The sequence below is a fragment of the Brevibacillus centrosporus genome (genome assembly GCF_003710815.1).
Taxonomy (GTDB): Bacteria; Bacillota; Bacilli; order Brevibacillales; family Brevibacillaceae; genus Brevibacillus; species Brevibacillus centrosporus.
On sequence record NZ_RHHP01000023.1, the window covers coordinates 57672 to 115342 of the forward strand.

At 50.1% G+C, this 57671-nt stretch carries 52 protein-coding genes and 1 riboswitch (2 of these 53 cut by a window edge); of the genes, 35 read left to right on the forward strand and 17 right to left on the reverse strand.

Features of this window, described 5'->3' with window-relative positions; genetic code table 11:
- From EDM55_RS18220 to EDM55_RS18240, 5 genes are all read left to right on the forward strand, one after another.
- Positions 1–275: the end of an ABC transporter permease gene (locus tag EDM55_RS18220; RefSeq protein WP_092271974.1), read on the forward strand. The gene continues 679 nt to the left of window position 1, outside the view; the window shows 275 of its 954 coding nt (coding positions 680–954); its start codon lies off the left edge, out of view; the stop codon is at positions 273–275.
- Complete coding sequence (locus EDM55_RS18225) at positions 272–1216, forward strand: iron chelate uptake ABC transporter family permease subunit (protein WP_122960993.1); 945 nt, start codon at positions 272–274, stop codon at positions 1214–1216. The genes EDM55_RS18220 and EDM55_RS18225 overlap by 4 nt, the downstream gene beginning before the upstream one ends.
- Complete coding sequence (locus tag EDM55_RS18230) at positions 1210–1968, forward strand: iron ABC transporter ATP-binding protein (protein WP_092271887.1); 759 nt, start codon at positions 1210–1212, stop codon at positions 1966–1968. The genes EDM55_RS18225 and EDM55_RS18230 overlap by 7 nt, the downstream gene beginning before the upstream one ends.
- A gap of 131 nt (positions 1969–2099) precedes the next feature.
- The gene (locus tag EDM55_RS18235; RefSeq protein WP_373863275.1) at positions 2100–3056 is read left to right on the forward strand and encodes a siderophore ABC transporter substrate-binding protein; all 957 of its coding nucleotides are present in this window, start codon (positions 2100–2102) and stop codon (positions 3054–3056) included.
- A 251-nt stretch (positions 3057–3307) separates the two neighbouring features.
- Complete coding sequence (locus tag EDM55_RS18240; RefSeq protein ID WP_445979236.1) at positions 3308–4621, forward strand: GMC family oxidoreductase N-terminal domain-containing protein; 1314 nt, start codon at positions 3308–3310, stop codon at positions 4619–4621.
- 94 nt (positions 4622–4715) lie between these two features.
- Here the strand turns inward: EDM55_RS18240 and EDM55_RS18245 are convergent, their stop codons facing one another.
- From EDM55_RS18245 to EDM55_RS18270, 6 genes are all read right to left on the reverse strand, one after another.
- Positions 4716–5015: a YxcD family protein gene (locus EDM55_RS18245; RefSeq protein ID WP_092271893.1), complete on the reverse strand. Its 300-nt coding sequence runs from the start codon at positions 5013–5015 to the stop codon at positions 4716–4718.
- Positions 5003–5449: a hypothetical protein gene (locus tag EDM55_RS18250; RefSeq protein WP_092271896.1), complete on the reverse strand. Its 447-nt coding sequence runs from the start codon at positions 5447–5449 to the stop codon at positions 5003–5005. The genes EDM55_RS18245 and EDM55_RS18250 overlap by 13 nt, the downstream gene beginning before the upstream one ends.
- Positions 5450–5568: 119 nt before the next feature.
- Positions 5569–6945 (reverse strand): FAD-binding oxidoreductase, encoded by a 1377-nt coding sequence (locus EDM55_RS18255; RefSeq protein WP_122960995.1) that lies wholly within the window; start codon positions 6943–6945, stop codon positions 5569–5571.
- An 84-nt stretch (positions 6946–7029) separates the two neighbouring features.
- Positions 7030–7692 carry a methionine ABC transporter permease gene (locus tag EDM55_RS18260; protein WP_092271902.1) on the reverse strand — a complete coding sequence of 221 codons (663 nt, stop codon included), beginning with the start codon at positions 7690–7692 and terminating at the stop codon, positions 7030–7032.
- Positions 7692–8729 carry a methionine ABC transporter ATP-binding protein gene (locus EDM55_RS18265; RefSeq protein WP_092271905.1) on the reverse strand — a complete coding sequence of 346 codons (1038 nt, stop codon included), beginning with the start codon at positions 8727–8729 and terminating at the stop codon, positions 7692–7694. Before EDM55_RS18265 ends, EDM55_RS18260 begins: the two co-directional genes overlap by 1 nt.
- Positions 8730–8763: 34 nt before the next feature.
- Positions 8764–9594 carry a MetQ/NlpA family ABC transporter substrate-binding protein gene (locus EDM55_RS18270; protein ID WP_092271908.1) on the reverse strand — a complete coding sequence of 277 codons (831 nt, stop codon included), beginning with the start codon at positions 9592–9594 and terminating at the stop codon, positions 8764–8766.
- Between the two features lie 131 nt (positions 9595–9725).
- Positions 9726–9830, reverse strand: a riboswitch (SAM riboswitch).
- A gap of 215 nt (positions 9831–10045) precedes the next feature.
- Here EDM55_RS18270 and EDM55_RS18275 point away from each other — a divergent pair.
- The 10 genes from EDM55_RS18275 to fumC all read left to right on the forward strand — a co-directional run bounded on the left by EDM55_RS18275 (position 10046) and on the right by fumC (position 21106).
- Positions 10046–10402, forward strand: a complete 357-nt coding sequence (locus EDM55_RS18275; protein ID WP_122960996.1) for a DUF2294 domain-containing protein — start codon at positions 10046–10048, stop codon at positions 10400–10402.
- Between the two features lie 248 nt (positions 10403–10650).
- The gene (locus EDM55_RS18280; protein ID WP_122960997.1) at positions 10651–11724 is read left to right on the forward strand and encodes an ABC transporter substrate-binding protein; all 1074 of its coding nucleotides are present in this window, start codon (positions 10651–10653) and stop codon (positions 11722–11724) included.
- A gap of 87 nt (positions 11725–11811) precedes the next feature.
- Positions 11812–12744 (forward strand): nucleoside hydrolase, encoded by a 933-nt coding sequence (locus EDM55_RS18285; RefSeq protein WP_122960998.1) that lies wholly within the window; start codon positions 11812–11814, stop codon positions 12742–12744.
- Positions 12745–12769: 25 nt separating this feature from the next.
- A complete protein-coding gene (locus EDM55_RS18290; protein ID WP_092271920.1) occupies positions 12770–13591 on the forward strand; it encodes an ABC transporter permease in 822 nt (273 codons plus the stop codon).
- A 5-nt stretch (positions 13592–13596) separates the two neighbouring features.
- The gene (locus tag EDM55_RS18295) at positions 13597–14385 is read left to right on the forward strand and encodes an ABC transporter permease (RefSeq protein WP_122960999.1); all 789 of its coding nucleotides are present in this window, start codon (positions 13597–13599) and stop codon (positions 14383–14385) included.
- Between the two features lie 15 nt (positions 14386–14400).
- Positions 14401–15462 (forward strand): ABC transporter ATP-binding protein, encoded by a 1062-nt coding sequence (locus EDM55_RS18300; protein WP_092271926.1) that lies wholly within the window; start codon positions 14401–14403, stop codon positions 15460–15462.
- 18 nt (positions 15463–15480) lie between these two features.
- A complete protein-coding gene (locus EDM55_RS18305) occupies positions 15481–17190 on the forward strand; it encodes an adenine deaminase C-terminal domain-containing protein (protein ID WP_092271929.1) in 1710 nt (569 codons plus the stop codon).
- Between the two features lie 135 nt (positions 17191–17325).
- A complete protein-coding gene (locus EDM55_RS18310) occupies positions 17326–18702 on the forward strand; it encodes an MATE family efflux transporter (RefSeq protein WP_092271932.1) in 1377 nt (458 codons plus the stop codon).
- 186 nt (positions 18703–18888) lie between these two features.
- The gene (locus tag EDM55_RS18315; protein ID WP_092271935.1) at positions 18889–19566 is read left to right on the forward strand and encodes an MgtC/SapB family protein; all 678 of its coding nucleotides are present in this window, start codon (positions 18889–18891) and stop codon (positions 19564–19566) included.
- A 151-nt stretch (positions 19567–19717) separates the two neighbouring features.
- On the forward strand, positions 19718–21106 hold the full coding sequence (fumC, locus tag EDM55_RS18320) for a class II fumarate hydratase (protein ID WP_122961000.1): 1389 nt from the start codon (positions 19718–19720) through the stop codon (positions 21104–21106).
- An 85-nt stretch (positions 21107–21191) separates the two neighbouring features.
- Here fumC and EDM55_RS18325 read toward each other — a convergent pair whose 3' ends face one another.
- From EDM55_RS18325 to EDM55_RS18335, 3 genes are read right to left on the reverse strand one after another with little or no spacing between them, the layout of a single operon-like run.
- Positions 21192–22895 (reverse strand): cyclic nucleotide-binding domain-containing protein, encoded by a 1704-nt coding sequence (locus EDM55_RS18325; RefSeq protein WP_122961001.1) that lies wholly within the window; start codon positions 22893–22895, stop codon positions 21192–21194.
- 27 nt (positions 22896–22922) lie between these two features.
- Positions 22923–23294 (reverse strand): hypothetical protein, encoded by a 372-nt coding sequence (locus EDM55_RS18330; RefSeq protein WP_122961002.1) that lies wholly within the window; start codon positions 23292–23294, stop codon positions 22923–22925.
- Positions 23295–23537: a hypothetical protein gene (locus tag EDM55_RS18335; protein ID WP_122961003.1), complete on the reverse strand. Its 243-nt coding sequence runs from the start codon at positions 23535–23537 to the stop codon at positions 23295–23297.
- 456 nt (positions 23538–23993) lie between these two features.
- Between EDM55_RS18335 and EDM55_RS18340 the strand changes: the two genes are divergently transcribed.
- The 6 genes from EDM55_RS18340 to EDM55_RS18365 all read left to right on the forward strand — a co-directional run bounded on the left by EDM55_RS18340 (position 23994) and on the right by EDM55_RS18365 (position 31357).
- Positions 23994–24680: a response regulator transcription factor gene (locus EDM55_RS18340; RefSeq protein ID WP_092268450.1), complete on the forward strand. Its 687-nt coding sequence runs from the start codon at positions 23994–23996 to the stop codon at positions 24678–24680.
- The gene (locus EDM55_RS18345; RefSeq protein ID WP_092268449.1) at positions 24670–25782 is read left to right on the forward strand and encodes a sensor histidine kinase; all 1113 of its coding nucleotides are present in this window, start codon (positions 24670–24672) and stop codon (positions 25780–25782) included. The genes EDM55_RS18340 and EDM55_RS18345 overlap by 11 nt, the downstream gene beginning before the upstream one ends.
- 109 nt (positions 25783–25891) lie before the next feature.
- Positions 25892–26782: a D-alanyl-D-alanine carboxypeptidase family protein gene (locus EDM55_RS18350; RefSeq protein ID WP_092268448.1), complete on the forward strand. Its 891-nt coding sequence runs from the start codon at positions 25892–25894 to the stop codon at positions 26780–26782.
- Positions 26779–27321: a VanZ family protein gene (locus EDM55_RS18355; RefSeq protein ID WP_122961004.1), complete on the forward strand. Its 543-nt coding sequence runs from the start codon at positions 26779–26781 to the stop codon at positions 27319–27321. The genes EDM55_RS18350 and EDM55_RS18355 overlap by 4 nt, the downstream gene beginning before the upstream one ends.
- A gap of 119 nt (positions 27322–27440) precedes the next feature.
- Positions 27441–29216 (forward strand): DNA helicase RecQ, encoded by a 1776-nt coding sequence (gene recQ / locus EDM55_RS18360; protein WP_122961005.1) that lies wholly within the window; start codon positions 27441–27443, stop codon positions 29214–29216.
- A 191-nt stretch (positions 29217–29407) separates the two neighbouring features.
- A complete protein-coding gene (locus EDM55_RS18365; protein WP_373863274.1) occupies positions 29408–31357 on the forward strand; it encodes a bifunctional metallophosphatase/5'-nucleotidase in 1950 nt (649 codons plus the stop codon).
- Positions 31358–31528: 171 nt separating this feature from the next.
- On the opposite strand, the gene lplT is transcribed toward EDM55_RS18365, so the two are convergent.
- The 4 genes from lplT to EDM55_RS18385 all read right to left on the reverse strand — a co-directional run bounded on the left by lplT (position 31529) and on the right by EDM55_RS18385 (position 37002).
- Positions 31529–32719, reverse strand: coding sequence for a lysophospholipid transporter LplT (gene lplT / locus EDM55_RS18370; protein ID WP_092268462.1), 1191 nt, complete (start codon positions 32717–32719; stop codon positions 31529–31531).
- A complete protein-coding gene (locus EDM55_RS18375) occupies positions 32716–34830 on the reverse strand; it encodes an AMP-binding protein (protein WP_122961007.1) in 2115 nt (704 codons plus the stop codon). Before EDM55_RS18375 ends, lplT begins: the two co-directional genes overlap by 4 nt.
- A 153-nt stretch (positions 34831–34983) precedes the next feature.
- Complete coding sequence (locus EDM55_RS18380; protein ID WP_122961008.1) at positions 34984–35622, reverse strand: response regulator; 639 nt, start codon at positions 35620–35622, stop codon at positions 34984–34986.
- A gap of 3 nt (positions 35623–35625) precedes the next feature.
- The gene (locus EDM55_RS18385) at positions 35626–37002 is read right to left on the reverse strand and encodes a sensor histidine kinase (RefSeq protein WP_122961009.1); all 1377 of its coding nucleotides are present in this window, start codon (positions 37000–37002) and stop codon (positions 35626–35628) included.
- A gap of 71 nt (positions 37003–37073) precedes the next feature.
- Between EDM55_RS18385 and EDM55_RS30350 the strand changes: the two genes are divergently transcribed.
- From EDM55_RS30350 to EDM55_RS18420, 8 genes are all read left to right on the forward strand, one after another.
- Positions 37074–37250 (forward strand): hypothetical protein, encoded by a 177-nt coding sequence (locus tag EDM55_RS30350; protein ID WP_170184333.1) that lies wholly within the window; start codon positions 37074–37076, stop codon positions 37248–37250.
- A gap of 167 nt (positions 37251–37417) precedes the next feature.
- Complete coding sequence (locus EDM55_RS18390; RefSeq protein WP_122961074.1) at positions 37418–40108, forward strand: sigma-54-dependent transcriptional regulator; 2691 nt, start codon at positions 37418–37420, stop codon at positions 40106–40108.
- Between the two features lie 204 nt (positions 40109–40312).
- Entirely contained in the window at positions 40313–40615 is a 303-nt protein-coding gene (locus EDM55_RS18395; RefSeq protein ID WP_092268441.1) for a PTS sugar transporter subunit IIB, read from the forward strand.
- Positions 40616–40628: 13 nt separating this feature from the next.
- The gene (celB, locus tag EDM55_RS18400) at positions 40629–41972 is read left to right on the forward strand and encodes a PTS cellobiose transporter subunit IIC (RefSeq protein ID WP_122961010.1); all 1344 of its coding nucleotides are present in this window, start codon (positions 40629–40631) and stop codon (positions 41970–41972) included.
- A gap of 24 nt (positions 41973–41996) precedes the next feature.
- A complete protein-coding gene (gene chbG / locus EDM55_RS18405) occupies positions 41997–42743 on the forward strand; it encodes a chitin disaccharide deacetylase (protein WP_122961011.1) in 747 nt (248 codons plus the stop codon).
- A gap of 28 nt (positions 42744–42771) precedes the next feature.
- Positions 42772–43083, forward strand: coding sequence for a PTS sugar transporter subunit IIA (locus EDM55_RS18410; RefSeq protein ID WP_218033687.1), 312 nt, complete (start codon positions 42772–42774; stop codon positions 43081–43083).
- Positions 43080–44402: a 6-phospho-beta-glucosidase gene (locus tag EDM55_RS18415; RefSeq protein WP_122961012.1), complete on the forward strand. Its 1323-nt coding sequence runs from the start codon at positions 43080–43082 to the stop codon at positions 44400–44402. The genes EDM55_RS18410 and EDM55_RS18415 overlap by 4 nt, the downstream gene beginning before the upstream one ends.
- Before the next feature lie 99 nt (positions 44403–44501).
- A complete protein-coding gene (locus EDM55_RS18420; RefSeq protein ID WP_092268436.1) occupies positions 44502–44765 on the forward strand; it encodes an HPr family phosphocarrier protein in 264 nt (87 codons plus the stop codon).
- 72 nt (positions 44766–44837) lie between these two features.
- Here EDM55_RS18420 and EDM55_RS18425 read toward each other — a convergent pair whose 3' ends face one another.
- Both EDM55_RS18425 and EDM55_RS18430 read right to left on the reverse strand, forming a co-directional pair.
- The gene (locus EDM55_RS18425; RefSeq protein WP_122961013.1) at positions 44838–47015 is read right to left on the reverse strand and encodes a sensor histidine kinase; all 2178 of its coding nucleotides are present in this window, start codon (positions 47013–47015) and stop codon (positions 44838–44840) included.
- Complete coding sequence (locus tag EDM55_RS18430; RefSeq protein ID WP_092268434.1) at positions 46993–47685, reverse strand: response regulator transcription factor; 693 nt, start codon at positions 47683–47685, stop codon at positions 46993–46995. Before EDM55_RS18430 ends, EDM55_RS18425 begins: the two co-directional genes overlap by 23 nt.
- Positions 47686–47915: 230 nt before the next feature.
- Between EDM55_RS18430 and EDM55_RS18435 the strand changes: the two genes are divergently transcribed.
- On the forward strand, positions 47916–48488 hold the full coding sequence (locus EDM55_RS18435; protein ID WP_122961075.1) for a class I SAM-dependent methyltransferase: 573 nt from the start codon (positions 47916–47918) through the stop codon (positions 48486–48488).
- A gap of 25 nt (positions 48489–48513) precedes the next feature.
- Positions 48514–50241, forward strand: a complete 1728-nt coding sequence (locus EDM55_RS18440; RefSeq protein WP_122961014.1) for a DEAD/DEAH box helicase — start codon at positions 48514–48516, stop codon at positions 50239–50241.
- 136 nt (positions 50242–50377) lie between these two features.
- Here EDM55_RS18440 and EDM55_RS18445 read toward each other — a convergent pair whose 3' ends face one another.
- On the reverse strand, positions 50378–50722 hold the full coding sequence (locus EDM55_RS18445; RefSeq protein WP_092268432.1) for a DUF779 domain-containing protein: 345 nt from the start codon (positions 50720–50722) through the stop codon (positions 50378–50380).
- A 3-nt stretch (positions 50723–50725) separates the two neighbouring features.
- Positions 50726–52246: an aldehyde dehydrogenase gene (gene adh, locus EDM55_RS18450; protein ID WP_122961015.1), complete on the reverse strand. Its 1521-nt coding sequence runs from the start codon at positions 52244–52246 to the stop codon at positions 50726–50728.
- A gap of 217 nt (positions 52247–52463) precedes the next feature.
- Here adh and EDM55_RS18455 point away from each other — a divergent pair, with 217 nt between their 5' ends.
- From EDM55_RS18455 to EDM55_RS18470, 4 genes are all read left to right on the forward strand, one after another.
- Positions 52464–54197, forward strand: coding sequence for a sigma-54-dependent Fis family transcriptional regulator (locus EDM55_RS18455; protein WP_122961016.1), 1734 nt, complete (start codon positions 52464–52466; stop codon positions 54195–54197).
- Complete coding sequence (locus EDM55_RS18460; RefSeq protein ID WP_122961017.1) at positions 54194–56050, forward strand: sigma-54 interaction domain-containing protein; 1857 nt, start codon at positions 54194–54196, stop codon at positions 56048–56050. The genes EDM55_RS18455 and EDM55_RS18460 overlap by 4 nt, the downstream gene beginning before the upstream one ends.
- A gap of 193 nt (positions 56051–56243) precedes the next feature.
- Entirely contained in the window at positions 56244–57320 is a 1077-nt protein-coding gene (locus EDM55_RS18465) for a tartrate dehydrogenase (RefSeq protein ID WP_092268428.1), read from the forward strand.
- Positions 57321–57343: 23 nt separating this feature from the next.
- Positions 57344–57671 carry the 5' end (the start) of an aldehyde dehydrogenase family protein gene (locus EDM55_RS18470; RefSeq protein ID WP_122961018.1) on the forward strand. The gene runs 1097 nt beyond the window's last position, so only the first 328 of its 1425 coding nucleotides appear in the window; the start codon lies at positions 57344–57346; its stop codon lies off the right edge, out of view.

Consider the following 57671-nt stretch of genomic DNA (forward strand, 5'->3'; position numbering starts at 1 on the left):
TGGCAATGGTTTCGTCTCTCGTTATTCTCACGGTAGGCACGATTCCTTTTCTAGGGTTAATCATTCCAAATATCGTCACGCTTTACCTAGGCGATAACTTGAAGAAGAGCTTATCCCATACGGCATTGCTAGGCGCTGTGTTCGTTCTGTGCTGCGACATCTTGGGTCGCCTTATTATCTTCCCGTATGAAATTTCCATCGGCTTGATGGTCGGTGTTGTCGGCAGCGCGATATTTATTTTCTTACTTATGAGAAGAAAGGCGTATGACCGATGAAAGCGAAGATTATAGGCCTGACGATTGTTGCCATTGTCTTGATAGCCATATTCATGATGATCGATGCGGGTGGAAACTGGGATTATGTTCTCCCCCGGAGGTTGAAAAAGATTCTGGCGATCGTATTGACTGGTAGTGTGATAGCATTTTCCACGTTGGTGTTCCAGACCATTACGAATAACCGAATTCTTACCCCAAGCATCATCGGATTGGATTCATTGTATATGTTCATTCAGACGCTTGTGATCTTTGCTCTTGGATCGACGAGTCTGACCCTAATCAACAAAAACGTGAATTTCCTGATATCCGTGGTTTTAATGATCCTGTTTGCAGGACTGCTTTATAAATGGCTGTTTAAAAGGGAAGGGCAAAACATTTACTTTTTACTGCTCATAGGGTTGATCTTCGGAACGCTGTTTAACAGCCTCTCTACCTTCTTGCAGCTGTTGATTGATCCGAATGAATTTTTGCGTGTGCAAGATAAAATGTTTGCGAGCTTCAATAATGTTAACACCGATTTGTTAATCATAAGCTTTGTCCTGATCATTGCTGTAGGGATTTATTTCTGGAAGTACATTAAATACCTGGATGTCATGTCACTGGGCAGAGATCAGGCAATCAATCTGGGCGTAAATTACGATTTCGTCGTAAAGCGTTTCCTGATTATCATTGCGATTCTCGTTTCGATCTCTACTGCATTGGTAGGTCCCATCACGTTTCTCGGACTATTGGTCGTCAACGTTGCCCATCAATTTATGAAGACGTATCAGCACAAGCATTTGATTGTAGGTTCCGCTTTGATCAGCATCATTGCCCTCGTGGGCGGACTGCTTATAGTAGAACGTGTCTTTACGTTCTCGACCACACTTAGTGTCATCGTCAACTTCATTGGTGGTGCTTACTTTATCTATCTTCTGTTAAAGGAGAATAAGTCATGGTAGAAATCCGGAATGTCTCAAAGCAGTATGGCAGTAAAAATGTCGTGGAAAATGTGTCGCTTCGCATTGCCAAGGGAAAAATCACGTCATTTATCGGGCCAAATGGGGCTGGCAAAAGCACCCTGCTGTCCATGATCAGCCGTCTCTTGACGAAGGATCAGGGAGAGATACTTTTGGAAGGAACCGAAATTGGCCAATGCAAAAGCAGTGATTTGGCAAAAAAGATTTCGATTCTCAAACAGACCAACCATATTACTGTGCGTCTGACGATTCGTGAGCTGGTCAGCTTTGGCCGTTTTCCCTACTCTCAGGGAAACCTGACAAAAGAAGATTGGAAGCATGTGGATGAAGCAATTCGTTATATGGAGCTGGGGGACATTCAGCACAAATATCTGGACCAGCTAAGTGGTGGACAAAGACAGCGTGCCTATATCGCTATGGTTGTCGCCCAAAATACGGAGTACATACTTCTCGATGAGCCTCTGAACAACCTGGATATGAAGCATTCCGTTCAGATCATGAAAGTTCTGAGACGCTTGGTTGATGAAATGGGGAAAACCGTAGTTATCGTGATTCACGATATCAACTTTGCTTCTGTGTACTCTGATTACATCGTTGCACTCAAGGATGGCAAAGTCGTCAGGGAAGGTACTACGAACGAAATCATCAGTGCGCAGACTCTAAAAGACGTCTACGACATGGATATTCAGATTGAGGATATCGATGAAAACAAAATCTGTGTGTACTATGCCTGATTTTATTTCTCTTTTTACTTGAGAATGAGAATTCTTTTCTGTCGTTAAAATTATTATGATGGTCTATGCCATCAATAATTTTAGATAAAACCCAAATTTACGTAGAGGTGATAGAAGTGAAAAAGAAATGGATGATGCCTTTGATGGCGGGGCTGATAGCATTGGTTACAGCTGCGTGCGGATCAAATAGTGCTCCAGCAGCTCCTACAGGCACTGAGCAAGCAGCACCAGCAGCTTCTTCCGAAGAAGTAACAATCAAGCACAAGCTGGGTGAAGCAAAGCTGAAGAAAAACCCGCAAACCGTTGTAGCATTTGACTACGGAGTTCTGGATTCTTTGGATAAACTGGGAATTGAAGTAACAGGCGTGGCACAATCCAATCTGCCTCCATACCTGGAGAAATTCAAAGATGCCAAATACAAAAACATCGGTAGCTTGAAAGAGCCTGATTTTGAAAAAATCAATGCCATGAAGCCAGATGTGATTTTCATCTCCGGTCGCCAACAAGATGCGTATGAAGAACTGAATAAAATCGCTCCAACCATCTTCTTGGGTGTAGATACAAAGAACTATATGGATTCCTTTACTACGAACATGAAGACGCTTGGTACCGTTTTTGGAAAAGAAGCACAGGTAGATGAAGAGCTGGGCAAAATCAATGATTCTATCAAAGCTCTGACAGACAAGACAAAAGATAGCGGCAAGAACGCACTGATCGTAATGACAAGCGAAGGCAAACTGAGCGCATTTGGACCAGGATCTCGTTTTGGTATTCTGCATGATGTATTTGGATTCACTCCTGTAGACGCCAACCTGGAAGTCTCTACGCATGGTCAAAGCATTTCCCCTGAATTCGTTGTAGAGAAAGATCCGGACTACTTGTTCGTCGTAGATGGCGGCATTGTATCCAAAAACAAAGATGCAACCGTATCTGCAAAACAGACGATCGAAAACGATCTGATCAAAAATACAAAAGCATTTAAAAATGGAAATATCATTTACTTGGATGCAAACTACTGGTACCTCTCCGGGGGTGGATTGGTGTCCACATCCAGCATGGCAAGCGAAGTACTGGCTGATCTGAAATAATCATCATAAGCTAAGAAAAGAGTCCACTCGAATGGCAGATGCCAGGAGTGGACTTTTTGCTGAGGGAAGCTAATTTTGTGCGCGTGACTGAGGCGCTTTGTCCAAGCCATTTCCAAACTTGTACATAGACTGTACGAAGATGGCAAGTACAGCTTTAGGGAGATGAGCTATTGGGGATGAAAAAGAACAGTTTATCCTAAAAACGAATCTTTGATTACATCGTCATCGGCGCGGGAACGGCCGGTGGCGTTATTGCCAAAAAATTAACGGATGATAAAAAAACATCTGTATTGGTATTGGAAGCGGGGACCGATATGACTGCTGAGTTAACGAGCGGTTCCATTGAAGAGGCGATTTTCTTAGCAAGCGATAACCGCTATGCGTACAACCTCACTTCCACTATTGAGGCAATGATCGGGCGTCCTCTGTTGTCTCAAAAATGCCGGACTCTCGGAGGAAGCTCAGAAATCAATGACATGTATTCGGTACGCGGGAGCAGGGAGCTGTATAACAGGTGGGCAGAACTCGTTGGCGATCAATGGAGCTACGACCAGATTCGTTCCTTGTTTAAAGAAAATGAAACGTATACGGGCGATACCCAAAACCCAGCGGAGAGAGGTACCAACGGCCCGATTTTTATCAGGCAGCAAATCATCCCAACCAGTGGGCTGATCCAGACGCTGACCAACGAAACCGCACAAGTGTTAGGGATCCCCGTTGTGCAGGATTACAATACAGGTATCCGGGATTGCACGTTTTACCAGGGGCAGTATAACCAGCGGGAGGTAAACGGTGAATTTGTGCGCTCCTCGACAGCGACTGGTTATTTAAACGCGCAAATTGTTACGCCAGGAAACCAGTTTCAATCTGACCAGTTTGGAGTGAACCGCAGAAGGCTGGCCATCTTCGGGAAGACTACAGTCGATAAAATCGTCTTTCAAAAAAAGAAAAAACGCGGAAAATACGTCGCGGTTGGTGTTGATTTTGTCAAAAACGGTGTTTCCATGAGAAGTTATGCGCGAAAAGGCATTATCGTCTCGGCGGGCTTTTTTTCTTCGGTGATCCTGCAACGATCCGGGATCGGTAAAACAGAGGACTTGACCCGGGCAGGAATTCAAACGTTGATAGAAAGCCCGAACATGGGATACAACATGCAGGCACATGCGTATGTCGGTATGGGCGTTCGGGTAGAGACATCGCAGCTGGTGCCGATCCTGCTCGCGGACCCTGATCAACCCCTTGCTTTGGGAGCATTCAAAGCAGAGCATCCAGCAAGTCTGGAGGCCTATGTCAAAGGATCGTATTCCAACTTCTTTCATTTTGGCGGTCAGTGCAGGATGGCAGAAACGATCGAGGAAGGGGTAGTCGATGGTTTCCTGAATGTATTTGGTACGAAAAATCTCAAGGTGGCAGACCTCTCCGTTTCTCCGATTTTGCCAGACGGCAATACAGGGATTGCGGCTGAAATGATTGGTCTAAATGCGGCTCGTTTCATGAAAAAGGACCCAAATTCGTGCATTCTTAGTGACGACGAGCTGGAAGAGGATGACGACGAAGAAGACTAAAACTGGAATAGGCAAAGCAATCGCATAAACAAAGGAAAAAGCCAATTCGTCCACAAGTGTCTGTGTTCGAATTGGCTTTGTAGTTTAAAAGAATTTAGCTCTGGTACGTGACATAGGCGAGAATGCCTTCTTCGTCATCCAGCACCAGCTCGATACCTGCCGAATACGGATTGCGCTGAAGCTGTGTCTCCAGATAGTAGCGGATAGCTTCGATCAGGTTGATCTCGACGAAAACCTGCTTCCTACCCATCGTATAAACCTCAGCGGAAAAGCCGTACTCTTCATCCCACATCAGTTCAACCTCGACCTCATGTGGCTGAATCTGCTTCTTGCTCGCCACATGCAGGCAGATGGCGTTGATCAGGACTTGCTCATCAAACTTTATCTTTTCCATGCGTTCATTTCCTGTTTCTTCTGGCGTTGCGTTTTAAAGTAAACGAATACTTTGCGGATCAGGACGATCAAGGCAACGATCGCAAGCATGTTGATCAGGAAGCCGAAGATGGCACCCAGTGCACCCATATTGCCAAACAGTCCTCCGAACAGCATACCGGCCAGTCCACCAACCAGAAGACCTTTCATGAAGCCGCCGCTTTTGCTTGGAGCTGCAGTGGAAGGTGTGCTTGCAGGAGTTGTCGTGCCTTTATTCGTCGTCGTGCTGTTTAAGTTGGAATCACCTTTTGTAGGTGTTTGCGTGTTCGTTGGAGCCGTATTGGAATTAAAGGATTTTTTCCCGGATTTGTAGCCTTTTGCGTCCGCATGATCAATGAATCCGCCAGATGCGAAAACGAGTGTTACGGCAACCAAAAGCATGAGCAGTTTTTTCATGTGTTTGTAGTAGCCCCTCTCTTAGATATGACCCTATAGACATAAGTGTACACGAATATGTCCCGGATTACCACCAAACATTCCGTGAACAATCTGGTAAACAGACGCGCCAGACGCAGTTAATCCAGGATTTTGCCCGGATTCAGGATGTTGTGGGGATCGAACTGCTGCTTGATCAGCTTCATCCAGGGAAGCGTGTCCGCATGCTCTTTTTGCAGGTACTTTTTCTTCCCGATGCCAATGCCGTGCTCGCCTGTGCAGGTACCGCCTTTTTGCAGGGCGTATTCGACGATTTTAGCATTGACCTCCTCGGCCAGCTGTACTTCGGCTGGATCCTGCTTGTTGAACATCAGCGTGGTGTGGAAGTTTCCATCGCCCACGTGACCTAAAACACCGCCAGCCAGTCCGCTTTGATCGATGACCTCGCGAGCATAGACGACCGCTCCTGTCAGTTCGGATAGGGGGGTGCATACATCCGTGAGCATCATTTCTTTACCGGGGAAGCCGTGCTTGAAGGCGTAGGCGAGATTATGGCGCGCTTCCCATAGTTTTGCCCTTTTTTTGGAATCTGTTTCAACCAAAAAGTCGATAGAGCCATTTTCTTCGAGCAGCTCTTGGGCAAAGGAGACATCGTGCGTCAGTCCAGCCTCATTGCCGTGAAATTCGAGGAACAGGGTAGGCTGCTCCAAATATTCCGTTTCGCTATGCAGATTCACTTGGCGGATCGAGGTGCTGTCCACCAGCTCGACACGGGCAATGGCAATTCCGGCTGCCAGCAAGGACATTGCCCCATCGACAGCCTGTTTCATCGTAGGGAACGTCGCACGACCAGCGATGACCGTTTCAGGAATGCCGTACACCTTGAGGGTGATTTCCGTGAATGCGCCCAGCGTACCCTCCGAACCGACAAACAAACCGGTGAGATGGTAGCCGGAGGAGGATTTGGCGGAAAGGCCGCCTGTATGAATGATGGAGCCGTCAGCCATTACGACTTCGAGGTCACGGACTTGGCTGCGCATGATGCCGTAGCGTACGCTGGTCGTGCCGCCTGCATTCGTAGCTGTCATGCCGCCGATAGTCGCATCTGCACCTGGATCTACGGGGAAAAAGAGTCCGTGCTTTTTTAGAGCGGCATTGAGCTGTGTGCGAGTCACACCAGGCTGTACACGCACGAGAAAGTCATCGGGACGCACCTCAATGATTTGGTTCATCTGCTGAAAATCGATGGAGATACCGCCTTTAAGCGGGATGCAATGTCCTTCCAGACTGGAGCCCACCCCAAAAGGAACAACGGGAATACGGTGATCATTGGCGTATTTCAAAATGGCCGATACCTCTTCTTTCGTAGTCGGAAAAACAACGACGTCAGGGAGTACCGGTGTATGATGGGACTCGTCCTTACTGTGCTGCTGAAGCATGGTTTCATTTGTGGTAGCACGGTCGTCTGCCGTGATTTTTTTCAGATCCTCTAAAAGCGTATGGGGGATGCCGCTCATTTTTGAATGCCTCCGTTTCAATGTTCGTCTCTATTACGATCATACAAGAACCCCTAACCGTATGACAGTTAGAGGTTCGATGAATTAGGAACTCTTTTTCAGTTTTCTCGCTGCCCAGTTGCCCAGGGATTGAATCAGCTGCACCAGGACGACGAGGATGACCACGGTAATGACCATCACTTCGATATCCCAGGATTGATAGCCGTAGCGCAGAGCCAGGTCGCCCAAGCCACCTGCACCGACAGCGCCTGCCATCGCAGTTGCTCCGATCAAACCAATCGTGGCGATCGTCAAGCAAAGGACGATACCCGGACGTGCCTCACGAAGCATGATGCGGAAAATAATCTGCGTGCGAGATGCGCCCATCGCCTGGTAAGCTTCGATTACGCCGCGATCTACATCGTGCAGGGCTGTCTCCATCAAACGGGAGATATACGGCGCCGTGTATACGATTAGGGGAACGATCGCCCCCTCGATTCCGATGGAAGTGCCGACGATCAGCTCCGTGAACGGAATGATCGCGACCATCAGGATGATGAAGGGGAGGGAGCGTACAACGTTAATAATGGTATTCAAGGTGTGGTAAATCCATTTGTTCGGAAACAAATGATTGCCTTGCGTGATCACGAGCAGAATCCCCAAAGGAATTCCCACCAATGTCGCGATGACCAGGGAGAAGCCGACCATGATGATCGTCTCCTGCAAAGACTGTCCAAAAACCGGGATCATTTCGGCCAAACGTTCCATTAGTTGCTTCCCCCCTCTCGAGACACGATATCTACGTTATAGACGGAATCGCGTAGAAATTGGATGCCTGCCTCTACATCTTTTTCCTCACCGGAAATGTGCAGGAGCAGGATGCCCAGTGCCGTTCCTTTTATGGAAGTAATCGATCCGTACAGCAGGTTGGTGCTGACCGGAAAACGAGCCGACAAAGTACCGAGGACAGGATCGAGTGCAGCATCGCCGCGGAAAGCCACGCGAAGGATCTTGGCTGCCGGGCCGCTCTGCTTGATGTTGTCTACAATCTCGCTTGGTACATTGTCATCGAAAATGGTCTTAATGAAATTCTTGGTGGTTTGCTGCTGTGGATTGCTGAAAATATCGAGAACAGAGCCTTGTTCGATGACCACACCGTTTTCCATGATCGCTACGTTGTCGCAGATTTTTTTGATGACCTGCATTTCGTGCGTAATCAGCACGATGGTCAGATTGAATTTCCGGTTAATGTCCAGAAGAAGCTCGAGAATCGATTCGGTCGTCTGCGGGTCGAGGGCAGAGGTAGCTTCGTCGCACAAAAGAATCTCCGGATCCGTCGCCAGGGCGCGAGCGATCCCAACGCGCTGCTTTTGACCACCCGACAGCTGGGAAGGATAGGAGTTTGCTTTGTCTTCAAGCCCAACCAACCGCAATAGATCTTCTACCTTCTTCTTGATTACATCCTTTGGTACCCGGTTCATTCGCAAAATCTCGGCTACGTTGTCAAAGACGTTATAAGAGGATAAGAGGTTAAAGTGCTGAAAGATGATCCCGATCTTTTTGCGGGCATTGCGCAAATCCTTTTCTTTCAACGAGAGCATATTTTGACCGTTGACGACGACGGAGCCGCTGGTCGGCTTCTCGAGCAGGTTGATCGTACGAAGCAGGGTGCTTTTCCCTGCTCCGCTGAAGCCGATCACGCCGAAAATCTGTCCTTTCTCCACGTTCAAGGTGACGCCCTTCAAGGCTTGAACCTGCTTGTTTCCTACTGTATACGACTTATGGATGTCGGTTAGCTGTATCATCTCTCCAGTCTCCTTGTTGTTCGATATTTAGTGCTTACCAGGATGGGAGCACAGCTCCTTGGAAGTGTTCATCGATGAATTTTTTCAGTTCTTCAGAACGGTAGATCTCCGCCAGTTTTTTGATGGCCGGATTGTCTTTGTTCTCTTCTTTGGCAGCGATGATGTTTACGTAAGGAGAATCCGATGTTTCAGAGAAGATGGAGTCTTTTTTCGGATTGTAGCCGGCTTCCATCGCGAAGTTGGTGTTGATCGAAGCTGCTTCTACGTTGTTTAGGGAACGCGCCAGGAAAGCGGCTTCCAGTTCTTTGAATTCCAGCTTTTTCGGATTTTCCACGATATCGAGCGGAGTCGCTTTATTGCCTACGCCATCCTTCAGCTTGATCAGACCAGCTGCTTGGTACAACAGCAATGCGCGAGCGCGGTTGGTTGGGTCGTTTTGAATACCCACAACGCCGCCTTCTGGGATTTCTTCTACTTTTTTATGCTTGGTGGAGTACAGACCCATTGGGAAAGTTACGCCTTTTGCGACTTCCACAATTTTGGTTTTGTGGTCCTCGTTGAATTTGTCCAGGAATGGGATGGTTTGGAAGCTGTTTGCATCCAGATTACCTTTATCGAGAGCTTGGTTTGGCTGTACGTAGTCATTGAATACGACGACTTCAACTTCCAGGCCTTGAGCTTTTGCGACCTCTTTTACTTTGTTTAGGATTTCTTCGTGTGGTCCAGCTGTTACCCCGACTTTCACTTTTGTTTGTTCGGCAGCTGCGCCATTTGCTGCTGGTGCAGCTTCTTGTTTTGCGCCGCAAGCAGTCAGCAAGGATGCTGCGAGCAGTAGTGTGCTAAGCAAAATTCCCGTCTTTTTCATGATGAATTTCTCCCCTTTTGTCTAATGAGTGTGTATGTTTTGAAAAATAAAACCATGAGGGTAAAAGAAAAACCTCTTCCCGAAAGAAGAGGTTGTCGTAAACTGTCAGAGTTAGTCAGTTACTCATGCCTCTCTTATCTTCCGGAAATTCTCCCGCTGGATTTGGCACCATATCTAATAGGAGATAGGTTGCCGAGGCTTCATAGGGCCAGTCCCTCCGCCTCTCTTTATAAGAGATTGAGATATGAAGTTTAATAAGGTGCAATTCTCATTTGGATAGTAGGATTATATCTCGCATTTTTATGCATGTCAAATGTTATTCGACAACTTTCTCGCATTCTGAATTTTGGTAAATCGATCAAAATACGAATGATTACTTGATAATGACGTTTATCATATGTATAATGAGAAAAAATCAATAACCTTGATACTTACTCTCGTAGGTGATGTCATGACTTTACAGGACACAAACGAAAGCAGAAAAAGGCTGTCTGCCATCTACAACGAGATAGCCAAGGAGTTGTTCGGATTTGGGACAACTTTACTGAGAGTAACTATCGAAAATAATATCGTCACCTTCTATGCGAAGCATCGGCGCTCACCGCGTTCAGCTGCATTGGAAGGGGAGGCGCCTGCTCTGAAGCTCGAGGTCGATTTCCGAATGTCGCTGCTCTATAAAAAGAAGCTGCGAGAGCGTTTGGAAGAAGAGATGAATCTCGACATGGAAGCAGTTTTGAGGGATTACGACGCGGCTACGCAGATCGCGATCACCAATGTGATTTTGGCTGAACCACAATCGAATGCCTAACGAAGTCGTTCGGATTTTCCCTTTGGATCTATCTGAGGGGAAGACCGATGACAACGGAAAACGGGTGTCGCTACTCTTTGTTTACGAAGAAAAGTGCTCTTGTTTAGAATGCTACGTTCTAATCAAGGGCACTTTTCTTTTCTTTTTCTACCAGATAATTCCTTTTGAAGGTGTGATGGCGCATAGACCCATAAGGCCAATGGAAACAATCAATTCAATAGAAGACGAAAATATGGAGGAATATAACGATGAAAAAGTGGTTAACAGGGGTTCTTTCCTTTTCGATGATTTCCATGGCGCTGGCAGGCTGCGGCAGCAGCGAGCAGCCAAAAGACAATGCAGCTGGCGGAGCGGCAAAAGGAGAACCGCAAAAGCTGGTGATTTCTACCTGGGGCTTTTCTGAAGACTTTTTCCGCAAAGAAGTATATGAGCCATTTGAAAAAGAACACAACGTCAAAATCGTGCTGGAAATCGGGAACAACGCCGAGCGTCTGAACAAAATTCGCCAAGGCAGCTCTGATGTGGATCTGATCTACCTCTCTGACTACTATGCGCAGCAAGGAATCGAAAGTGGTGCGTTTGAAAAGATCGACCGCAGCCGTATTCCAAACTTAAGTGAGATCTACGACATCGCCAAAGCGCCGCTGGGTGAAGACTACGGCCCGGCTTACACCATTGGACAATTTGGGATTGCTTACAATCCAAACGTAATCAAAACGGAAATAAAAAGCTGGAAAGACCTGTGGAGTCCTGAGGTAGCAGGCAAGCTGACGCTGCCAAACATCACTTCCACTACAGGCCCAATGATTCTGGATGCCGCTTCCCAAGTGGCAGGCAGCAAAGAATTCAATGAAGACCAAGCTTTCGCGAAAATGAAAGAAGCAAACAAGGGCGTCGTGAAATACTACGACAAGACCTCTGAGTATGTAAACATGTTCAGCCAAGAAGAAATCGCGGCAGGACCAATCATGGAAATGTACTTCAAAGACATCCAGGCTGCTGTTCCGGAAGCGAAATTCGTGACCCCAGAAGAGGGCGGCTACGCAGTCATGAATACGGTGAACATCGTAAAAGGCAGCAAAAACAAAGAGCTCGCTGAAGACTTTATCAACTGGCAGCTGAGCAAGGGCGTTCAAGAAAAAACAGCCAAAGCAAAAGTGGATTCTCCTGTAAACACAGGCGTGAAGCTGACCGACGAGGAAGCAAAAGGCGTAACGTACGGGGAAGAAACCATCAAAAAACTGCACAAGCTGGACATGAAATTCGTGAACGAGCATTCCAAAGCATGGATTGATCGTTGGAACCGCGAAATCACCCAGTAAACCGTTTGGAAAGCGACAAGGGTATAGGCGAAGCAATCTCGTTTATGCCCTTGATCTTTCTTTCTAGAAAAAGCAGGAGGCTCGCTCATGAAGCACAAGATCATTCTGGATGTGGATACCGGCATTGATGATGCATTGGGGATTATTCTCGCTGTCAAAAGCGGGGAAATGGATCTGATCGGAATCACAACGGTGAACGGTAACGTGTCGCTTGGAAAGGCGACGGAAAATACGTGCAAGATTCTCGATCTGCTTCAAGTGGGAGAGCAGATTCCTCTCGTGCCGGGAGCTTCCCAGCCATTATTGCGGACAGTGTTTTTCGAGCATCGGGTACACGGGGAAGACGGTCTTGGAGGAGCTTTGCGCGAGGCAACAGTAGTGACGCAGCCGACGAAGGGCTTTGCGCCTGATTTTATCATCGAAAATGTGCTTGCGCAGTCGGGAGAAGTGACCTTGGTCCTGACAGGTCCTTTGACCAACCTCGCACTGGCCGTACGGAAATGTCCGGAGCTCGTGCACCATGTGAAAGAAGTCATTTTTATGGGCGGTGTCGTTCGCGAACACGGGAATGTCACACCAACAGCAGAGTACAACATGTACGTCGATCCGGAAGCAGCAAAGGTCGTACTGCACGCAGGCTTCCCGGAGCTGACGATGGTCGGTCTCGATGTGACAAGAAAAGTTTTGCTGAACGAAGACCATATTCGCGAGCTGGGAGATACATCGATTGCCCGTTACGTAAAACAGAGCACATCCGATTACCTGGAACGCTATTTTGAGCGCAATGGCGTGAGAGCCTGCGCCATGCATGACCCGCTTGCTGTAGGAGTGGCACTGAACCGCAATCTCGTGACGACCCAGAAGCTTTACGTAGATGTGGAAACGAGAAGTGAGTTGTGTGATGGACAAACCGTGTGCGATTTCCAGAATCGCTGGGGGAAAGAACCCAACGTGAACGTCTGCCTGGCCGTGGATGCCGAAGCGTTTTTTGAACGCTTTATCCGCGCCCTGAAAGCCTGACGATTCCGGGAACAGGAGTTAATGCATGAAGAAAAAGGGGCTTTATCTGTTATTGCTGCCAGGCGTTCTGTTTTTGACGCTGTTCATGATCATTCCGATCGTGATGACGATTGCGTCCACCTTCTTTCATGAAGGAAGCTTTACCGTTGAAGGCTATCTCAAGTTTCTGACCGATCCGTATTTTATCAAGATCCTGCTGACTACCTTGCAGGTAAGTCTCGTAACCACGATTGTTTGCATCCTGTTAGGCTTCCCGGCTGCCTATTACATCTCCAAGCTGGGTGCTCGCAAAAAAGGCATTCTCTTGGCCTTGGCAATTTTTCCTTTGCTGACGAGCTCGGTTGTACGCTCGTTTAGCTGGATGATTATTCTCGGAAAAAAAGGGCTTTTGAACAGCTCCCTGATCTCGATAGGGCTGATCGAAAAGCCGTTGGAAATATTGTACACGCCTACCGCGATGATGATCGGCTTGATCCATCTGTTCCTGCCTTTGATCATTATCACGCTGGTAGGGGTCATGGAAAACATCGATCCGGACCTGATCAAAGCTGCCGAAAGCCTGGGAGCGTCCAAGTTTACCGCGTTTCGAAAGGTCATCGTGCCGCTCAGTGTACCAGGACTCATCATCGGAAGCATTCTTGTATTCGTAGGCAGCTTGACCGCTTATACGACACCGGCTTTGCTGGGGGGGAAGCAGCGGGTCATCTCCACGTTTCTCTATCAAAATGCCATTACGCTAAATGACTGGTACATGGCATCCGTCATTGCCACGATCATGATTGTCATTACCTTTGTGGTGATTTTCCTGATGAACAAACTGGCGACGAAATTAAATCCGAAGGGGTAGAAGCTATGCAGGAGAAAAATCGCGGGTTGGCCCTGTTTACGCTTCTGGTGTTTCTGTTTTTGCTGGGGCCGCTCATCATCATTTCCTTTACGTCATTTGAACCGGGGACGGTTTTGAAATTTCCGCCAGAGGGCTTTTCCTGGCGCTGGTACGAAAACATTTTCAAGGTCGAGATGTTCATGACGACGTTCAAGACGTCCATGTTTGTCTCGTTGATCGGCAATCTGCTTGCATTGATCTTGGGGATTCCCGCAGCCTATGCGCTGAGTCGCTTTCAGTTCAAGGGCAAAGCTGCGCTCAATGCGATCTTCATTTCGCCTGTACTCATTCCGGGCATTGTCATGGGCTTTGCGATGCTCAAATACGTCATCGTTGTGTACGATTTGCCGATTTACGCAGGGCTCTTGGTGGGACACACCGTCGTCATGCTGCCGTTCATTATCCGAGTCGTGGCTTCGAGCTTGTCCAACTTTGATTTTGCCGTCGAGGAAGCGGCGCTGAGTCTGGGAGCAGGACGCCTGGGAACGTTCTTTAAAGTTGTGCTGCCGAACATTCGCTCCGGGATTATTGCTGCGATCCTGATCGCCTTTCTGGAGTCGTTCAATAACGTAGATATTTCCGTCTTTATGACAGGTCCTGGGGTAAGCACGCTGCCGATTCAGATGCTGACGTACGTGGAAAACAACTTTGACCCGACGATTGCTGCTATTTCCGTGCTGCTCATGATCGTGACGGCCATTCTCATGTTCATCATCGAACGTCTTATGGGGCTTTCTGCCTTTACTAAACGATAACGGAGGCATCAAACCATGGCATTGCTCACGCTGGAAAACGTATCGGTTGCCTACGACAATCAGTACATTTTGCAAAATTTCAATCTGAACATCGAAAAAGGTCAGCTCATTTCCTTGCTGGGACCGAGCGGCTGCGGGAAGACTACGACGCTGCGTCTGATCGCGGGATTCCTCGAAGCGAAGGACGGCAAGTTTCTGTTTGATGGAAAAGACTACACGCGCGTTCCGGTCAACAGGCGCAATTTCGGGTTCGTATTTCAAAGCTACGCGCTGTTCCCGCACCTGTCCGTTTTTGACAACGTAGCATTCGGTCTGCGCCTGCGAAAAGTAAACGAAACCGAAGTGAAAAAGCGCGTCATGGACATTCTGGATGTCGTCAGCCTGAACGGCTTTGAAAAGCGTCATCCGAAAGAGCTTTCCGGTGGGCAAAGGCAGCGGGTAGCGATTGCCCGTGCGCTGGTTATCCAGCCGGACCTGCTGCTGTTTGACGAGCCACTTTCCAACCTGGATGCAAACCTGCGCATCAACATGCGGGTCGAAATCCGCCGCATCCAGCAGGAGCTGGGCATCACGACGGTTTACGTATCCCACGATCAGGAGGAGTGCTTCTCCATTTCCGATCAGGTGGCGATCATGAACAAAGGAGTCATCGAGCAGCTGGACGATCCGGCAACGATTTTTAAATACCCAAAAACAGAATTCATTGCACGCTTTATCGGCTTCACCAACTTCATTACGTTTGCCGAACGCACGAATCAAAACGGAGAAATCAGCCTGCGCGTAGGCGATCACGCGTTTCTTGCAGCCAATCATCCGGGCACCGCGAATCCGTCGGGCAAAAAATGCGCGCTTCGCCCTGATGACCTGATGGTGACGACGGAAGAGACACAGGATCAAGCGATGAACCGTTTGAGGGGAAGCGTCAAAGTCAGTACGTTCCTGGGACGCAGCTATCAATATGTCGTGGAGACGGATCTGGGCGATTTCACGGTGAATCAAGAAATGGAGACCCCGTACAGGAGCGGCCAAAAGGTCAATCTGCTGTTCCCCAAAGACAAAATGGTGCTGGTGGATTAACAACAGGAGGCGTTTTTCATGAAAGTTGATTTGCTGATTCAGGACGTTCGCGTCTACAATAGCTATTTCAAAAAATTTACCGAGGGAAACGTAGCCGTTCTGGACGGAAGGTTTCTTTATATCGGAAAACAAGGTACAGAGACGTTTGAACCGGGCGAAGTGCTCGCCGGTGGTGGGCGTTATCTGATTCCGGGCCTGGTCGATATTCATCTGCATATCGAGAGCACGATGGTGACGCCAGAGACGTTCTCCTTCGCTCTGATTCAAAACGGGGTGACGACCATTGTACCCGAGCCGCATGAGATGGCAAACGTATTTGGCATCGAAGGGATCAAGGAAATGATTCGCGTGAGCCGTGACTGTGTCGTGGACATGAAGTACGCGATCCCAAGCTCGGTTCCAGCTACCTCGATGGAGACGACGGGCGGCTCCGTTGAGATCGCAGATATCGATGAATTGCTGCGCTCCGAGGAGATCATTTGCCTGGGCGAGATTATGAACTACGTGGATGTCATTTCCGACCCGGAATGCAAAACGAATCAGATCCTAAGGCACATTCGCAAAGAGTATCCGCATCTCGTGATCGAGGGTCATGTTCCGAAGCTGCTCGATCTGGATTTGCACCAGATGCTCTTCGCGGGAGTCGATTCCGACCACACGCATCAAACACCGGAAGGAATGGAGGCGCGGATCGCTGCCGGAATGTTCCTCGAGATTCAGGAGAAGTCAATGACCGAGGAAGTCATGGAGTATTTGATCAAGCAGGATGTTTCCGAGCATTTCTGCTTTGTGACGGATGATGTCATGACCGATTCCTTGTACAAGCGCGGCCATCTCAACCACATCGTGAAAAAGGCAATGGCGATGGGCATGGAGCCAGAGCGTGCGATTTATGCGAGCACCTATACGCCGGCCAAAAGAATGAACATGCATGACCGCGGTGCGATCGCACCAGGAAAGATTGCGGATTTCCTGCTGGTGTCTGACCTGCGTGAGCTTGCGATTGATCAAGTCTACAAAAACGGAAAAAAGGCGTATGACGCAAAGGAAGCGTACGTACAAGCGGAACAGCCCCGTCAGTTCCCTGACCATTTTTACTCGAGCATTCAACTGTCCCCATTGACTGAAGCCGATTTTACAGTGCAGGCGGATGCGCCAGACAACCGTTATCCTTGCCGTGTGATGCTCGTGCAAAACGGCTCCACCTTTACCGAAGACCATCGCGGGATTGTCGAAGTCAAAGACGGCGAGCTATGCTGGCAGGAGAGTCCTTATGGGCTGATTGCCGTATTTGAACGGTATGGGAAAAACGGCAACCGCGGCTACGGCTTGATCAGCGGCGATACGATCAAACGCGGAGCGGTAGCGACGAGTTATTCCCACGATAACCACAACCTGTTGGTAGTCGGCCACAATCCACATGACATGATGGTAGCGGCGAACGAAGTCATTCGCAACCAGGGCGGTTTTTACGTGGTCGAAAAAGGGGAGGTCATAGCCAGCCTTCACTTGCCAGTAGGGGGAATCCTGACCGAAGAGCCGCTGGAAAAAACGGCAAAGGAAGTCGAGCAGCTGCGCCGTGCTATGGAGTCGCTCGGCTATCAGCACTACAACCCGATTATGTCGATCAGCACGCATTCTTTGCCAGTCAGTCCAGCATTGAAGATCACGGATATCGGCTTGATTGATGTAAATGCGGGTAAAGTCGTGCCATTGCTTTTGATGTAGCGAATACGGGGTGTCCAAAAGGTGGATTTTTTCACCAGCTGGGCGCCTCTTTTTTTCATTACATTCTCTCCCTCATTTTGCTATAATATAATTTTGTGTATTTACAAAATCATACAGAGCGAGGAACAACTGAAAATGAACGAAACCTTCTCGATCAAAGGAAAATGGCGACAATTTCTTGTCGTGCTGCTGCCGATCTTAATTTCGCAGTTAGCTCTTTTTTCTATGACGTTTTTCGATACAATCATGTCCGGGCACGCCAGTCCAATCGATTTGGCGGGTGTGGCGATCGGGGCTAGCTTATGGGCTCCTGTGCAGTCCGGATTGACGGGGATTCTGCTCGCTGTCACTCCGATGGTGGCTCAAATGGTCGGGGCAAATCGCAGGGACCGTGTTCCTTTTACTGTGGTTCAAGCGTTTTACGTGGCGATCGCGATTGGTATCGCGGTTATTTTCGTAGGTGCCTTGGTGCTCAATCCGATTCTGGATTTGATGGATTTGGAGCCGAGTGTACGCGGGATCGCAATCGATTTTCTACATGCCATAGCGATCGGGATCATCCCGTTGTTTCTCTACACAGTCATTCGCTGCTTTATTGACGCACTCGGGGAAACGCGCGTTACGATGTTTATCACGCTGTTCTCCTTGCCGATTAACATCTTTCTGAACTATGTTCTCATCTTCGGGAATTTGGGTTTTCCTCGGCTGGGCGGAGTCGGGGCAGGCTATGCTTCTGCTATCACATACTGGTGCATTTTGCTGATTAGCCTGTTTGTTGTAAAACGTGTCCATCCATTTGTGGAATACGGACTGCTCGGGAAATTTTACGCGGTTTCCCTGCAAGCCTGGAAAGAGCTGTTGAAGCTGGGCCTGCCGATTGGCTTCTCGATTTTCTTTGAAGTGAGCATTTTCGCTGCGGTGACTCTGTTCATGAGTGAGTACAGCACGATTACGATTGCAGCTCACCAGGCAGCATTGAATTTTGCCTCCTTCATTTACATGGTGCCCATGAGCATTTCGATGGCGATGACGATTTTGGTCGGCTTCGAAGTGGGGGCACGCCGCTATCGCGATGCGCGGCAGTACAGCTATCTGGGTATTAGTGTCGCCGTTGTACTGGCACTGCTGTTTGGAGTAGGGCTGTTAGCGTTTAATGAACAAGTAGCAGGCTTTTACACAACAGACGAGGAAGTGCTCCGCTTGACCCAGCATTTCCTGATGTACTCGATCTTGTTTTTGATTTCGGATGCGATCGCGGCTCCGATTCAAGGAATTTTGCGTGGCTACAAGGACGTGACGATCACCTTTATCGTAGCGCTCGTTTCGTATTGGGTGATTGGATTGCCGCTGGGCTTTGCACTTGCGCAGTACACATCGCTGCAAGCGTTTGGGTATTGGATCGGGCTGATTACGGGTCTGGCGGCAGGTGCCGTTTTCCTGTTTGGCCGTTTGCTGGGCTTGCAAAGACGATTGATCAATCAGCATGATTCGCAGCAAGCTCATACAGGTTAAGAGATAGCGGAAGGTCCTTGCTCCAAGGATTTTCCGCTTTTTGCATGGACAACAAAGCTCGCGTTTACAATAGGTGTGAACATCTAAAAAATTTTACTCCTATTTTCTAGGGGGAGCGTATATACTTTCTATATTAGTCTATGGTAGGAAAGCTGACATGACGTGAATGGAACGGGGGAGAAATGGATGACATACGATTTTTTAATGAAGCTGGGGATTGCGCTTTTACTAGGACTGATTATCGGGATGGACAGGCAGCTGAAGCACAAACCGCTTGGTGTAAAAACAAGCATGGTTATCTCCGTAGCCAGTTGTCTGATCACGATTGTTTCCATTGAATCGGTGCATCGATTTTCCTTGCCTGGTCACACCAACATGGATCCGCTGCGCTTGGCTGCGCAAATTGTCAGTGGGGTCGGTTTTCTAGGTGCCGGCGTGATCTTGCGTAGAAGCAATGACGTCATTTCTGGCTTGACCACGGCTTCCATGGTTTGGGCTGCATCTGGACTCGGCATTGCGGTGGGAGCGGGATTTTATTTCGAAGCGACGACTGCCGCGATCCTGATCATTTTGGCCATTAATTTGTTTCCGCTGCTGCTTAGATGGGTGGGTCCGCGCTCCCTGCGTCAGCGGGATTTGTCGATCAAGATCGTCGTTGATGGCATTGGGAACCTAGATGATGTATTCAAGCAGATCAAGCATCTGAATTTACAGGTCAAGCGGGTCAAAGTGAAGGATGTGGACAATGGCCAGCAAAAGCTGGAGATGATGATTATTTCATCCGAGGACACGTACACGACCGATATCTATAGTTCGTTGAAAACGGTAGATCATGTGATTTCTGTAGAAGTAGAAAGTCGGTAGCAATTAAGGGACCAGAGATAAGAACAGCAAAGAAGCCATGTCAGAGCGGACGATGCATTTTCAGGTAATTTCGTATTCGTCTGTCACTATTGCATAGCCAAAAGCTGGGCATCATAAAGCTGGATAATGGATGATAAAAGGAGGATGAGAGATGGAATACAGAATCGAGAAGGACACCATCGGCGAAATACAGGTTCCAGCAGATAAATTGTGGGGTGCGCAGACACAGCGCAGTTTTCAGAACTTCAAGATCGGTGGAGAAAAAATGCCGATCGAGCTCATCCGAATGTTTGCCATTTTGAAGAAGAGTGCGGCTGCAGTAAACCAGAAGCTGGGCAAGCTGGAACCGGAAAAGGCAGAAGCCATCATCAAGGCAGCAGATGAAGTCATCGGAGGAAGCTGGGACGAGCATTTTCCCCTCGTGGTGTGGCAAACCGGCAGCGGAACACAGTCGAATATGAATGTGAACGAAGTGATAGCGCATCGGGCCAACCAGCTGTTGGAGCAAAAGGGAAGCGCTGCACGCATCCACGCTAATGACGATGTCAACAAGTCGCAAAGCTCCAACGACACCTTCCCTACCGCGATGCATATGGCGGGCGTAGCCGCAATCGAGGACCTCGTTTTGCCAGCGATAGCGGTGCTTAAGGAAACGCTCCAAAAAAAGAGCGAAGCGTATATGGACATCATCAAAATTGGTCGGACTCACCTGCAGGATGCGACTCCACTGACTCTGGGGCAAGAGATCAGCGGATGGGTGCGGATGCTGGCGAAAAGCGAAAAAATGATCAAAGAGAGCAACGAGTACATGCGAGAGCTGGCGATTGGAGGAACCGCAGTCGGAACGGGGATCAACGCGCACCCACGCTTTGGGGAGATGGTCGCCGAGGAAATCAGCCGCGTGACAAACAAGCGGTTTGTCACGGCCGAAAACAAGTTTCACGCTTTGACCAGCCACGATGAGATCGTGCATGCGCATGGGGCGTTGAAGGCGCTGGCAGCTGACCTGATGAAGATCGCCAACGACGTCAGATGGCTGGCGAGTGGACCACGTTGCGGTATCGGAGAGATCACGATTCCGGCCAACGAACCGGGAAGCTCGATCATGCCCGGGAAAGTGAACCCGACCCAAAGCGAGGCGATGACCATGGTCGTCTGCCAGGTCATGGGCAATGATGCAGCGATTGGCTTTGCTGCAAGCCAAGGCAATTTTGAGCTAAACGTCTTCAAGCCGGTCATCATCTACAACTTTCTGCAATCTGCCAGGCTTTTAGCAGATGCGCTGCATTCCTTTAACGACCACTGCGCTGTCGGGATCGAGCCGAATCAGCCCGTCATCGAGAAAAACCTGAGCAACTCCCTGATGCTCGTCACAGCTCTCAATCCGCATATCGGCTACGAAAATGCCGCTGCTGTCGCAAAGCTCGCCCATAAAGAAGGCCTCACCCTAAAAGAGGCAGCCATCAAGAGCAAGCTGCTGACGGAAGAGCAGTTTGATCAAGTAGTACGCCCTGAGCAAATGATTCATCCAAAAGAATAGGCGCGGAAAAACAGACAAATGCATAGAAATAGAAAGCCGTCAGCGAGAATGCTGGCGGCTTTTTCATGCTCTACGCAGAACGGTATCAGATTCTCAAAGCATGCCCGCAGCGCGCACAATATCTCGCGCTTCGAGGAGAGGCACTGCCACAGCTTCCACAGTAAAGCTCACCTGCTGCGGTATCCTCCGGGACATGATGCCGCAATTGCTCCTGCACGTATGGATTCATGGTTGTAAAGCTATGTAGCTCTTCCTTGCGACCAGCGCGAATGAGGATAAATAACAAAACGACATCCATACAGCCAATGGCGACCATCACCCCGACAGTGACCATGCTGCTCCCGAATTGAAAGTCCCAAAGTGCATGGAGGGTGATGACAATCAAAACGAGCATGGCCGCCCCAAAGACCTTCCAGGCTCGCTTGTCACTTTTTCGCGTCCTCGGACGCAATGCAGATACGATCAGCCATACCCCAGCTGCTGCTATAGCGGTCCATGCCCCGTGACCAAAGGGAGATAGCAGCGCCCGGATCCAAAGCATGGAGAGCATCCCCAGTGAAGAGGCTTGCTCCAAGTGTGACCAGCCGTACAGCATGCTTTCGATTGCTGCAAACCCCATGCCTGCTGCTGCTCCAAATACAAGCGCGTCCATTAAAAATGGCATACGCTTCGGTCGAGCAAACAGAAAGCAAATGACGAGCTTGGCCCCTTCCTCAATGAGAGAGATAGCCAAAGGAGCACCAAGCTGCGAATAATCTATCGTGCTTACAGCGTTATTCATGAACCATACGCGCTCCAATAAAAAAGCTACTGGAACAGCGAATATGCCGGAGGCTGCGAATAATAGGCTTACTTGCGTCTGTTTAATTCCCAAAAGCTGATGATCCCTCATATATGCAACAAAGGTAACAGGACCAACAAGTCCTCCTGCCAACAACGTTACGACGTGCAGGATATGGTTATTTAAAAATAATGCCAATAGGGACAGCACAAGAAAGCCCCCGCCCAGCCAGAGAAGACTATCTATCCAGCGCTCTCTAGCTTTCGGCACGAAAGCGGCAGCAGTATCTACAGCCAGTTGCTGCTCTGTGTGAAGCTCGTTGGCTAGCTTTGGAAGAGCATGGGGGTGACGGATACGAATGATCTCGCAAAATTGCTTAAGAATGGGGGCATAGCAGCCAAGAATAGAGAGAAACTCTTCCTTGCCCAGAACCATTAGCTCACTATCTTCCAAAGCCGTTAGGGTGTACTCTGACGGGAGATCTGCCAGCAGCAGCTCTTCTCCAAAAAAATCCCCTTCCAGAAGAAGGCTTTTCTTTCGGTCCTTTCTGCGCGCTTCGAATCGTCCACTACTCACCATAAAGAATTGATCCGCGCGCGCTCCCATTTCTAGAATGGTCTCACCCTTTGCAACCTTGCGCGTCGTGATCACCTCGGCAAGACCACGCAGCTCCGCATCAGGGATCACCGACCATATGGAAGCTTTTCGAAGCTTTCTATGAAGCATCCGGATACGAACGGTGTACAGCAAGCTTTCATGGAATAGGGGGCTTACTTTCGCAAGAAGCTCAAAAGATTGCCGCTCCAAGCGCAGGGCAATCACATCATGGATGGCGGTTACGGACGCAGATCTGCGTTCATGCTGAAGCAATCCCATTTCCCCGACTAGGCTACCCGGTCCTAGCTCTGCCAGCAGGAGTGTATTGCCTACCAGATTTCGTGAGGATACCTGCACACTGCCTGTATGAATAAAGAAGCAATCTGTGCTCGCGCAGGAATTGAAATACATCCGTAACTGGCATTTACGTTTCGTCCTTTATCTCATATTGCCAATAATAGTGCCTCTCGAATCTTGCATTTTCTTAATCAAATCAGTCATGGTATCAAAAGCTTCATTGCGCTTATTGGTCAGCTCTTGCAGCTTAATCATATCCATCTGTTGCTCATTGGATTGTTCATCGATGGAATCCTTGACACTCTCGATCAGCCTTTGTAGCTCACTTACGGTCAAATCACCACGTACTTCTATCTCATTTCCTTTTAACGAGTCCAGAACTTCGTCGCTTATTTCAATAGGCTGGTCTGGAGAGGCACCGTTCTTTTCCACATTTTTCAAAGCGACATTAAGCTTCGTAAGCAATTTATTTAATTCAGCGATCTTCGCATTTCTGTCTTGGACTGCTTTCAATTATTCTCTCGATTGATCTTCTAGTGCATTGGCGCGCGAATTTTGCACAGCCTGCAATGCCGCTTCTAAATCTGATCCACTTAAGTCTCCGCCAGCTTGAGCGACACTATTTTTTGCTGCTCCCTGTCCGAAGGCAGCACTAACCGAATGATAGACAGAATTGTTATACATAAGAGCGGAGCCGGCAAGCACTCCCACCAAAAAAATGCCACCGACAGATACTGCTTTTTTCTTCTTACTCATTTTACTTCATCCTCTCACGTCTTTGTCTTTCATTATAGATGCTGTGATGATGAATTTCTGTGGTGTGGGTCGCAAATTGAAAAAATGTATTTTGGGATGATCTCTCAAAAAGAAATCATTTAATTTTGCAGGAAGCTCCAGGAAAAAGGAGGAATAAGCGAAGGCATTAGGGACACAGCCAAGGCGTAATGGAAAAGGCGGAACCTGTCTTTAGCGTCCACCTCTGAATCAGCATCCCAGAAGTACCACTTTGGACGCGGGGTTCCGCTTTTGCAATGGAGCCGTCCAGGGATGACCCCGTAAGAAGTGGCCCTACTAACGGAGCGTTTTCTCCTTTTTCCACCGCTCCACCACCGAACCTTGAAATCAAATGTTTTCTTCCCCCATCTTTAGGATTTCTTTACCTTTCTCTGCTATAGTGAACTTACATTTATCGGAAAAACAGGAGGGTAGGCTATGAGAATCTTGATCGTAGATGATGACAAAGAAATCGTGGACCTGCTTGCTATATATCTAGGCAACGAGGGCTATGAGATCGAAAAGGCGTTTGACGGAATGGAGGCAATGGACAAGCTCGCCCAAAAGGAGTTTCACCTGGTCATTCTGGACGTCATGATGCCGCAGCTCGATGGCTTGGAAGTCACCAAACGCGTGCGGAAAAACTCGCAGATCCCCATCCTGATGGCAAGTGCGAAGACGAACGACATGGACAAGATCATGGGGCTCATGACAGGCGCCGACGATTACGTAGCCAAGCCGTTCAATCCGCTGGAGGTCATCGCCAGGGTCAAATCGCTGCTGCGACGCGCCAACTATAGCCATGCCAAACAAAAGCATGACAACGTGATCGAAGTAGGCCCGTTGATCATCGACAAGCAGAGCCATGTGGCGCAGACCAAGGATGGCGTACCTATCAAGCTGACAGCGCTGGAATTCTCCATCCTCTTTTTGCTGGCGAGTCACCCCAACCGCGTATTCAGCTCCGAAGAAATCTTCGACCGCTGCTGGAAAATGGATAACTACGTGTCCTACAAAACCGTGATGGTCCATATCAGCAACCTGCGAGAAAAGCTGGAGAAGGCGACCAACGGAGAAAAGGTGATCCAGACCGTATGGGGGGTAGGCTATAAAATTGAAGCTTAACGTCCGAGACTTCCTGCGGATTTTGCTCGAAATCATGCTTGGCTTGCTCATCCTGTTTGCTGTATTTCAGGCGCTGTCCTATTTCGCCAACAACTATCTGTATCGGATACCCGAGATCAAAAACTTTGTGTGGAAGTTCCGCAATACCTATGGCTTTGACACGTTTAAAATCCCGATTCTGCTGTTGTCGACAGGACTGTTTGCGGCATGGACGCTGGTTCGCATCCGGAAATACAAGGAACAAAGACAAATGAACCAGATCATCGAGGAGCTTCACTACATTGCAAAGGGCAATTACGATCATCAGATCTCGATCAGGCCCGCGGGGAGCTTGGGGAATGTCGTGGACAGTATTCACGCCCTCGTCAAAAGCACGACCGATGCGATGGAAGAGGAACGCAGGCTCGAGCAGTCAAAGGACGAGCTCGTCACGAACGTCTCTCATGATCTTCGTACGCCTCTGACCTCGATCATGGGCTATCTGGGATTGATTGAGCAAGGAAAGTACCAGGATGAAAATCAGATTAGACAGTACACTCATATCGCCTATGAAAAAGCCAAGCAGATGAACGTACTGGTGAACGATTTGTTTGAGTATACGAAAGTGCGCAACCGCGGCGCCTATTTGAACCGGACGCAGTTTGACCTGGTGGAGCTGGTCGAACAGGTTGCCGTAGGCTTTCGAATCGCAGCGCATGAAGCGGGCCTGCAGCTGCAAGTGGAAACACCGGATGAAAAGGTAGAAATGTGGGGAGATACGGACAAGCTGGTACGTGTGCTGGAGAACCTGATTTCCAACGCCATCAAATACGGTCGAGACGGTACGATGATCGCCGTTCGCCTGTTTCGTGTACCGGATGGCATTTCCTTTTCGGTCGGAAACAACGGCACGCCGATTCCTGCTGAAGCCCTGCCCAATCTATTTGAGCGATTCTATAGGGTCGAAGCCTCGCGTTCCAAGGAAACCGGAGGCTCTGGTCTGGGACTGGCGATTGCCAAGAGCATCATCGATCTGCATCACGGTCAGATTTCAGTGACGAGTACAGCAGAATGGACGACGTTTACGGTATGGCTTCCTCTCTCCAGTATGCAAGCTTCATAATCTCTTTACCCTTTCTTTAGAAACGATTTTGAGTTTTTTAAATCGAAAGGCCTATCCTTGCGGTGTAGAAGAAACGTTGCTTGAACACTGGAAAGGGAGGCTTTTTTGCATGAAACGGAAAAAGGGCAGAAGGTTGCTGCTGCTCATGCTGATAGCAGGTATTGCAGGCATATGGACGTGGATACAAGCTGGAGAAGAGGAGGAGAGCTTTCTAGGCGGCTTGGATCGAGCGTTCTTCAAGCTCGATGCGAGGGCTGCTGTTTTGGTGGATGCCGAGACCGGAGATGTCCTGTACGAGCAGGATGGGGATACGCCATATCCTGTAGCGAGCATGTCGAAAATGATGACAGAATACATCCTGCTGGAGGCCATCCGGGATAAACGGGTCACATGGGAAGACAACGTGGAGGTATCGGAAAATGCGGCAACAGCAGAAGGGGCCAGAGTGAGTCTTCGGGCAGGGGAGGTATACCCGCTGCGAGATCTATACGAGGCGATGGCTGTAGGCTCTGCCAATAATGCGGCGGTTGCCATCGGTGAGTACCTAGCAGGCAGCACAACGAACTTTGCCGCGCTCATGAACCAGAAAGCGCAGGAGCTCGGACTGAAATCTTCCCAGTTCGTGAATGCGACAGGACTGGTTTACAGCTACGGACAAAACCAAATGACAGCAAAAGACGTCGGTCGTCTGGCGTATCGACTGGTCAATGATTTCCCCGAAATCGTGGAATTGACCTCGGATCCGCAGGTGCAGCTTAACTCTACCGGAGAAAAGGTAACGAACACCAATCTGATGCTGCTCTCCCAGAACGAGTCCTTGCGAGTGTCAGGTATGGATGGACTGAAAACCGGCTTTACAGACGAAGCGGGCTACTGCTTTACAGGTACGGCTAAACGGGAAGACCGCAGATTGATTTCAGTTGTGATGGGAACGGACACGGAGGTAGGACGGTTTACGGAAACAAAGAAGCTGCTGGAAAAGGGGTTTTCCTACAGATGAAAAAAGGGATCAATCTCTTGCTGCGAGCTACCTTTTCTGTCACCTTTGCCCTGTATTTGATACTGGTGATAAAAGTACTCCTCTTTAAATTTAGCTGGATGAATGCGGCCAAGGTGTTCCCCTCGATCGCTCACAGCCTCTCGCAGCCGCAGCTCATCTGGGAAAGTCTGGCGAACAGAGGAAACCTTATCCCGTTTCATGAAATCATGAAGTATATGGACAATTTGCTAGCAGGGGGCGATATGCACAGCAACGTAAATTTCATCGGCAACGTTATCGCATTTCTTCCTTTTGGGTTCCTGCTTCCTTTTCTGCAAAAGGAGAAAAATCGCTCTCTCGTGACCGTAACGATCCTAGCCTTTCTCTTCAGCCTATGCATGGAGGGGACACAATTGCTGGCCAGCATCGGGACCTTTGATGTCGATGATCTTTTGCTGAATACAGCAGGAGGCATGATCGGCTACGGGATCTTCCAAGGATTTCGCTCTATTTTTCAACACCATTACCCGAAAAGAGTCACACAAGAGGAGTCATTATAAAGATTCGCTGACTCCGTTTTTCATCAAATCCAACTCTTCCCCTTGTTTTGTCTCAAAGGCTGCAAGTACACTAAAAGAATCCTTTGGATAAACACTTGGGAAGAGAAGGTGAATTCTCTTTGTTTGATAAAGCGCTAGAAGTCTTGCAAAAATACTTTGGCTATCCCTCGTTTCGGGAAGGGCAAAAGAAAATGATTGAGAGTTTGTTGAGTGGCCACGACACCTTGGGAATCATGCCGACCGGCGGCGGGAAATCGATCTGCTACCAGGTTCCGGCGATGCTGTTTGACGGGGTGACGATCGTCGTTTCCCCGTTGATTTCTTTGATGAAGGATCAGGTGGATGTACTGGTCAGCATGGGCATCCCTGCTACGCAGATCAATAGCTCACTAGAAGCGAGTGAAGTACGGGAAAGGCTGAAACTGGCAGCTCGCGGGGGGTACAAGCTCTTGTATATCGCCCCGGAGCGTCTGGAGTCCGAATCGTTCCAGGCGCTAATCCGCGATGTGCCGATTTCCTTCGTAGCGGTAGACGAGGCTCACTGTGTATCCCAGTGGGGCCATGATTTCCGCCCGAGCTATCTGGAGATCGCCCGGTTCCTGCGCAGGCTGCCCGAGCGCCCTATCGTTGCTGCCTTGACGGCTACGGCCACACCTGAAGTCACGGAGGACATTCGCCGCCAGCTTTCTTTGGTGGACGAGCGCACCTTTATCACGGGCTTTGGCAGAGACAATCTGATCATGACCGTGCGCAAAGGGGAGAACCGCCGAACCTTTATTACCGATTACCTGCGGGCAAACAGTCAGCAAGCGGGAATCATCTATGCGGCGACGAGAAAAGACGTAGATTCGCTCCATGCTGATTTGAGCAAGCGTGGCTTTGCTGTTACGAAATACCATGCGGGACTGTCAGAGGAAGAACGGGCACAAAATCAGGAGGCCTTCCTTTTTGACGATGTACGCACGATGGTCGCCACGAATGCGTTTGGGATGGGGATCGACAAATCCAACGTGCGGTATGTCATTCACTACAACATGCCGAAAAATCTCGAGGCGTACTACCAGGAGGCGGGCCGAGCTGGACGTGACGGGGAGAAGAGTGAATGTATCCTGCTATTCCAGCCGCAGGACATTCAGACCCAGACCTTTTTTATCGAGCAGAATCAGCTGACAGACGAGCGCAAAGAGCATGAATATAAAAAGCTGTACGCCATGATCGACTATTGCCGAACACCGCGATGCTTGCAGCAGTACATCGTTCAATACTTTGGCGAAAACGACGCGCCAGCCTGCGGTCAATGCGCGAACTGCACGGATGATACAGAGCTTGCCGACATCACGCTGGAGGCGCAGAAGATCTTTTCCTGCGTGAAAAGAATGCGGGAACGCTTCGGTGCTGCCTTGGTAGCGCAGGTGCTCAAGGCTTCAAAAAACAAGAAGGTCACACAGCTCGGCTTTGACCAGCTGCCGACCTATGGCCTGATGAAAGAATACAAGGAAAAAGAGATTATGGATTTGATTCAAATCCTGATCGCGGAAGGATATTTGCAGGTCACAGAAAGCCAGTACCCGATCGTTAAGCTGGGCGAGAAAGCGTTGCCCGTGCTAAAAGGCGAAGAACGAGTCTGGCAAAAGATCGCGATCCGACCTGTGCAGCAGGAAGAGGATGACGACTTGTTCGAGCGTCTGCGCCAAGTACGCAAAGAAATTTCCCAGCGTGAGGGCGTGCCGCCATACGTCATTTTCCACGACAGCACGCTCAAAGAAATGAGCAGTCTCTGCCCAACGGACAAGGCTGCCATGCTGAAAGTAAAAGGAGTAGGGGAGTCGAAATTCGATAAATATGGGCATCTCTTTCTAGATTGCTTGCAAACGTACGCAGCTGAAAAACCGTGACCTTCAAAAGTCATGGTTTTTTTGTTGTTTTTCATAGGATTAGGAAATAAATGGTTCGTGTCTGAATAAATAGACTGCTATAGTTAAAATAAACCAAATAAATATAAAAAAGAAACTGAGGGGACGACATGTACAAAAGGGGAACCAAAGTAGGGAAGACGTTGCTGGGTCTGGCAATGTCGACTGTGCTGATGGGCAGCGCGTTCGTAGGCGCGTCGGTACCAGCACAGGCAGCAGCAACGCCAGCGCCAGCAGCAGCGGAAACAAAAATCACGCTGCTCGGCACATCTGACATCCATGGTAGATTCATGCCGTGGGATTATGCGCTGGACGGTCCAAATCCAAACGGCAGTCTGACACAGCTCTTTACGATGATCAAAGAGATTCGCAAAGAGAATCCGAACACGGTATTGCTGGATGCAGGTGACTCCATTCAAGACAACTCCGCAGAGCTGTTCAACGACCAGCCAGAGTCTCCGATGATGGTAGCGATGAACGAAATGGGCTACGACGCATGGGCGTTCGGAAACCACGAGTTCAACTTCGGGCTCGATATTTTGGACAAGATCAGCAGCCAATACAAGGGTCCTGTGCTCGCAGGAAACATCTATAAAGAAAACGGCGAGCGCTTCCTGCCAGCGTACACAATCGTCGAGCGTGACGGGATCAAAATCGGTGTGATCGGCATGGATACGCCGATGATCTCTGACTTTGAAAAGGGAACCGATCACCTGGACGGACTCGTTGTGAAAAATCCGGTCGAAGAAACCAAGAAGGCAGTAAAAGAGCTGGAAGGCAAAGTAGACGTCATGATCGGTCTCATGCACATGGGGATCGAAAATGAAAACGGCATTCCGGGAACCAGTGTAGCAGACATCGCCAACGCAGTACCTGAGCTGACCGCCATTTTCGCGGGTCACATGCACAAGCTGGTGAAAAAAGAAGAGATCAACGGCGTGCTCATCACCGAACCAGACAAATACGGCACCCATCTCTCCCGCATCGACTTGTCCTTTGAAAAGAAAGAAGGCAAGGTCGTGCTGAAAAGCAAGGAAGCGACTGCAGTACCTGTAAAAGGAGCAGACGGAACTCCTGCCGTTTCTGATCCTGGACTCGAAGCCAAACTGCAGCCGTTCCACGAATTCGCACGTGCCGATGCAAACATCGTCGTAGCAGAGCTCAAAGGCATGAACATGGTAGAGAAAAACGAGATCGAAGGCATCCCGACCGTGCAGATTCAAGAGACGCCTTTGTCTGATTTCTTCCACGAAGTCATGCTCTACTACAGCAAGGCGGACGTGGTCGCGCACCAGATCGACAACGACAAAGCCAAGCTCGACATCGGTCCGATCAAGAAAAAGGACATCGCCTACAACTACCAGTACGCTGGCGGTGAGATCACGGTATACAAAGTAACAGGTAAAGACCTGAAGGACTATATGGAGTGGGCAGTCGGCTACTTCAATACGACTCGTCCAGGAGATGTGACCGTAAGCTTTGACAGCAAACGCCGCGCTTCCAAATACAGCACAAACGACTTCTTCGGCAACGTGAAATACGAGATCGATCTGTCCAAGCCGTACGGCAGCCGAATCACCAACCTGCGCAAAATGGACGAGACACCGATCAAGCCAGAGGATGTTTTGAAGCTGGGTATGAATTCGTACCGCATGGAAGCTCTGCAGGCAAAGGGCGGAGCGCTGGAAGGCCGCAAGTTTGAGCAGCTCTGGTCTTCCAAGGCAGAGAGTGCTTTTGGGGAAACACAAGGTACCATCCGCAACCGTGCCATCGCCTACCTGAAAGAAGTGAAAAAAGGCGTGTACGAGCCGACCGTCCAAAACAATTGGAAGATCATTGGAGTGGATACGACCGCACCTGAGCGTGCCGATGTTGTAGCGTTGATCAACGCAGGCATCCTGAGCGTACCGAAAACCGAGGATGGCAAGTACACCAACATCGCATCGATCAACATCAAAGATGCGGTGACCAAGGAAGAAATCGCCGAGCTTTCAGCGAAGGCAAAGGTAGACGCAAGCAAATTTGCCAACGTAAAGACGAAAGGCGAATTCTATCACCTGCTGAACAAGGCCGTGAAAGCAGCTGCACCGGCATCAGAAGCAGCTGCCGTACCGCAAAAATAAAGCACGAGAACACCAGAAAACCGCGTCCTCCAACTGAGGGACGCGGTTTTTGCTTGTACAGTAAGAATTTATAAGATTCTTCTCCAGTATAAGTGCAACTAAGGCGGAGACCTGTACCCTTTGGGTGCAAAAGGCTTGGCGCAGCCAAGTTTTCTAAGAAAAGACCTTGGGCTAGCCAACCAATTTCTTTCGTTGACCTGTCAGGTAGATAAGAAACACCAGCAGCAGCAAGCCCTGCCCAACGATTGCACCTGAGATGGAAACACCCAGATAGACGATCAGGTAGTAAATGCCGGAGCCCACGGCCATCAGCATGTTTTCTACCAGATTTTGAATCGCGATCGTCTTGCCGGAGCCAACGAGTGTCTTTCCTTCCTCCTGCAGAATGGTATTCATAGGAATGATAAAGGCACCACCCATGAAACCGACGAGCAGCAGGAAACAGATGGCGACAGCGGTGACATGAATCCAAGGGAACAGGACGATGATCAGGAGCATCCCGAAGCCGTAGTTCAGTGATCGCGTGAATTTCTTCAACGGGATCAGCTTGGGAGCCAAAAACGCTCCGACGATAATTCCAATCGACGTGGTCGCGAGAATGAGGGATACGGAAAAGCTTTGCGGGTCGATTCCCAGTGCGACAGGAATCCAGGCAATCAGCGCGACTCGCAGGACGGCGGAGCTCATCCAGAACGAGCCGGTTCCCACTAGGGAAAACCGCGTATCAGGGCGCTTCATCAGCACAGCAAAATCTGCAAAGAAGCGTCGCGCTTCGGTACCGTAGCGAATTGATGCGTTACCCGCCATACGCGGGATAAAGAAGGTCATGGCTAGCGAAAGCAGATAGAGCAACAGGCAAATGGCCGAAGAAATGAGGGGAGCAGTCATGGAAGCGACAGCTCCGCCTCCTCCGATCCCAAGCAAAATGGCGATGATCGTGTAGCCTTCGATGCGGGCGTTGGCCCGGAACAGCTCTTGCTCGTTGCTCGTCAGCTCCGGCAAAATCCCGTATTTGGCAGGGGAGTACACGACAGCGCCGACCCCTACGGTGAAATAGCTCAGCATCAGCAGCAGAATGCTCGAGTGATCGATGACAAAGAGCAGAATGACACCGAGCGCTTTGATCAGGTTGCCGATGACGAGCACAAACGATTTGGGATGCTTGTCGGCGAAAGGACCAACGAGTGGAGCGAGAAGGATGTACGGAAGAAAAAAGGAAATGGATACGAGTGCGAGCATGGCGGGAGAAAAGCCGTTCTCCCGCAGCAGGTTGGCGATTACAAACAAAATCATGTTGTCGGCAAAGGCAGATAGGAATTGAGTAAAATACAAGGCTTGCAAAGGTTGTAATCGCAGCTTCACCATTTTTCCCTCTCGCTTTCCGCCAGCTGTTTCAGACTGACGTAATCTGTTTTTCCACTGCCCAAGAGCGGGAGTGCAGAAATCCCTTTGACGGCGCCGGGTATGAGCAGCGGCGAGTATTGCTTTTCGGTCAGATAGGTGCGCAATTGGTTTAGCTGTACTGTTTCATCCGTAGTGTACAGCAGGATACGCTCCCCTTTGCGCTGGTCATTGATCGAGATAGCGGCAAACCCGGAGTGGCCAAAGCATTCCATCGCCAGCTCTTCGACGAGATTGAGCGATACCATTTCGCCTCCGATTTTGGCAAAGCGCTTCAGGCGAGATTTGATGGTCAAAAAGCCATCCCGATCGGCTTCGACCAAATCCCCCGTTTGATACCATTCCTCTGCGGGCAGAAAGCCTTTTCCGTGAATCATGTAGCCTTTCATGACGTTCGGTCCTTTGACCAAAAGCTGTCCGCCTGCCTCAATCCCTTCGACCGGGTCCAGGCGGTACGACATTCCTGGCATCAGACGTCCTACACTTCCCGGTTTGTTTGCCAGTGGTGTGTTCAGAGACAGGATAGGAGCCGTCTCAGTCGCGCCGTAGCCTTCAAAGATGCGTACCCCGAACTTCTCCATCCATAGCTTGCGCACGTCGTCCTTCAGCTTTTCGGCGCCTGCAAATACGTAGCGCAGCGAGTAGAAGTTGTACGGGTGAGCCATCCGTCCGTAGCCAGCCATGAAGGTCGAGGTCCCAAACAGGATCGTCGCATTCTGATCGTACACCAGCTCCGAAATTGCTTTGTAATGCAGCGGGCTGGGGTACAAAAAGACCGGGATGCCTTTTACGACGGGCAAGAGCGTGCCAGCTGTCAGCCCAAAGCTGTGAAACATCGGCAGGGCATTGAAAAACTTGTCGCGTGACGTGATGTCGATGACGCTGGTTACCTGCTGGATGTTGGCGTACAGGTTGGTATGTGTCAGGACCACGCCTTTTGGCTTGCTTTCACTGCCGGAGGTAAAGAGAATCAGTTCGTTTTCGAGCGCCTGTGCTTTTTGCTTGGTCACAAAGCGGATCAGGGCAGAGACTTTGTCAAAAGCAGTAGCCGAGGCTTTCATGTCTTCCAGATACACGATGGCCATCTTTTCTTCCAGCCCGGCAATCACGTGCTCCAGCTTTCCTTTTTCGATGAAGACACGCGATGTTAGGATCGTATCGATATGCCCTGTTTCGCAGCATTCCAGCAAGGAGCGGGCACCCAGAGAAAAGTTCAGGATCGCGGGTGTTTTGCCGATGCGAAACAGCGACAGCAAAGTAATCAGATGACCAACAGAGTTCGGTAGAAATACGCCTACGACTGGTTTTCCAAATAACTGCGCCTTCAGTTTGTCACCTAGCAGATAGCTGCCGATCAAAAGTGTGCGGTAGTTGATCGCAGCTCCCAGGTCCTTGGTGATTTCCAGCTTGGAGCCATTGACGCGGGCTGCTTCCAGGACTTCATCAAACAGATTGACGTTTTGCTTCATGCGGCTTTGGAACAGCTCGTTTTGCAGGGTGCGCAAAATCAAATCGCTGGCGGATGCTTTTTGTTCACGCATAGACAGTGTTTCCTTGCGCTCGATGGTGAACGGTGTGCCGACTGCGATCGTGACATCCGGGAACCAGAGGAGGCGCAGCTTTCCTTTCAAGTACGAGAAAACCGAGCGTTCCAGGCCATTGATGGCGACAGGGTAGACGGTAGCGCCAGTCCGCAGGGCGAGATAGCCGACGCCGCTGTAAATTTTCATCAAGCCGCCCGTGGTGGTGATGCGGCCTTCCGGGAAAATGACCAGCGTTTCGCCGCTGTGAATGACGCGCAGCATGTGGCGAATCGAATACGGATTGAGCGGATCGACCGCAATGTGCTTGCGAAAGCGCAAGAAGAAGGCAAACTTTTTGGCGATATCCGTATTGACGACAAAGGTCGCTCCCTTAGGCAGACAGAACGACAGGAGCACAGCATCCATGAGAGAGACGTGATTGGGTATGATGATCGATGGCTGGGAAAGATCGATTTTGTGCATGCCCTGGACGCGAGGTCGGAACCAAAGCAGCAGAACAGCTTTCAGGAAGGCATGAATGAGAAACATGTGGACCACACCTTTACAATAAATAATTGCGTATCTGTTAGCTTTCATTGTAAAGAGCGGGGGGTGTAAAAAAAGTACCAACTTTCATTGGTACCTGGTCTTAGTGCCTCAGGGACGAGCAGCCAAAGGGAGCGGAAATCGCGCCAAAGCTTGCTAGAACAGCTTTTTCTGGTTGGCTTTGGCGGCGGCTTCCTTGCTGGTTTTCACGCCCATTTTTTTGAGGATGCGGTTGATGTGGTTCTTGATGGTGCGTTTGGTGATATGCAGCGCTTGCTCGATTTGGGTTTGGGTATGTCCCTGATGGATGAGCTGCAAAATTTCCTTTTCAGCGGGGGAGAGCAGCTTTTGGTTCTCCTCATTTTTCATCCGTAAAAATTCGTTGCGCAAAGCTGCCGCCGCCGTTGGATGAATAGCCGATTGCCGCAGATGAGCAGCGCGGATCGCGTCCGGAATTTCCTTGAAGCTGGACTTGCTGATGTAGTTGACGGCTCCTGCGGAAAAGGACTCGACGATCACATCCTCGGCGGTTAGCGAAGTCAGCATGATGATTTTACAGTCAGGTGCGAGCTGGAGCAGAGCGAGGGCCGTCTCGATGCCGTCCAGGTTGTTTTCCGTGAGATTGATATCCATCAGGACGACGTCAGTGTCCGCAGCCGAAAACTGCTGGATCGCGTCCTCTTTGGTGCCAGCTTCTCCAATGACCTGCAGCTCCTGATCCCTGTTCAAAAAGTCGACTAGTCCTTTGCGCCAGATCGGATCGTCTTCTACGAGAAATACGCGAATCGTCTCCATGAGTTACCAGTTCCCCCCTTCTACACGTTTTTTCGGAAATAAGAGAAACACCGTTGTTCCCTTCCCTAGCTCACTGGTTATTTCCAGCGTTCCTTGGTGCTTTTGCATGACGTTGTAGCAATAGGACAAGCCCAGACCAAAGTTTTGGCTGGTCTTTTTCGTAGAGAAGAAAGGATCCAGCACATGTGGCAGATTTTCTTTGGAAATGCCTGTGCCTGTATCAGTAATGGCAGCGACAAGGTGTTTTTTGGACAGGAACAGCTGCAAGTGCAAAGTGCCCCCTGATTTCATCGCCTCTAAAGCATTCATGCACAGATTGGTCAAGATTTCTCGCAGCTGCACCGGATCGCAGCTCACTCTCAGAGTCTCATCCAGCTCGGTCACGACTTCTACCTGCTGTTTGATTGCATAGGGTTCGAGTGTTTGGACCACCTGCAGGATGATTTGACTTGGCTGTACGGTCTTCTCTTGCAGGACGATGTCGGAGAGCTGGCCTTGAATGCGGTTCATCATATCCAGGATGTGCTGGGATGACTGAATCAGGACGGCCGCATCTTCCTTCAAGCCAGGCTGGTTGGTGTCATCGGCGTACGATTCGATGCGGTCTGCGTACAGCGAAATCTTGCCTACCTCATTTTTGATCGTATGGTTGATGATCTGCGCCCCGGAGGTCAGTGCTCGCAGGGTGCTGTCCAGACGTCTTTTTTCTACGCGAAGACGGACGCCGAGGAAGCCGTATTTCAAACTGATGGCAACAATCAGAACGAACTGAACGATGACCACGAGCGTGTTGTAGCGCCACGCCTCATAATTATTCTGAATCCGCATGACGTAAATGAAAAGAAAGACGAAAAAGAGCGGGATGATGATCAGAATGTTGGTGAAAAAGCTGTTTTTCTTTACCGACGGGTCTTTTTCCTGACGGTATTGCAGCACGAGCAAGATACAGGCAAGCAAATAGTACGGAATCACCCACGCCACCATGATCCAGTAGTTGAAAGTCAGCACTGGATAAATCGGTGTAATCACCAGCATGATCAGAGGCGGAATCAGAGCAGCGTATTGAAGGATTCCTTTGATTTTGACAGAGAATGCCTCAAAAGAATGGATGGCAAACAGCAAAAAAGTAAAAGGAAGTCCGGTCTGTGTGAGAAAGGAAGAGCTTCTGCTCAGCCATACCAGGGCACTCTGCCACTGGGGGTGGAGAGCGAAAACGTCTACCCAATGAGGCAGAATCATCTCATCGATGACTGCCGAGAAAAAGCCTCCTGCCCCGACAAATGCCGTAGCGCTTGCCCAGCGGATCGAAGTGCGCCTTGGGTCTGTAAACAGGACGAGAAGACCGAGAGCCCATAGGGTAAACAAGATGAAAACCATCATGGTAGGTTGTTCTCCTGTCGTTTAGATAGATCTATTATACCGTACCATTGAGGGGGAAGCCTTATCTGCATTTGTTTCCTGATAACGCTCAATCGGCAGGCTCTGAGGAAGTCGTCGCCCAATTTAGCAGTATCGCCCATATCGCGAGTGAAGTGTCCGGTCAGACGCAGCATGTGCACGAAGCTACAACGGTACTGACGGCAAATACCTTGGGAATGAGACAAGCTATTCAACAAGTAAATGTATAAGGATTCATTTCAAACCAGCTGCCTGCTTGTGAGGCTAGCTGGTTTTTTCGCTGGAATTGCCTATGCTCCATCTTCATATTGTCAGGTAAGGGAGGTTTTCTTTCTTTCATGTTGAAATGAATTCGAAACGAGGCGATCGTGCCATCTACGCAACGGCAGGTGATAGCGTGAAGCGTTTGGATTTAATTTATCAGAAATTTTTGGATTTTGGCCTGGGTAAGAAAATCAGTGCCAGTGAATTGGCTGAGATGCTCGGGCTTAGTCGTGCCAACGTGAGCAGCGATTTGAACAAGCTGTGGAAGGCAGGCAAGATCGAAAAAGCAGACGGCAGGCCTACGCTGTTTTATACCAAGCAAACCAATGAAACTTTGTACAATACAGAAACCGCGCTGGACAGGCTGGCAAAGGGAAATAAAAGCCTGCTGACGCCTATCGAGCAGGCAAAGGCAGCAGTGTTGTATCCGCCGCGAGGAATGCATTGCCTGATTCTGGGCGAGACCGGGGTCGGCAAGTCCGGATTTGCCGGTCTGATCCATGAGTTTTCCATCGATATTGGACGATTGGACAAAGACGCGCCATTCGTTGTTTTCAACTGTGCTGATTACGCAAACAACCCGCAGCTCTTGTACAGCCAGCTGTTTGGAGTGAAAAAGGGAGCGTATACCGGCGCGGAAAACGACCGGAGAGGACTGGTGGAGAAAGCCGATGGCGGCATTCTGTTTCTCGATGAGGTTCATCGGCTGCCCGCAGAAGGACAAGAGATCTTTTTCACCTTTATGGACAAAGGAACCTTTCGCCGGGTAGGAGAGACGGAGGTCGAGCGAACCGCACAGGTGCAGATCATTTCGGCAACGACGGAAAATCCAGAGTCGAGCCTGCTCAAAACGTTTATTCGACGCATCCCCATGGTAATCAAGCTGCCTTCCCTCGTCGAGCGGGGTATGGAGGAGCGGTTTGGTATTTTGATCAATATTTTTCGAGAGGAGGCCTTTCGCTTAGGGCGCGAGATTCAAATATCAGCGAGTGCCATCCACGCCTTTTTGTCTTATCACTGCCCGAACAACATCGGCCAGCTGAAAACAGATATTCAGCTTACGTGCGCCAGCGCTTACGCCGATTTTATTTCGTTGAAGAAAAAGCAGCTGCAGGTGTCGGTCCAGGATTTGCCGCACCACGTAAAGCAAGGGTTGCTGCTCGCAAAAGAGCGTAAAGCGGCGCTGGAGGAGCTGGTGGGGAAGGAACACAAGAGCTTCGTTGTACAGCCAACACAGGACAGCATTTCGATCGAGCGGGAGACGGAGGATACAGCGAATAGCGTCTATGAAAAGATCGAGCAAAAAATTCAGGAGCTGCGCAATCAGGGAGTCAGTGAGGAAGAACTGGAATTTGACATCGAGAACTACTTCACCCGGTTCATCAAAGGGGTCAACAAGCGCATCAATAAAGAGGACATGTCGCGCATTATTGATCCGATCATCGTCAATCTCGTGGAGGAGATCGTCCGCTATGCTGAAGCCAGACTTGGCAAGATTTTGAGCCAAAAAGTGATTTTCGGTCTGGCGCTCCATATTCAGACCTCCAAGGAACGTCTCGCTCACGGCAAGCAAATCATCAATCCACATATCAACAGCGTCCGTATCAAATACAAAAAGGAGTTTGCAGTGGCGCTGGAATGTGTACGCATGATTGAGGAAGCGATCCTGATGGACCTGCCTATTGACGAGGCGGGCTACCTCACGATGTTCTTTGTGCTGGATGACGAGAGTCTGCAGCAGGAGCGGGAAACGGTCGGTGTGCTGGTTATCACTCATGGCAGCGGTGGTGCGACCGCGATGGTCGATGTGACAAATCGACTGCTGGTCACCGATTACGCCAAGGCGATTGACCTGCCGCTAGAAGAAGAGTACATGAAAGTGCTGGAGCAAGCGATCAAGCTCGCCAGGGAGGTCGGGAGTGCGGCTGGCCTTTTGCTGCTGGTGGATATGGGCTCACTGCTCGGCTTTGGGGAAATCATTGAAAAGGAAGTCGGCATCCCGGTAATGGTCATTCCCATGGTCAGCACACCCCACGTGATCGAAGCCACACGTAAAGCGATGCTGGGGCACACGCTGGAGGACGTTTATCGCGATGTCAGCAGTTTGAGCAGCCTCACGGTATTACAGAACGAGGAGCAGCCCAAACAGGAGCCTGCCCAAGAGCTTGCTCCGGCTCTAGCGATTGTAGCGGCATGCCTGTCTGGTGAAGGAAGTGCGTTGTTTCTGAAAAGGATGCTGGAGAACCGTTTGCGTTACGACAACCAGCTAGTGGAAATCATTCCACTTCAGCTGATCGACAAAGCGCAGGCACGCAACCAGCTAAAGCAGATCAAGAATGAGCGAAAGGTACTCTGCATCGTGAGTAACTACATGTTGGACAAAGACCTGCGCTGCTACGGGATGGACGATGTGCTGAACGGGGAGGCATTGCAGGATATCCAGCAGATGATCGACCTCGAGGAAGCGTTTATGAAAATGGTGGAGACACTTGGCGAGCATTTAACCATGGTAGACAGTCGGCGTGTACTTGGAGATGTGAGGGCATGTATGGGGCGAATGGAGGAGCGCTTGCACAACGTACTCGTATTTGATACCCGGATTGGTGCCTATTTGCATGTCTGCTGCTTGATCGATCGACTGAAGGCAGGGCTTCCTACTGTGGACTACGCTGAAAAAGAGAGCTTTCTCGCAGAAAACAGGAGATTGTACAGCATTGTTCGTCACGAGCTGCAACTGATAGAGGATCAATATGAGATCAGCATTCGTGAAGACGACGTGTGTTTTATCATGAATTTCTTTTTACACAATAAAACACTAGTGTGATTAGTGTTTTATTTTTTGTTTGTAACGCAGCAAAAATCGAAACACAAAGGTGTTTTCACGAAAACACTTTTTGCAGCGATCCAGTAGCCCGGCGTAAGATTCAGCTAACGACAAGGCTTGAAATGAAAGCGCATACAATATTGGGTGTTTTGGCACGATGCTTGCTTTTATATAGGGGCATCAAGGCGAAGGGAGGAATGGGATTTGAATATTTTGCTGTGTTGCAACGCAGGGATGTCTACCAGTTTGTTGGTGAAGAAGATGGAGCAGGCAGCCAATGACAAAGGGCTCGAAGCCAAAATCTGGGCGGTATCTGCAGACGAAGTCAGTAGACATATTGATCAGGCCGACGTACTCCTTTTGGGACCTCAGGTTCGCTACAAGCTTACGGAAATGAAAAAAGAGGGAGAGGCTAGAGGGATTCCTGTGGATGTCATCAGCACGGTTGACTATGGCACGTTGAATGGGAATAATGTGCTGGAGTTTGCGCTTCGTCTTAAAAAATAGAGGAGGGGTGCGTATGGCGGGATTTATTTCTTTTTTGGAGAACCGCGTCATGCCGATAGCTGGTCGGATTGCGGAACAAAAGCATTTGCAGGCGATTCGTGACGGCATCATTTTAACTATGCCTTTGCTCATTATCGGGTCTCTTTTCCTCATCATCGGCTTCATTCCGATCCCAGGCTACGGCGATTTTATGGCAGGTATTTTCGGTGACAAATGGCTGACCAAGCTGCTGTACCCCGTGAACGCTACCTTTGACATCATGGCGTTGATTGTCGGCTTTGGCGTCGCCTACCGGCTGGCTGAAAAGTATAAGGTCGACCCATTGTCAGCAGGAGCAATCTCAGTGGCGGCTTTCTTGCTTGCCACACCGTACAACACGATGTTTACCCCAGAAGGAGCGAGTACCGCAGTAGAAGTAGGCGGTGTCATTCCTGTGGCACTGATGGGTAGTAAAGGCTTGTTCGTCGCCATGATTCTCGCTCTGTTGTCCACTGAAATTTACCGCAAGATCATCCAAAAGAAAATCGTCATCACGATGCCGGACGGTGTACCGCCAGCAGTAGCCCGCTCGTTCGTCGCGCTGATTCCCGCCTCTATCGTCATTCTGGTCGTATGGCTGCTGCGCATCCTCATTGAAAATACATCGTTCCAAAGCATCCACAACATCGTTTCGGATCTTTTGGTCGGTCCGTTGAACGCACTGGGAAGCAGCATGTTCGGTGCAATCATTGCCGTATTGCTGGTGCAGGTGCTGTGGTCGCTGGGCTTGCACGGAGCGGCTATCGTCGGTGGTGTCATGGATCCGATCTGGCTCTCGCTGATGGACCAAAATCGCGCTGTGTTCCAGGCAGACCCGACTGGCGAATTGCCAAACGTCATCACGAAGCAATTTTTTGATCTCTGGATTTACGCAGGAGGCTCAGGCGCGACCCTCGCGTTGGTAGTTCTCATGATCCTTCGAGCTCGAAGCGAGCAGATGAAGAACATCGGCAGACTGTCCATCGGTCCGGGACTTTTCAACATTAACGAGCCTGTGACCTTCGGGATGCCGATCGTCATGAACCCGCTGCTGATTATCCCGTTTATTTTGGCACCGATTGCTCTGGTCATCGTCACTTATTTAGCGATGGAGCTTGGATGGGTGGCCAGGCCGAGTGGAGTCGCTGTTCCGTGGACAACACCGCCGATCATCAGTGGCTACTTGGCGACGGGCGGAAAAATATCCGGCGCAGTACTACAGCTGGTTAACTTCGTCGTATCTTTATTAATCTACTATCCGTTCTTCAGGCTGTGGGATAAACAAAAGCTGGCAGAAGAGCAAGCGTCGCAATCCGAAAATAAAACAGTTGCTCTGTAATTTTGCAAGGGGAAAGGATCTGCTATGAAGCTGATTGTGAATGCAGACGATTTCGGGTATTCAAAAGGCGTCAACCTAGGCATTGTAGAGGCACATGTCGAAGGAATCGTTACTTCTGCCACGACGATGATGAACATGCCTGGTGTAGAGCATGCTTTTCGACTGGCAGCAGAAAATCCGAAGCTTGGCATGGGTATTCACCTGGTTCTCACGTGCGGGGCGCCTCTGGAGTCCGATGTACCGACACTTACGGATAGCAGCGGCAAGTTCCGCAGGGGCCAGGCTCATTTGGAAGATGTGTCGCCCGAAGAGGTAGAGCGAGAGTTTACGGCGCAGCTGGAGCGGTTTTTGCGCATGGGACGAAGACCTACTCACATCGACAGTCATCACCATGTTCATGCTCACGAAGCTATTTTGCCAATCGTTCTGCGTCTGGCTGAGCGCCACAGCCTTCCCGTACGTTACCCGTGGGCTTTTGAGACAGAGAGAGGAGAGCACACTCCAAAGGTACACACAACAGAAAGCTTCTCGGCGCGTTTTTACGGAGATGATGTGAGCGTCGAGTCGTTGATTGGCATTATAGATGGTTTATCAGGCAGCTCGAGTGCAGAAATCATGAGTCACCCCGCCTATGTGGATGAGGAGCTGCTTACGGGCAGCTCCTACGCAAGGCAGCGCACTCGGGAACTGCAGATCCTGACCGCGCCAGAGGTAAAGGAATACATCAAGCAAAAGAGGGTACAGCTCGTGACCTTTAACGAAATCGGATAGGTGGAGATGGACTGTGGATCATACAGAAATGATTTTCCAATTGATTTTGCACGGTGGCAACGCGAGGAGTCTCGCCATGGAAGCAATCGCGCTTGCAAAGAACAAGGATATGGCTGGGGCAAAAAATGCCCTGGCCGAGGCAGGAGAGGAGCTCAGCAAAGCCCATCAAAACCAAACCGCCTTTATCCAGAAAGAGGTCTCGGGTGAAAAGACAGAGCTTAGCATGCTGTTGATTCACGCGCAGGACCACGTGATGAATGCCATGACGATCAAGGATCTGGCCAGTGAATTTGTAGAGATGTACGGCCATATTCACGAGAGCAAGGGGGCGGGAGTGTGAGTGGAATCAAGATCGTAACCATCGGCGGGGGATCGAGCTATACCCCGGAGCTGGTGGAGGGCTTTATTAAACGGTACGATGAGCTGCCTGTGAGGGAATTGTGGCTGGTAGACGTTCCAGCTGGGGAAAAGAAGCTGCAAATCGTGGGTGCTTTGGCGAAGCGCATGGTGGAAAAGGCAGGCGTGCCGATCCAGATCAATCTGACATTGGATCGGAGAAAAGCCTTGGAGGGCGCTGATTTCGTCACCACGCAGATTCGCGTCGGTTTACTGGATGCACGGGTAAAGGACGAAAAAATTCCGCTGAAATACGGTGTTATCGGACAAGAAACCAATGGTCCGGGCGGATTGTTCAAAGGTCTGCGCACGATTCCCGTCATCATGGACATTTGTCGGGATATGGATGAGCTGTGCCCCGATGCCTGGCTGATCAACTTTACCAATCCGGCGGGCATGGTGACCGAAGCGGTGCTGCGCTATACCAATCGAAAAAAGGTCATCGGACTGTGCAATGTTCCTATTGGAATGAAAATGGACGTGGCTTCTGTCCTGGGCGTCGATCAGTCACGCGTGCACATTGATTTTGCGGGGCTCAATCACATGGTTTTTGGTCTGGGTGTGTTCCTGGACGGAGAAAATGTGACGGCAAAGCTCATCGAAAAGCTTTCCGGTGATCAGTCGGGCATCACGATGAAAAATATACTGGATCTGGGCTGGGACAAAGATTTTATCAAGGCCCTTGGGATCTTGCCTTGCCCATACCATCGCTATTACTACCAGACCCGCACGATGCTCGAGCATGAGCTGGAGGAGTCGCAAAAGTCAGGAACGCGAGCGGAAGTCGTGAAAAAGGTAGAGGAAGAGCTGTTTGAGCTGTACAAAGACCCGGACTTGTCCATCAAGCCGCCACAGCTGGAAAAGCGGGGAGGAGCCTATTACAGCGAGGCCGCATGCAATCTGATTCACTCGATTTACAATGACAAGCGAGATATTCAGCCAGTCAATGTGCGAAACAACGGTGCCATCGCAAGTATTCCGGACGATTCTGCGGTGGAAGTCAACTGCGTGATCACAAAAGAAGGACCGATTCCACTGGCAGTTGGGGATTTGCCTGTGCCTGTACGCGGTTTGGTGCAGCAAATCAAATCGTTCGAAAGAGTCGCGGCTGAAGCGGCCGTAACAGGAGACTACCACCAGGCTCTGCTCGCGATGACCATCAACCCGTTGGTACCTTCTGATGCAATCGCCAAGCAGATTTTAGATGAAATGCTGGAGGCACACAAGGATTACCTGCCTCAGTTTTTCAAGCCAGTGTCATAAAGCAGTGGCATGAGGTTAAGCTGCTAGGAAACGATGAGGATGGAGTCGTGTGCGTCGTTCGTAAATGTTTTGAGGTCGACAGGCGAAGGGAGGGAGCCAATGATTCGGATCACCGTTGAAGTAACCGTGAGTGGGGGGCTCCATGCACGCCCAGCATCCGTTCTGGTCCATCTGCTCAATCAGCATCAATCGACGGTCAAAATCCTGTATAACGGAAAAGAGGCAAACGGTAAGAGCATCCTCAGTGTCATGGCACTTGCTGTGAAGACGGGAGATGAGATTACGTTTGAAGTGGACGGTACAGACGAACAGGATGTTGCCGCGAAAATTCAGCAGTTGTTTGAAAGAGATTTTGCTGGGTAGCTTTCAAGCTGGGAAACGTAAAAAAGGCCAATCACTGAGGATAGGTGATTGGCCTTTTTGTAGTTTGAACATTTAGCGACGGAAGAGAACGATCACTTTGAAATAATCGCCGTCAATATCAATGGCGAGCTTGCCGCCCTGCAGTTCGACGATGCTTTTGGCGATTGCAAGACCGAGGCCAGAGCCTTCCGTATTGCGTGATTGGTCTGCCCGTTTGAAGCGTTCGAACAATTCATCAGCCGCAAAATCAATTTCGTAGGCGGAGACGTTTTTGATCGTCAGAACGACTTCATTCTGTGTCTCCGTCAAGTGGACATGCACACGTGTATTTGGCATGGAGTATTTCAGGGCATTTCCGATCAGGTTCTCAAAGACCCGCCAAGTCTTTTTGCCGTCGAGGGGTGCCATGATTTTGGGCTGCTCGATATTGACCCGGAAAGTCAGTGTAGACTCGTCGATCTTGTCGCTGAATTCGGCGATGGCTTGATTGAGCAGAGCGGAGACATTGACTTGCTCGATGTTCAGCTCCACAGAACCACTCGCTGTTTTTGCTGCCTCGAACAGGTCATCGATCAGCACCTTCAAGCGGTTGGTTTTGCGCTCGAGGACATCCACATAGCTTTTGATGTCATCCTGGGTCAGGTTATCCCGTTTGAGCAAATCGACATAGTTGATGATCGACGTGAGCGGTGTTTTCAAATCATGAGAAACGTTGGTGATCAGCTCTGATTTGAGTCTTTCGCTTTTCATCTGGCTTTCTACCGAGTGCTGTAGACCCTGTCTGATGTTGTTAAGGGAATGTGCCAGGTCTGCCAGCTTTCCACGCGGCTTTTCTACGATCGTTGCCTTCAAATCACCGGAAGCCATTTGTGAAGCGCCGAGCAGGAGTCTGTTCATAAGCCCGATGCGGCGGAAAATGTAGGGCAGGACGCAAAGTACATAGAACATGCCGTACAAGAATACGAGAATCAGCAGCTCTTCCACTCGGTCGGCGATGGCGAACAAGCCTAGAGCTATGCTCATTCCCAGACCGACAGTCAGCGTGAAGATCAAAGCTACCTTGAAGAAAACACTGCGGTTCGAGTAGCTTTCTTTCAGCAGGGAGCGCTGGCGGGAAAGCAAGCTTCTGCTCCATTGCTGACGCAATTGCTCGCCGTCATTGTACATGATCCAGGCCTCTACGATATACAGCAGGAAGATGGCTGTGAGAGGCAGCATGACGGTCAGGGTAAAGAATTGTTCGAAGCCGATCGGAAACGAAAAGAAAGTCGAACCAAATGCTACAGCCATGTAAATCAGGATGATTGGAAACAACAGGACGATTCGGATGTCCAGTGGGATCCGGCGCATGAAAGCCAAGCTCTTCTGGATAACCGGCAGCTGCGCGGCTTTTCGGGTGTAGGTGTACCAGAGCAATACTCCGCTGATCAAGAGAGTAGCCGTCAGAAGGGCGTATTCGAGCATGAGACGTTCTCGAACTGAATTGTAATAGGTAGCATCTGCGTGAATTTGGCTGTAACCTTCAGGCGATTTGGGAACGTAGATGACGCCTTTCCACTGATTCAACTGAAAGGAGCGATTGAGATCAGCGAACATGTTTGTTCTCGAGTGCGAGTTTTTCGGGAACTGGAAGGAGTAGAGAGCGTCTCTCTGCAGGGCAGCATCGGAAGGCTCGTATCCTAGATTGGTGTAGACCTTGTTTCTTTTTCCATCCACTACATAATATTTAAAAGAGCTGTCGCGAAAGGCGAGGCTGTTTTTGCGCTCTTCGTATTCTTGATCCTTGTCTTTCACGAACTGGCTGATTCTTTTATCCCATTCGCTCTGAATCTCTCTGTATTTTTCAGAGATTTTACTGTCTCTTTCAGTCGTGAGCTTGGCGACATCCTCTGTTTTGCCTGCTTGCTGCGCCTCCTGAATTAAGGCATTGTAGTGATCAACAATGGATTGTTTGTCATCTTTTAAGGACTGGTCGCGCTCATGAGTGATTCGCTCTAGTGTATCCACGTCGATTTTCTCAAGCGGCTTTTTCTGCTCGTAACCGGCAAACTCGACATGAACGCTCCGAATCAGATCCACTTCGGTATTCAGCTGATCGAAGAAGTTGTAGCTGTCAAAATAGTAATCCTCTTGCAGGTACTCGCGTTTGTCATAGAGATCGGCGACCGTCAGAAAAGACAGCGTCGTTGTCACCAACAAGGCGAGAGTGGCCAGCAGCGAATAACTCTTATTTTTCAATTTTGTATCCAATTCCCCATACCACCTTTAAATATTTCGGTTCCTTCGGGTTGATTTCGATTTTCTCCCGAATACGTCGGACGTGGACGGCTACCGTGTTTTCAGCGTTTAGATAAGGTTCCCTCCAGACGCGCTCGTAGATCTCCTCGATGGAGAAAACCCGTCCTTTGTTTTCCATCAGCAGCTCAAGAATTTTGTACTCCGTTGCGGTCAGCCGAACGTCATTGTCGTCTACCGTGACGGTTTTCGTGGTTTTGTTCAGGGTCAGCCCCCGCACTTGAATCTCGTCTTCTGCCGATTTGTAGTTGCCCAGATTGGTGTAGCGACGAAGCTGCGATTTCACACGCGCCACCAGCTCAAGAGGATGAAACGGTTTCGTTACGTAATCATCCGCTCCGACGTTCAATCCCAGTATTTTGTCGGTATCCTCTGATTTAGCGGAAAGCATGATGATGGGAATGTTTTTCTCTTGTCGGATTTTAAAGGTGGCGGTAATGCCGTCCATTCTGGGCATCATGATGTCCAGAATGATGAGGTGAATATCCTGTTCTGTCAGGACATCCAAAGCTTCCAAACCGTCCCCAGCCTTGTAGACCGTGATGGATTCGTTCTGGAGGTAAATCTCGATCGCGTCCCTGATTTCTCTTTCGTCATCAACGACAAGGACATTGTAATTCGTCATGATAAGTCCCACCTCGTATCTCTTTCTAGTTCTATCTTACCGGGCAGTTCGAACAAAACAGCATAGAAAACTCTTACATTTTTCTTAACATGTAGGAAATGGCTTTTCGGGGTGTATTTTCACGTAAGTTTCCTCTCTCTCTTGAAATAAGGTAAGATGGGAGGAAGAATACCAGGAAAACGGTGATCGCTTTGCTAGAATGGACAGGGGAGCGCATCATCCCCAAATTGATGAAGCCTACGAACGGTATGCTGCTGGAGCACATTGCCCGTTACTACTTTGCCACGCCTTATATCAAAGGTCGAGTGCTGGATATCGCGTGCGGCACAGGGTATGGAGCGCATATGGTCGCCAAGGACAGGAAACGCGAGCTGGTGGAGCTGGTCGCGGTAGATAACGATGAAGAGACGCTTCTCTACGCCAATCGCGAGTACAACCACCAAAAGATCACGTACCAGAAGGGCGATGCCCTAGATCCTAGCCTACCTGCGCAATTGGGACAATTTGATACGATACTCAGCTTTGAAACGATCGAGCATGTCGCGGACGACCTGTTGTTTATGGACAATTTGTATCGCATGCTCAAGCCTGGCGGAATCCTGGTGCTGTCCAGTCCTTTTGGCAGGGGAAGAGGCAAACAGACGAGCGAGCCGTTTCACGTTCATCAGCTGACGCCCGAGGAGTTTGAAGCGCTGTTTGTCCGTTTTTCCCACGTCGAGATTTACTACCAGCGAGGCGTGACGTTTGAGAAGCCTCGAGAAGGTGTTCGTTATTTTATCGGAATGGCTGTGTGCACGAAATAAGGCAGACAGTCGATCGGAATCAAGAATGGAGATGGCTACACTGGCTGACTTTACGGCATTAGGAATACGCAAGGAACTCCTTGAGGCATTAAAAGAAAATGGCATTACCGAACCGACCCCGATACAGGAAAAAACCATTCCTGTCGCCCTAACTGGCAGAGATGTGATCTCGCAGGCACAGACTGGGACTGGGAAAACGCTGGCATTTGTACTGCCTATACTGGAGCAGGCTGATCCGGAGGCAACGCACGTGCAGGCGTTGATCCTCACGCCTACGCGGGAGCTGGCTCTACAGATTACAGCAGAAGTGCAGAAGCTGACGGCAAAGCTTGATGAAATCTATGTCCTAGCTGTTTACGGAGGACAGGACGTCGAACGACAGATGAGAAAGCTCGCAGGTAAAAAGCAGATCGTCATAGCGACACCTGGGCGTCTGTTGGATCATATGCGCAGAGGAACGATTGATTTATCGACGGTGTCGACACTCGTCCTCGATGAAGCTGATCAGATGCTGCACATGGGCTTTTTGCCGGAAGTAGAAGAGATCATTGGAAAGACACCATGGGATCGTCAAACCATGCTGTTTTCTGCTACGATGCCTGACCAAGTGCGCTCACTGGCCAACCGTTTTATGCGTCAGCCAGAGGATATTCGCGTACAAGGAAAACGTATCACGCTGGATGATATCAAGCAAATCGTAGTGGAAACGACAGATCGTGCAAAGCAATCCACGCTGCGCAGCTTGATCGATGAACACCGGCCATTTCTCGCCGTGATCTTCTGTCGGACAAAGCGTCGAGCCAGCACGTTGAATGCGGCCTTGCAAGGCTTTGACTACATGTCAGACGAATTGCATGGAGATTTGTCACAAGCGAAGCGGGAAGCGGTCATGAAGCGGTTTCGTGAGTCTCGTATACAGTTTCTCGTTGCGACAGATGTGGCTGCCCGCGGTCTGGACGTGGAAGGTGTCACCCATGTATTTAACTACGATATCCCGGAAGACGTGGACAGCTATATCCATCGGATTGGCCGTACGGGTCGAGCGGGGGAACGGGGAATTGCCTTTACTTTGGTGACACCGAAGGATCGACCGTATTTGGAGATGATTGAAAAAGGGATTGGCTTGAAGCTGGAGAGGCAAGGCCGAGAAACCCCAGGGGCTATCGAACAGCGTAGTGAAGGACAAAAGCGCGGGTCCAGACAAGAGCATGCACGCGGACAGGGTTCTGCCAGTCAGAAAAGCTCATCTGGTCGAGCGACACGGGACAGCGGACGCGAACGAAACCAGGAAAGCTTTGAGCGCAAGCCAAAGAATGGGGAACGGAAACGAGGAAGCTTCGATCACAAGCCGAAAAGCGGTGAACGCAGGCAGGGTAGTTTCGATCAGAAACAGCAGCGCAACGAGCGCAACGAGCGCCAGGATGACCGCTTCGATAGAAAGCCAAAGAGCAGTGAGAGAGTGGAGCGAACTGGGGCTGGCGGCAAACCGGGTCGTTCAGGGGCTCGCCAAGACCACAAAAGTCCTGGCGTTCGCCAAGACCACAAAAGTCCTGGCGTTCGCCAAGACCACAGAAGTCCTGGCGTTCGCCAAGACCACAAAAGTCCTGGCACTCGCCAAGACCGCTCGCATTCGAAAAACAGCTCTAGCCAAGCAGGACGCCGCCCTGACAGCAAGCGAGCAAAACCACCTACAGGTCCCAAACCAATGGGGCGCAAGCCGGCAGGAGCCAAAAAACCTACACGACAGCGGTAACAGAAAAAGACCGTGCCAGCCTTCATTCAGGCGGGTACGGTCTTGTTTTTTATACAGTAAGAATTTATAAGATTCTTAGCCAGTATAAGTGCAACTAAGGCTCCACCGCAAAGCTTGGCGGAGCCAAGTTTTCTAATTATTCCGAGTCGGGAAATACGCGAGAACGTGTCAAGAATCGCACACCCTCCGGTCCTTCGAGGGAGAACATGCCGCCGCGTCCGCTCACCACATCGATGATGAGCTGCGTATGCTTCCAATACTCGTACTGAGCTTTTCCCATATAGAACGGGCAGCCGCCGATCTCACCCAGCAGCACATCCTGCTCACCGATGAGGAACTCGCCCAGTGGGTAGCACATGGGTGAGCTGCCATCGCAGCAGCCCCCTGACTGGTGAAACATCAGATCGCCGTGTTTGGCGCGAAGCCGTTCGATTAGCTCTAGGGCTGCGTCGGTAGCGAGTACTTTCTCCGCTTGGCTCATGGATCAAAAGAAGCCCAGAGCCTGATCGCTGTAGCTGACGAGCAGGTTTTTGGTTTGTTGGTAATGGCCGAGCATCATTTTGTGAGTCTCGCGGCCGATGCCGGACATTTTGTAGCCGCCAAATGCAGCGTGAGCCGGATAGGCGTGGTAGCAGTTGGTCCATACACGGCCTGCCTGAATTTCACGACCCATGCGGTACGCCGTGTTTACATCGCGGGTCCAAACGCCAGAGCCCAAGCCGTACAGGGTGTCGTTGGCAATCGCGAGCGCTTCTTCGGTATCTTTGAAGGTCGTCACGGAAACGACTGGACCAAAGATCTCTTCCTGGAAGATGCGCATTTTGTTGTGTCCTTTAAAGACAGTCGGCTGAATGTAATAGCCGTCTGCCAGGTCGCCTTCCAGCTGAGCGCGGCTGCCGCCAATGAGGCAATCTGCGCCTTCCTGTTTACCGATGTCCAGATAGGAGAGGATCTTCTCTACCTGCTCCAGAGAAGCCTGGGCACCGATCATGGTATCGGTATCGAGTGGGTTGCCTTGCTTGATGCTCGCTACGCGCTGCAAGGCACGCTCCATAAACGGCTCGTAAATGCTCTCGTGAATCAAAGCGCGAGATGGGCATGTGCACACTTCGCCTTGGTTGAGCGCAAACATCACAAAGCCTTCGATCGCTTTGTTAAAGAACGCATCGTCTTTCGCAAATACATCCGGGAAGAAGATGTTTGGCGATTTTCCGCCCAGCTCAAGTGTAACCGGAATAATATTTTGAGAAGCGTATTGCATGATCAAACGACCTGTAGTCGTTTCACCTGTAAACGCGATTTTCGCAATGCGGTTGCTGGAAGCCAATGGTTTACCGGCTTCGAGACCAAAGCCGTTCACGACGTTGACCACGCCAGGAGGCAGCAGGTCTCCGATCAGCTCCATCAGTACCATGATCGATGCAGGTGTTTGTTCAGCTGGCTTCAACACGACGCAGTTTCCTGCTGCCAGAGCTGGAGCGAGCTTCCAAGTAGCCATCAGCAGCGGGAAGTTCCACGGAATGATCTGTCCGACGACGCCAAGTGGCTCATGGAAATGATAAGCGACTGTATCGTTGTCGATTTCGCCGAGGGTGCTTTCCTGAGCGCGAATAGCGCCGGCAAAGTAGCGAAAGTGGTCGATTGCAAGTGGGATGTCGGCAGCGAGTGTTTCACGCACAGGCTTTCCGTTTTCCCATGTCTCGGCTGTCGCCAAAAGCTCCAGGTTTGCTTCCATCCGATCCGCGATCTTCAACAGAATGTTCGAGCGTTGTGCAACAGAAGTGCGTCCCCATGCAGCTTTCGCCTCATGTGCGGCATCCAGTGCCAGTTCGATATCTTCAGCCGTGGAACGAGCTACCTCGCAAAACGCTTTGCCAGTGACCGGCGTTACGTTTTCAAAGTACTCCCCTTTCACTGGCGGTACCCACTTGCCTCCAATGTAGTTCTCGTAGCGTTTTTTGAACGTCACCTTTGAACCGGCTTGGCCGGGCTGAGCATAGATCATGCGAACGCCTCCTCATATCTCTTGTAAGGTATTTACACGCTTTCTTAATAGCAATACCCGTACCAACTGCTTAGGCCTTGATTTGACAGCGTTTTCAGTGTTTTTTCGAGCAGCAAGTGGACCGGATTGGAACAGGGAGTGTTCCATAACGGAACAGCTAACAGATTGCCAAGTCATGGTATAATGAGGGGGAATGATTTTGAGGGAGGGAAGAGTGTTGTCAACGATTGTCCAGCAGTCATGGAAGCGCTGTCAGGAATCGAACCTCGTAGCCACGCAGAAGGCGAATGATCAAATCATTTCCACCAATCGAATCAAAGAAATCATTCAGGAAAATCACCCTCTGATTCGAGAGAGCCTGCCCCTTTTTAACAAATTGTCTCCCTTCCTGCATTCGACGGAGCACATTGCGCTTCTGTCCGATCGCAACGGAAACATTATTCATACGGTAGGAGACCCTGTCTTTGCCGATCATGCGCAAAAGGTGCAGCTGCAGATCGGCGCGAACTGGCAGGAGAGCAACAAGGGGACCAATGCGATTGGCACAGCCCTGATTGCCCAGCAACCGATACAGATTTTTGGAGAACAGCATTATTTTCGTGAGAACCACTTCCTGACGTGCTCATCGTCCCCGGTTTTTTCACCTTCGGGCGAGCTGTTGGGTGTAATCGATATCAGTACAAGAAAGGAATACACGCATACCTTTGCCTTAACGATTGTCTGCATGATTGCCGAAGCCTTGCAAAACCGCCTTTTGTTTGCGGAGGCGGAGCGAGTCATGTCGCTGCCGGATACTCCTGAGCACAACGATTGGGAGCCTTGGCTGCCGCTTATCGGGCTTGATCACGATGAGCGCGTCGTGGGTATAAACCGGAGGGCAAAGCAGCTGCTCGGATCAGATATGCTCGGTAAACAATTGGACCCCGACCTGGAGCGAGGCGCACGGACCGTTCAAGATAAACGGCGCCGCACCTGGCCTTCGGCGGCTCCGACTCCCCTGCTTAAGCCTTTTCCGCGTCTGGTTGGCTCCTGCCCGCTTTTTCTTCAAGCAAAGGCTCTCGCACAAAAGGCTGCCCAGGTCGACTTCCCTGTGATGATTTTAGGGGAGAGCGGGACGGGAAAAGAACTGTTTGCCCAGATGATCCATCAAACAGGACCACGTGCGCAGGAACCTTTCGTAGCGGTGAACTGCAGTGCGATATCGGAAAATTTGATCGAGAGTGAATTGTTTGGTTATGAAGGCGGCTCTTTTACCGGAGCTCAACGGGAGGGGCGGATCGGCAAGTTTGAAGCCGCCAGAAAAGGAACGATCTTTCTGGATGAGATCGGGGACATGTCGCTGCGGGCCCAGGCTGCCTTGCTCCGTGTTTTGCAGGAAAAGGTAGTGACCCCGGTTGGAAGCAACCAGGCTCGGCCCGTTCATGCGAGGGTGGTTGCAGCAACGCACAGGCATCTACCGGATGAGGTCAAGGCTGGCCGCTTTCGAGCTGACTTGTATTACCGACTCAAAGGGGTAGTCGTCTCTCTGCCGCCACTGAGAAAACGCAGCGACATCCTGCAGCTGGCTGCGCATCAGATCAGTCAAATCGCTCCAGACCGTCAGATCACGCTAACAAAGCAGGCGCAGGCCATGCTCAAGTCCTATTCCTGGCCTGGGAATGTGCGCGAGCTGCAAGGCGTGCTGATTCAAGCTGCATTCTTGACAGAGGATGACGAAATCGACTGCGAGCATATCCAACTAGAGGGAGTGGAGGAAGAGGGTGTTCCTGCCGCCCAAGGGACTGCACTGTCACTGCGAGATATGGAGTGTGAGGCGATCAAAACAGCGTTGAAAAAGTGCGGAGGAAATGTCAGCCAGGCAGCGAAACTGCTTCAGATCGGGAGAAATACCCTGTATCGCAAACTGGCGGACTACCGTATCTTGGCGCAGATGAATCAGGAGGAACTATGATTGCCTTGTACAGGCTGGACAAAGAGCTGGAGAGAAAAATAGCTGCCTTGCTAGAAAGTAGTCGTCATCCGATTGGGTACTTCTATTCGATCAAATCGATCATCGACCAAATGATGAATCCTTTCGTCGTCATCACAACCGAGCCGTATCGAGAAGAGCTGGAATCCTACTCGTTGCCGGTCGTTTGCCTCTCGATCGATTTGAATGACATAAGAAAAGTATGGGAGCGGCTGTGCAAAAAGGAAGCGCGACTGCCAGCCGTTGTCGTTTGCGGCTCCCGGAAAGAGAAGTATTGGCTGGAGAAAGAGTACGACCTTGAGCAGAAGCTATCAGGGGAGGCAAAACTTTACTTTCAGCTGCAAGAGGAATGGCAGGAGGACCAGGAGCAGACGTATTACCTTAGCCCCAAGTGGAACAAAAATATGCTGCCACAGAAGCCGCCAACCGGAGAATGGCACCTGGTAGAGCCATCGATTGCCACATTGCGTCGTGCCGTGCAGCAGGCGGAGTCGTTAATCACCTACACCCGAGTTCGACTGCGAGAAAAGCATCTGATGGAGGCTGTCGTCAATTCTGCACACGATGCCGTCATCGCTGTTGATCGGCACAGTCATATCACGCTGGTGAACGAGCATGCCAAGCTGCTGCTAGGGCTAAATGGCGACGTCCTGGGTAAGCCAATCACGGATTACATTCCCCACTCTGATATGCTGCGTGTCTTAAAGACGGGTCGACAGGAGCTGGGCGATGTAGCAACGGTTCTCGATCGATCCATTGTCATCAACCGGATTCCCGTCATCGTAAAGGACCAGATCGTCGGAGCGGTCTCCAATTTCAAGGAAATCATCGACATACAGAAAATGGAGATGTCGCTGCGCAAAAAGCTGCATGAAAATGGACTGGAAGCCCGTTATCGACTGGAGAGCATCATCGGCTCCTCACCGGAGATTCTCTATACAAAAGAACAGGCTGCGATGTTTGCCCGGACAAATGCTACCGTGCTGATCACAGGGGAATCAGGTACGGGCAAGGAGCTGTTCGCTCAAGGAATTCATCTGGAAAGCACACGGGCGATGGGACCGTTTTTAGCGGTTAACTGTGCGGCACTGCCGGAGAGCCTGCTGGAGAGCGAGCTGTTTGGTTATGAGGAAGGTGCTTTTACAGGAGCGAAAAAGGGAGGGAAGCCTGGTCTCTTTGAGCTGGCCCACGGCGGGACGCTTTTTTTGGATGAAATCGGAGAGATGCCGCTGCGCATCCAAGTGCTGCTGCTCAGAGTGTTGCAGGAGCGTCGGGTGAGACGCGTAGGTGGGGAAAGGATTATTCCTGTCGATGTGCGTATTGTAGCTGCGACGAACCGCGACCTGGCAGAAGAGATTGAAAGGGAGCATTTCCGCGCAGACCTGTACTACCGCATCAATATGCTCAAGCTCGATGTACCGCCTTTGCGCGACCGCTTGACGGATATACCGGAGCTGGTAAAAGGCATAGTACAAGAGGTCAATGAACAGCATGAGCAAAAAATAGAGCGAATTGATGATGAGGTTTATCGAATCCTCCAAGGCCACACATGGCCGGGGAATGTGCGTGAGCTGCGCAACGTGGTAGAGAGAAGCGTGCTCATGGCCAAGGACGGACGAATCACTGCGGAGAGTGTCGGGTTTTTGTACGCGAGAAAAGTGGCAAGACCTGCAAGCGTCCCAGGAGCATCCCCAAGCGGTCACATCGACCCGGAGGCGGCCAAGATCATCGCCGTCTTGCAGCAGTCGAGACACAATAAAACGCTGGCGGCTAAAGTATTGGGGATGGACCGAACGACACTATGGCGAAAGATGAAGCAGTACAATATCCAATGAGCAAAGTGTTGCAACGTTATGTTGCAGCACTTTGTTGCTTTATGGTGAAGCCCCTATTCTTCGACAATTTTCTATCCCTGTCATGAAAGCGTTTTACGAAAAGAGATCGCTGTAAAAGCAGTTGGCATTAAACATGCAATAATCATTGTCTGTATCGTCAAAAAATTTAGATCTTTTTCGAGGGGGGAGTCGATTGCTTCATTATTCAATCGCGGTGATACCGGGAGACGGGATCGGTCCCGAAGTAATGGACGAAGGATTAAAGGTTTTGAAGGCTATTGAAGAAAGCCATGGTGGCGTTCGTTTTGCCAATGATGTGATGGATTGGAACTGCAACTATTACCTTAAGCATGGCAAGATGATGCCTGACAATGGACTGGATACATTAAAAGACTACGATCTGATTTTGCTTGGTGCAGTTGGAGCACCTGGGGTTCCTGACCATATTTCCGTATGGGAACTGATCCTGCCAATCCGACGCGCTTTTCAGCAATATGTCAATCTGCGTCCAGTAAAGCTGCTGAAAGGTCTGGAGAGCCCGCTTCGCTATAAAAACCATGCCGACCTGGATTTCGTGGTGGTCCGGGAAAATACCGAGGGCGAGTACTCCAACATGGGAGGGCGGATGCATCAGGGCACACCTTATGAGCTGGCTGTGCAAAACAATGTGTTTACCCGCTATGGAACAGAACGAATTTTGAAATACGCCTATTCGCTGGCAGAAAAGCGTCCGAAGAAGAGACTGACTGCCGCGACCAAGTCCAATGGTATCAACCACTCCATGCCGTTCTGGGATGAGATCGTAAAAGAAGTGAACCAGGAGCACCCTGGCATTACTACGAATCTCTACCATATCGATGCGCTGGCCGCTTACTTTATCACGCGTCCGGAAGAGTTCGATGTCGTCGTGGCGAGTAATTTGTTTGGAGACATCCTAACAGACCTCGGAGCTGCCATCGTCGGTGGTCTGGGACTGGCCCCATCTGCCAACATCAATCCGGAGCGTAAATTCCCGTCCATGTTTGAACCTATTCATGGCTCTGCACCTGATATTGCAGGAAAAGGGATAGCCAATCCGATCGCGCAAATCTGGAGCCTCAGCATGATGATGGATCATCTCGATCTGCCAGAGATCAGCTCGGTCATCATGAACGCGATCGAACAAGTTCTCCTAGATGGAAAAGTGCTGACTCCTGATCTGGGCGGCAAAGCTACCACCAGAGAGCTGGGCGACGAAATCGTTCGTCAAATCTACCAGGCAACCAAATAGAAATAGAGGGAGGCAACGGGAGAATGGAAACGAAATCATATGATCTCTACATTGGTGGCGAATGGGTAAAAACAGACAGCTACATTCCTGTTTATCACAAATATACAGGCGCGTGCATCGCGCAGATCGCGAAAGCAGAACAGCATCACGTGTCGGACGCTGTCGAGAAGGCCTCGAAAACCTTCAAGCAGGACAGCCTGACTCCTTTCCAGCGCTACAAGATTTTGCTGAAGGCCTCTGAGCTGATGGAAGCTCGCCGCGACGAGATGGAGCTCTCCCTGATCCGGGAGGTCGGCAAAACGCGCAAGGACGCCATGAACGAGCTGGATCGCACCATCAATACCTTGCGCT

Coding starts and splice junctions, on each gene's coding strand:
- EDM55_RS18280 (WP_122960997.1), top strand. CDS start 10,651: ATGAAAAAGTGGTTAACAGGGGTTCTTTCCTTTTCGATGATTTCCATG.
- EDM55_RS18245 (WP_092271893.1), bottom strand. CDS start 5,015: ATGGAAAAGATAAAGTTTGATGAGCAAGTCCTGATCAACGCCATCTGC.
- EDM55_RS18410 (WP_218033687.1), top strand. CDS start 42,772: ATGATTTTCCAATTGATTTTGCACGGTGGCAACGCGAGGAGTCTCGCC.
- EDM55_RS18355 (WP_122961004.1), top strand. CDS start 26,779: ATGAAAAAAGGGATCAATCTCTTGCTGCGAGCTACCTTTTCTGTCACC.
- fumC (WP_122961000.1), top strand. CDS start 19,718: ATGGAATACAGAATCGAGAAGGACACCATCGGCGAAATACAGGTTCCA.
- EDM55_RS18340 (WP_092268450.1), top strand. CDS start 23,994: ATGAGAATCTTGATCGTAGATGATGACAAAGAAATCGTGGACCTGCTT.
- EDM55_RS18435 (WP_122961075.1), top strand. CDS start 47,916: ATGAAGCCTACGAACGGTATGCTGCTGGAGCACATTGCCCGTTACTAC.
- EDM55_RS18430 (WP_092268434.1), bottom strand. CDS start 47,685: ATGACGAATTACAATGTCCTTGTCGTTGATGACGAAAGAGAAATCAGG.
- EDM55_RS18310 (WP_092271932.1), top strand. CDS start 17,326: ATGAACGAAACCTTCTCGATCAAAGGAAAATGGCGACAATTTCTTGTC.
- EDM55_RS18230 (WP_092271887.1), top strand. CDS start 1,210: ATGGTAGAAATCCGGAATGTCTCAAAGCAGTATGGCAGTAAAAATGTC.
- adh (WP_122961015.1), bottom strand. CDS start 52,246: ATGATCTATGCTCAGCCCGGCCAAGCCGGTTCAAAGGTGACGTTCAAA.
- EDM55_RS18460 (WP_122961017.1), top strand. CDS start 54,194: ATGATTGCCTTGTACAGGCTGGACAAAGAGCTGGAGAGAAAAATAGCT.
- EDM55_RS18445 (WP_092268432.1), bottom strand. CDS start 50,722: ATGAGCCAAGCGGAGAAAGTACTCGCTACCGACGCAGCCCTAGAGCTA.
- EDM55_RS18420 (WP_092268436.1), top strand. CDS start 44,502: ATGATTCGGATCACCGTTGAAGTAACCGTGAGTGGGGGGCTCCATGCA.
- EDM55_RS18275 (WP_122960996.1), top strand. CDS start 10,046: ATGACTTTACAGGACACAAACGAAAGCAGAAAAAGGCTGTCTGCCATC.
- EDM55_RS18290 (WP_092271920.1), top strand. CDS start 12,770: ATGAAGAAAAAGGGGCTTTATCTGTTATTGCTGCCAGGCGTTCTGTTT.
- EDM55_RS18285 (WP_122960998.1), top strand. CDS start 11,812: ATGAAGCACAAGATCATTCTGGATGTGGATACCGGCATTGATGATGCA.
- EDM55_RS18235 (WP_373863275.1), top strand. CDS start 2,100: ATGATGCCTTTGATGGCGGGGCTGATAGCATTGGTTACAGCTGCGTGC.
- EDM55_RS18440 (WP_122961014.1), top strand. CDS start 48,514: ATGGAGATGGCTACACTGGCTGACTTTACGGCATTAGGAATACGCAAG.
- EDM55_RS18365 (WP_373863274.1), top strand. CDS start 29,408: ATGGGCAGCGCGTTCGTAGGCGCGTCGGTACCAGCACAGGCAGCAGCA.
- EDM55_RS18315 (WP_092271935.1), top strand. CDS start 18,889: ATGACATACGATTTTTTAATGAAGCTGGGGATTGCGCTTTTACTAGGA.
- EDM55_RS18350 (WP_092268448.1), top strand. CDS start 25,892: ATGAAACGGAAAAAGGGCAGAAGGTTGCTGCTGCTCATGCTGATAGCA.
- EDM55_RS18255 (WP_122960995.1), bottom strand. CDS start 6,945: ATGAGCGGCATCCCCCATACGCTTTTAGAGGATCTGAAAAAAATCACG.
- EDM55_RS18260 (WP_092271902.1), bottom strand. CDS start 7,692: ATGGAACGTTTGGCCGAAATGATCCCGGTTTTTGGACAGTCTTTGCAG.
- EDM55_RS18385 (WP_122961009.1), bottom strand. CDS start 37,002: ATGATGGTTTTCATCTTGTTTACCCTATGGGCTCTCGGTCTTCTCGTC.
- EDM55_RS18270 (WP_092271908.1), bottom strand. CDS start 9,594: ATGAAAAAGACGGGAATTTTGCTTAGCACACTACTGCTCGCAGCATCC.
- EDM55_RS18300 (WP_092271926.1), top strand. CDS start 14,401: ATGGCATTGCTCACGCTGGAAAACGTATCGGTTGCCTACGACAATCAG.
- EDM55_RS18380 (WP_122961008.1), bottom strand. CDS start 35,622: ATGGAGACGATTCGCGTATTTCTCGTAGAAGACGATCCGATCTGGCGC.
- chbG (WP_122961011.1), top strand. CDS start 41,997: ATGAAGCTGATTGTGAATGCAGACGATTTCGGGTATTCAAAAGGCGTC.
- EDM55_RS18325 (WP_122961001.1), bottom strand. CDS start 22,895: ATGTATTTCAATTCCTGCGCGAGCACAGATTGCTTCTTTATTCATACA.
- celB (WP_122961010.1), top strand. CDS start 40,629: ATGGCGGGATTTATTTCTTTTTTGGAGAACCGCGTCATGCCGATAGCT.
- EDM55_RS18375 (WP_122961007.1), bottom strand. CDS start 34,830: ATGTTTCTCATTCATGCCTTCCTGAAAGCTGTTCTGCTGCTTTGGTTC.
- EDM55_RS18265 (WP_092271905.1), bottom strand. CDS start 8,729: ATGATACAGCTAACCGACATCCATAAGTCGTATACAGTAGGAAACAAG.
- EDM55_RS18225 (WP_122960993.1), top strand. CDS start 272: ATGAAAGCGAAGATTATAGGCCTGACGATTGTTGCCATTGTCTTGATA.
- EDM55_RS18305 (WP_092271929.1), top strand. CDS start 15,481: ATGAAAGTTGATTTGCTGATTCAGGACGTTCGCGTCTACAATAGCTAT.
- EDM55_RS18335 (WP_122961003.1), bottom strand. CDS start 23,537: ATGAGTAAGAAGAAAAAAGCAGTATCTGTCGGTGGCATTTTTTTGGTG.
- EDM55_RS18250 (WP_092271896.1), bottom strand. CDS start 5,449: ATGAAAAAACTGCTCATGCTTTTGGTTGCCGTAACACTCGTTTTCGCA.
- EDM55_RS18295 (WP_122960999.1), top strand. CDS start 13,597: ATGCAGGAGAAAAATCGCGGGTTGGCCCTGTTTACGCTTCTGGTGTTT.